The sequence below is a fragment of the Brevibacterium metallidurans genome, from assembly GCF_037101285.1.
Taxonomy (GTDB): Bacteria; Actinomycetota; Actinomycetes; order Actinomycetales; family Brevibacteriaceae; genus Brevibacterium; species Brevibacterium metallidurans.
On sequence record NZ_BAAAAF010000001.1, the window covers coordinates 170,542 to 227,820 of the forward strand.

46 protein-coding genes (2 of these 46 cut by a window edge) are annotated in these 57,279 nt (G+C 67.8%); 21 read left to right on the forward strand and 25 right to left on the reverse strand.

Annotated features, from left to right (window positions below; translation table 11 throughout):
* The 6 genes from AACX88_RS00760 to AACX88_RS00785 all read right to left on the reverse strand — a co-directional run.
* Positions 1-574 carry the 5' portion of an MFS transporter gene (locus AACX88_RS00760; protein ID WP_339391194.1) on the reverse strand. The gene continues 590 nt to the left of window position 1, outside the view, so the window shows 574 of its 1,164 coding nt (coding positions 1-574); it begins with the start codon at positions 572-574; the stop codon falls past the left edge of the window.
* Positions 571-1,890, reverse strand: a complete 1,320-nt coding sequence (locus tag AACX88_RS00765) for a Wadjet anti-phage system protein JetD domain-containing protein (protein ID WP_339391195.1) — start codon at positions 1,888-1,890, stop codon at positions 571-573. Before AACX88_RS00765 ends, AACX88_RS00760 begins: the two co-directional genes overlap by 4 nt.
* A 51-nt stretch (positions 1,891-1,941) precedes the next feature.
* Entirely contained in the window at positions 1,942-5,409 is a 3,468-nt protein-coding gene (locus AACX88_RS00770; RefSeq protein ID WP_339391196.1) for an ATP-binding protein, read from the reverse strand.
* Entirely contained in the window at positions 5,406-6,245 is an 840-nt protein-coding gene (locus AACX88_RS00775; protein WP_339391197.1) for a DUF4194 domain-containing protein, read from the reverse strand. The genes AACX88_RS00770 and AACX88_RS00775 overlap by 4 nt, the downstream gene beginning before the upstream one ends.
* The gene (locus AACX88_RS00780) at positions 6,242-7,705 is read right to left on the reverse strand and encodes a DUF3375 domain-containing protein (protein WP_339391198.1); all 1,464 of its coding nucleotides are present in this window, start codon (positions 7,703-7,705) and stop codon (positions 6,242-6,244) included. Before AACX88_RS00780 ends, AACX88_RS00775 begins: the two co-directional genes overlap by 4 nt.
* A 162-nt stretch (positions 7,706-7,867) precedes the next feature.
* The gene (locus tag AACX88_RS00785) at positions 7,868-8,269 is read right to left on the reverse strand and encodes an MmcQ/YjbR family DNA-binding protein (RefSeq protein ID WP_339391199.1); all 402 of its coding nucleotides are present in this window, start codon (positions 8,267-8,269) and stop codon (positions 7,868-7,870) included.
* A gap of 99 nt (positions 8,270-8,368) precedes the next feature.
* Here AACX88_RS00785 and AACX88_RS00790 point away from each other — a divergent pair, with 99 nt between their 5' ends.
* Positions 8,369-9,376: an asparaginase gene (locus AACX88_RS00790; RefSeq protein WP_339391200.1), complete on the forward strand. Its 1,008-nt coding sequence runs from the start codon at positions 8,369-8,371 to the stop codon at positions 9,374-9,376.
* 190 nt (positions 9,377-9,566) lie between these two features.
* On the forward strand, positions 9,567-10,892 hold the full coding sequence (locus AACX88_RS00795; protein ID WP_339391201.1) for an MFS transporter: 1,326 nt from the start codon (positions 9,567-9,569) through the stop codon (positions 10,890-10,892).
* Between the two features lie 36 nt (positions 10,893-10,928).
* Here AACX88_RS00795 and AACX88_RS00800 read toward each other — a convergent pair whose 3' ends face one another.
* Positions 10,929-11,678, reverse strand: a complete 750-nt coding sequence (locus tag AACX88_RS00800; protein ID WP_339391202.1) for a DeoR/GlpR family DNA-binding transcription regulator — start codon at positions 11,676-11,678, stop codon at positions 10,929-10,931.
* Positions 11,679-11,703: 25 nt separating this feature from the next.
* On the opposite strand from AACX88_RS00800, the gene AACX88_RS00805 reads away from it, so the two are divergent.
* The 4 genes from AACX88_RS00805 to AACX88_RS00820 all read left to right on the forward strand — a co-directional run bounded on the left by AACX88_RS00805 (position 11,704) and on the right by AACX88_RS00820 (position 17,365).
* A complete protein-coding gene (locus tag AACX88_RS00805; RefSeq protein WP_339391203.1) occupies positions 11,704-12,858 on the forward strand; it encodes a 2-hydroxyacid dehydrogenase in 1,155 nt (384 codons plus the stop codon).
* Positions 12,855-14,288 (forward strand): xylulokinase, encoded by a 1,434-nt coding sequence (locus tag AACX88_RS00810; RefSeq protein ID WP_339391204.1) that lies wholly within the window; start codon positions 12,855-12,857, stop codon positions 14,286-14,288. Before AACX88_RS00805 ends, AACX88_RS00810 begins: the two co-directional genes overlap by 4 nt.
* 59 nt (positions 14,289-14,347) lie before the next feature.
* On the forward strand, positions 14,348-15,109 hold the full coding sequence (locus AACX88_RS00815) for a DeoR/GlpR family DNA-binding transcription regulator (protein ID WP_339391205.1): 762 nt from the start codon (positions 14,348-14,350) through the stop codon (positions 15,107-15,109).
* 213 nt (positions 15,110-15,322) lie between these two features.
* Entirely contained in the window at positions 15,323-17,365 is a 2,043-nt protein-coding gene (locus AACX88_RS00820; protein WP_339391206.1) for a bifunctional aldolase/short-chain dehydrogenase, read from the forward strand.
* A gap of 204 nt (positions 17,366-17,569) precedes the next feature.
* Here the strand turns inward: AACX88_RS00820 and AACX88_RS00825 are convergent, their stop codons facing one another.
* Both AACX88_RS00825 and AACX88_RS00830 read right to left on the reverse strand, forming a co-directional pair.
* Positions 17,570-18,592: an NADP-dependent oxidoreductase gene (locus AACX88_RS00825; protein WP_339391207.1), complete on the reverse strand. Its 1,023-nt coding sequence runs from the start codon at positions 18,590-18,592 to the stop codon at positions 17,570-17,572.
* Positions 18,593-18,607: 15 nt separating this feature from the next.
* Positions 18,608-19,738 carry a DUF402 domain-containing protein gene (locus AACX88_RS00830; protein WP_339391208.1) on the reverse strand — a complete coding sequence of 377 codons (1,131 nt, stop codon included), beginning with the start codon at positions 19,736-19,738 and terminating at the stop codon, positions 18,608-18,610.
* A gap of 212 nt (positions 19,739-19,950) precedes the next feature.
* On the opposite strand from AACX88_RS00830, the gene AACX88_RS00835 reads away from it, so the two are divergent.
* Entirely contained in the window at positions 19,951-20,850 is a 900-nt protein-coding gene (locus AACX88_RS00835; protein ID WP_339391209.1) for an amidohydrolase family protein, read from the forward strand.
* A 10-nt stretch (positions 20,851-20,860) separates the two neighbouring features.
* Here the strand turns inward: AACX88_RS00835 and AACX88_RS00840 are convergent, their stop codons facing one another.
* Positions 20,861-21,406 (reverse strand): DUF421 domain-containing protein, encoded by a 546-nt coding sequence (locus AACX88_RS00840; protein WP_339391210.1) that lies wholly within the window; start codon positions 21,404-21,406, stop codon positions 20,861-20,863.
* Positions 21,407-21,600: 194 nt separating this feature from the next.
* On the opposite strand from AACX88_RS00840, the gene AACX88_RS00845 reads away from it, so the two are divergent.
* Complete coding sequence (locus AACX88_RS00845) at positions 21,601-22,572, forward strand: capsular polysaccharide synthesis protein (protein WP_339391211.1); 972 nt, start codon at positions 21,601-21,603, stop codon at positions 22,570-22,572.
* 35 nt (positions 22,573-22,607) lie between these two features.
* On the opposite strand, the gene AACX88_RS00850 is transcribed toward AACX88_RS00845, so the two are convergent.
* From AACX88_RS00850 to AACX88_RS00870, 5 genes are all read right to left on the reverse strand, one after another.
* Positions 22,608-23,351: an SDR family oxidoreductase gene (locus AACX88_RS00850; protein WP_339391212.1), complete on the reverse strand. Its 744-nt coding sequence runs from the start codon at positions 23,349-23,351 to the stop codon at positions 22,608-22,610.
* A gap of 84 nt (positions 23,352-23,435) precedes the next feature.
* Complete coding sequence (locus AACX88_RS00855; RefSeq protein ID WP_339391213.1) at positions 23,436-24,413, reverse strand: DUF4097 family beta strand repeat-containing protein; 978 nt, start codon at positions 24,411-24,413, stop codon at positions 23,436-23,438.
* A gap of 1 nt (position 24,414) precedes the next feature.
* Positions 24,415-25,059, reverse strand: coding sequence for a response regulator transcription factor (locus AACX88_RS00860; RefSeq protein ID WP_009378844.1), 645 nt, complete (start codon positions 25,057-25,059; stop codon positions 24,415-24,417).
* Entirely contained in the window at positions 25,047-27,227 is a 2,181-nt protein-coding gene (locus AACX88_RS00865; RefSeq protein WP_339391217.1) for a sensor histidine kinase, read from the reverse strand. The genes AACX88_RS00860 and AACX88_RS00865 overlap by 13 nt, the downstream gene beginning before the upstream one ends.
* Before the next feature lie 209 nt (positions 27,228-27,436).
* Entirely contained in the window at positions 27,437-29,671 is a 2,235-nt protein-coding gene (locus AACX88_RS00870; RefSeq protein ID WP_339391218.1) for an ATP-binding cassette domain-containing protein, read from the reverse strand.
* 62 nt (positions 29,672-29,733) lie between these two features.
* On the opposite strand from AACX88_RS00870, the gene AACX88_RS00875 reads away from it, so the two are divergent.
* Entirely contained in the window at positions 29,734-30,684 is a 951-nt protein-coding gene (locus AACX88_RS00875; RefSeq protein ID WP_339391219.1) for a helix-turn-helix transcriptional regulator, read from the forward strand.
* 226 nt (positions 30,685-30,910) lie between these two features.
* Here the strand turns inward: AACX88_RS00875 and AACX88_RS00880 are convergent, their stop codons facing one another.
* Positions 30,911-32,185 (reverse strand): trans-sulfuration enzyme family protein, encoded by a 1,275-nt coding sequence (locus AACX88_RS00880; RefSeq protein WP_339391220.1) that lies wholly within the window; start codon positions 32,183-32,185, stop codon positions 30,911-30,913.
* A gap of 296 nt (positions 32,186-32,481) precedes the next feature.
* Here AACX88_RS00880 and AACX88_RS00885 point away from each other — a divergent pair, with 296 nt between their 5' ends.
* Both AACX88_RS00885 and AACX88_RS00890 read left to right on the forward strand, forming a co-directional pair.
* Complete coding sequence (locus tag AACX88_RS00885; protein WP_339391221.1) at positions 32,482-32,913, forward strand: ArsR/SmtB family transcription factor; 432 nt, start codon at positions 32,482-32,484, stop codon at positions 32,911-32,913.
* Between the two features lie 25 nt (positions 32,914-32,938).
* Entirely contained in the window at positions 32,939-33,457 is a 519-nt protein-coding gene (locus AACX88_RS00890; RefSeq protein ID WP_339391222.1) for an SRPBCC domain-containing protein, read from the forward strand.
* Positions 33,458-33,486: 29 nt separating this feature from the next.
* Here AACX88_RS00890 and AACX88_RS00895 read toward each other — a convergent pair whose 3' ends face one another.
* Positions 33,487-35,061 (reverse strand): acyltransferase family protein, encoded by a 1,575-nt coding sequence (locus AACX88_RS00895; RefSeq protein WP_339391223.1) that lies wholly within the window; start codon positions 35,059-35,061, stop codon positions 33,487-33,489.
* A 336-nt stretch (positions 35,062-35,397) separates the two neighbouring features.
* Between AACX88_RS00895 and AACX88_RS00900 the strand changes: the two genes are divergently transcribed.
* Complete coding sequence (locus AACX88_RS00900; protein WP_339391224.1) at positions 35,398-36,429, forward strand: nitronate monooxygenase; 1,032 nt, start codon at positions 35,398-35,400, stop codon at positions 36,427-36,429.
* A gap of 225 nt (positions 36,430-36,654) precedes the next feature.
* Here AACX88_RS00900 and AACX88_RS00905 read toward each other — a convergent pair whose 3' ends face one another.
* The gene (locus AACX88_RS00905) at positions 36,655-37,323 is read right to left on the reverse strand and encodes a response regulator (RefSeq protein ID WP_339391225.1); all 669 of its coding nucleotides are present in this window, start codon (positions 37,321-37,323) and stop codon (positions 36,655-36,657) included.
* A 379-nt stretch (positions 37,324-37,702) separates the two neighbouring features.
* Between AACX88_RS00905 and AACX88_RS00910 the strand changes: the two genes are divergently transcribed.
* The 5 genes from AACX88_RS00910 to AACX88_RS00930 all read left to right on the forward strand — a co-directional run bounded on the left by AACX88_RS00910 (position 37,703) and on the right by AACX88_RS00930 (position 43,938).
* Positions 37,703-38,524, forward strand: a complete 822-nt coding sequence (locus AACX88_RS00910) for a sensor domain-containing protein (protein ID WP_339391226.1) — start codon at positions 37,703-37,705, stop codon at positions 38,522-38,524.
* Positions 38,521-39,885, forward strand: a complete 1,365-nt coding sequence (locus tag AACX88_RS00915) for a sensor histidine kinase (RefSeq protein ID WP_339391227.1) — start codon at positions 38,521-38,523, stop codon at positions 39,883-39,885. Before AACX88_RS00910 ends, AACX88_RS00915 begins: the two co-directional genes overlap by 4 nt.
* A gap of 395 nt (positions 39,886-40,280) precedes the next feature.
* On the forward strand, positions 40,281-41,648 hold the full coding sequence (locus AACX88_RS00920) for a serine hydroxymethyltransferase (RefSeq protein WP_339391228.1): 1,368 nt from the start codon (positions 40,281-40,283) through the stop codon (positions 41,646-41,648).
* Between the two features lie 131 nt (positions 41,649-41,779).
* A complete protein-coding gene (locus tag AACX88_RS00925; RefSeq protein ID WP_339391229.1) occupies positions 41,780-43,276 on the forward strand; it encodes a sensor histidine kinase in 1,497 nt (498 codons plus the stop codon).
* Positions 43,273-43,938, forward strand: a complete 666-nt coding sequence (locus tag AACX88_RS00930) for a response regulator (protein ID WP_339391230.1) — start codon at positions 43,273-43,275, stop codon at positions 43,936-43,938. The genes AACX88_RS00925 and AACX88_RS00930 overlap by 4 nt, the downstream gene beginning before the upstream one ends.
* A 75-nt stretch (positions 43,939-44,013) precedes the next feature.
* Here the strand turns inward: AACX88_RS00930 and AACX88_RS00935 are convergent, their stop codons facing one another.
* Both AACX88_RS00935 and AACX88_RS00940 read right to left on the reverse strand, forming a co-directional pair.
* A complete protein-coding gene (locus AACX88_RS00935; protein ID WP_339391231.1) occupies positions 44,014-44,775 on the reverse strand; it encodes a 3-hydroxyacyl-CoA dehydrogenase in 762 nt (253 codons plus the stop codon).
* Between the two features lie 203 nt (positions 44,776-44,978).
* Positions 44,979-45,632 carry an NADPH-dependent FMN reductase gene (locus AACX88_RS00940; protein WP_339391232.1) on the reverse strand — a complete coding sequence of 218 codons (654 nt, stop codon included), beginning with the start codon at positions 45,630-45,632 and terminating at the stop codon, positions 44,979-44,981.
* Positions 45,633-45,772: 140 nt separating this feature from the next.
* On the opposite strand from AACX88_RS00940, the gene AACX88_RS00945 reads away from it, so the two are divergent.
* A complete protein-coding gene (locus AACX88_RS00945) occupies positions 45,773-46,432 on the forward strand; it encodes a TetR/AcrR family transcriptional regulator (RefSeq protein WP_339391233.1) in 660 nt (219 codons plus the stop codon).
* Positions 46,433-46,708: 276 nt separating this feature from the next.
* Here the strand turns inward: AACX88_RS00945 and AACX88_RS00950 are convergent, their stop codons facing one another.
* The 4 genes from AACX88_RS00950 to AACX88_RS00965 all read right to left on the reverse strand — a co-directional run bounded on the left by AACX88_RS00950 (position 46,709) and on the right by AACX88_RS00965 (position 52,630).
* Positions 46,709-48,649: a dipeptide ABC transporter ATP-binding protein gene (locus AACX88_RS00950; RefSeq protein WP_339391234.1), complete on the reverse strand. Its 1,941-nt coding sequence runs from the start codon at positions 48,647-48,649 to the stop codon at positions 46,709-46,711.
* Positions 48,646-49,698 carry an ABC transporter permease gene (locus tag AACX88_RS00955; protein WP_339391235.1) on the reverse strand — a complete coding sequence of 351 codons (1,053 nt, stop codon included), beginning with the start codon at positions 49,696-49,698 and terminating at the stop codon, positions 48,646-48,648. Before AACX88_RS00955 ends, AACX88_RS00950 begins: the two co-directional genes overlap by 4 nt.
* Complete coding sequence (locus AACX88_RS00960; protein WP_339391236.1) at positions 49,698-50,783, reverse strand: ABC transporter permease; 1,086 nt, start codon at positions 50,781-50,783, stop codon at positions 49,698-49,700. The genes AACX88_RS00955 and AACX88_RS00960 overlap by 1 nt, the downstream gene beginning before the upstream one ends.
* A gap of 212 nt (positions 50,784-50,995) precedes the next feature.
* Positions 50,996-52,630, reverse strand: a complete 1,635-nt coding sequence (locus AACX88_RS00965) for an ABC transporter substrate-binding protein (protein ID WP_339391237.1) — start codon at positions 52,628-52,630, stop codon at positions 50,996-50,998.
* Positions 52,631-52,959: 329 nt separating this feature from the next.
* Here AACX88_RS00965 and AACX88_RS00970 point away from each other — a divergent pair, with 329 nt between their 5' ends.
* From AACX88_RS00970 to modA, 3 genes are all read left to right on the forward strand, one after another.
* Entirely contained in the window at positions 52,960-54,498 is a 1,539-nt protein-coding gene (locus AACX88_RS00970; RefSeq protein WP_339391541.1) for an alanine/glycine:cation symporter family protein, read from the forward strand.
* Between the two features lie 422 nt (positions 54,499-54,920).
* Positions 54,921-55,400, forward strand: coding sequence for a hypothetical protein (locus tag AACX88_RS00975; protein WP_339391238.1), 480 nt, complete (start codon positions 54,921-54,923; stop codon positions 55,398-55,400).
* A gap of 214 nt (positions 55,401-55,614) precedes the next feature.
* Positions 55,615-56,376 carry a molybdate ABC transporter substrate-binding protein gene (gene modA / locus AACX88_RS00980; RefSeq protein ID WP_339391239.1) on the forward strand — a complete coding sequence of 254 codons (762 nt, stop codon included), beginning with the start codon at positions 55,615-55,617 and terminating at the stop codon, positions 56,374-56,376.
* Between the two features lie 215 nt (positions 56,377-56,591).
* Here modA and fbaA read toward each other — a convergent pair whose 3' ends face one another.
* On the reverse strand, positions 56,592-57,279 hold the 3' portion of the coding sequence (gene fbaA / locus AACX88_RS00985) for a class II fructose-bisphosphate aldolase (RefSeq protein ID WP_339391240.1). Its footprint extends 335 nt past the window's final position; 688 of the gene's 1,023 nt are visible here — the last part of the coding sequence; its start codon lies off the right edge, out of view — the gene reads right to left on this strand; the stop codon is at positions 56,592-56,594.

Sequence of the window (57,279 nt, forward strand, 5' to 3'; positions counted from 1 at the left end):
CCGTGTCCGTCCAGGCTCGATTGAGGAAGAGCAGGTGCAGGGGCAGAGTGATGAGCCCGAGCAGCGCGGCGAGGACTACGTAGGTCGGTCGCCAGCCGAGGGAGTCGATGAGCCAGGCGATGAGCGGGGCGAACACCGTTGAGGCCAGTCCCCCGACGAGCGTGATCGTCGTCAGCGGCTTGACCCGCTGCGTGCCGTACCAGCGGGTGACGACGGCGAACGCCGGTGGGTAGAGCGTCGCGGCCTGGGCGAATCCCGCGAGCGCCCAGGCGAGGAAGAACACCGGCAGGTTCGGGGCTGCGGCGACGAGGAGGAGCGCGAGCACTCCGATGATCGCGCCCGTGCTCATGATCCACCGCGGGCCGTGGGCGTCGAGGAGCCTGCCCACCCGCACCCCGGCGAGCGCGGAGACGATGAGCCCGACCGTGAGCGCACCGGTCACCGCCGTGTGACTCCATCCCGTGTCATCGGAGATCGGGGTGACCGCGACCGGCAGGGAGTAGTAGAGCAGCCCCCAACTCGTCAGCTCCGCGAGGCAGAGTGCGACGAGCCCCCCACGCGGACGGTCCGTCACCTGGCCTCCCCCGCCGAGGTGGTGCCGTCGACCTCTCCCGTCGAGGCGGTGCCGGGGTCCGATGTCCCCGCCGAGGTGGTGCTGGAGGGGGCACCGGGACTGTCGACCGCCTCGGCGAGGGAGGCCAGGGCGGTGGCCCAGGGGATGCGCTCCTGTTCGAGGCGGACATCGCCCTCCGCCCGGATCCGGGCGAGAGCCCGGTCCTCGGAGCCGTTCAGACCGCTCAGGCGCCCGGTGTGCGGGCGGGGTTCGCCCACCCACAGGTCCCGGTGGTCAAGGAGCGTCGTTTCGTCCATGAGCGCCGAGGCGGCGGCGGGCAGATGCGTACGCAGGCGGGCGAGGATCGCGAAGCCGTGGCTGTCGAGATCTCCCCAGTAGATCACCCGGGTCGACGCGACCCAGCCGAGTTCGGCGACGGTGTCGACGGCGTAGCCGGAGCCGTGGATGACGACCGCGCCAGGCCAGGCGGGCATCGCGAGCACGGATTCGAGGTTCTCGAAGACGAAGACGACCTCGGGTGAGAGGTCGAGGGCGTCGAGGTCGCTGACCGCGGCGGTGATGTCGGTAAGCCCGTGCGGGGCCAGGTGTTCGTCGAGGATGCGCATCCGGATCCGGGGTTCGGCGTCGAGGACGTCGAGCGCGGCGGGGCACCCGGAGGCCGTGAGGAGAGCGGTGACGAGGCTGCGGTGGGCTTCGAACCACTTCGAGTCGACTCCGCGGATCGGCAGCTGGCGAGGGCGCAGGCGGCCCACGGGGTGGGCGCGCAGCCAGTCGACGACGTCGATGAGCGTGGTGAAGGCCTCATCGTCGAGGCCGAGGATCCGTTTTCCGTGTGCCCGGATCGCCGAGGCGAGCGCCTCGGTCTCCCCGAATCGCGCGCGCATGATCGCGGCCCGATCGCGCAGGCACCGCCACCGGCGGGCCGGGTCGCCGCCGACGAAGCCGGCGACCGCCTCGGCGCCGGACAACCGCAGCCGGAGGGGAACCTGCTGGCGTCCGACACGTGCCCAAGATCGTGCGGCCCAGTCGACGCGCACGCCGGTGGTGGTCGAGGGCTCAGTGTTTGGGGACTCGGGGTTTGGGGACTCGGTGCTCGATGATCCGGTGCTTGGGGATTCGGGCCCGGCGATCGCGCGCCAGCTCGCCGCCCATGCGGCGGCCGCCCGCTGATCGGCGAGGACCTGGGCCTCCGTCGGCGGGTGGAGGGCGATGTCGATGCCGGCCGCCTCGGCCGGTCGTGCCGCCCACACCGCCATGGCCGCGGTCAGCTTCGAGCGGGCCTTCGCGCGCGCCTCGGCGACGGCGAGCATCGTCATCGGCTCATCACCGTCCCGTGCTCACACGGTCTCCGGCCGGGCATCGCCCGGTCACCCGGCCTCGGCGCTCTCGGCCGCCGCAGTGCTCTCGGCCGCCGCAGCGCTCTCCGTCGCCGCAGCGCTCTCCGTCGCCGCAGCGCTCTCCGTCGCCGCAGCGCTCTCCGTCTCGTCCCAGACCATCGTCGCCGTCAGCGTCTTCTGGCGGCTGGGGTTCTCGATCGACGTCGCCGCCCCGACGTAGGGTTCGATCGTCTGGAGGAGCTTCTGCGGGGTGGCGAGCACCATGTGGAAGCCGAACTCGATGAAGATGTCGAGCGCCATGCGGGTGTAGCGGGTGTCGGCCTTGTCGAAGGCCTCGTCGAGGATGATCGTGCCGTACTTCGAGATCGCTTCGTCGGGGTCGGCGAGCTGGTAGCGCAGGGCCGCGGCGAGGCAGAAGATGACGAGCTTCTGCTGCTGACCGCCCGACATCGCCGCCCCCGAATCGTAGGTCGCGTGGGCGCGGCCGTGGTCGTCGATCTCCTCGGCGAGGAAGCTCACGTGCAGGCGGGTGTCGAGGCACTGGGTGCGCCACACGCGGTCGACGTGCTCGCTCGAGGCGAAGCGGCGCATCACCTCGGCGAGCGTGGAGTACTTCTCCTCGGCGGTGTCCATGTCGTCCTCGGCCCAGCTGCCGCCGGCGATCGTGCGGAGGTCGGCGATGAAGGCGTTGACGGTCTCCGATCTGCGGGTCTTGACCTTGAGCCGCAGGTAGCGGTCCTCGTCGAACTGGGAGCGCAGGAGCGAGGAGTTGATGGGCGCGACCCGGTCCTCGATCTCGTGCGGGGCGGCGTAGATCTCGTTGAGGAGTTCGCCGATGAGGTCGCGGGAGCGTTCGCGCAGGAGGTCGCGGAAACGGGTCTCGTGGTCGGGCAGACCGTGGGCGAGGATCTCGTCGAGCATCGCGATGTAGTCGTGCCGGTCGGCGACCTCGGCGGTGAGCTGCGAGGTCACCGAGGGCCAGGCAGCCTTGAACTCCGCGGCCAGGCGGGTCACGGTGCGTCCCGCCTCGCTCGAAGCGGCCTGGGCGCGGTCCTTCTCCGCCTGCAGGGACTGCGAGACCTGTTGGCCCACCTCGGCGAGCGCCTCCCGGCGGATGCTGCGCTGGACTGTGCGGAAGCGGGCGTCGAGGGCCTCGGCGAGCTCGGGGGCCACCTCGGCGATGCGACCGGCTTCGATGCCCTCGGTGAGGCGTTCGATGGCAGCGCGCAGGGTCGTGATCTCCTCATTCGCCCGGCGCAGGGCGTAGTCGGCGTCCCGTGATGCGGCTTCCGCGGCCTCTTTGGCGGCTTTGGCTTCGCGTTCGGCGCCGATCGCGCGCTGGAGGTCGCCGTCGGCGTCCTCGAGTTCGCTCAGCTGCTTCTCGAGGGCGGCGATGACCGCCTCAGCGCCGGCCCGGTCGACGTCGCGCCAGGACTGTTCGCGGATACCGGCGAGGATGCCCTTGCGGCGGTTGGCCTGCGCGGTCTCGGCGGTGGCGGCGCGGACGATCTCCTCGGCGTCGGCGAGTTCGGCCTGCGCCTCGCGGAGGGAGTCGATGAGGGCTTCGAGTTTGGCTTCCCGGTCGCCGAGCACCCATTGGCTGCGGTCGTCGATGCGGCGACGGTCGTCCTTCTCGTACCGGGTGCGGGAGGTCTTGACCTGCCCGGCGAGGGTGACGGCGCGGGCGTGGTCGTCGAGTTCGTCCGGACGATCGACGCACGCGAAGTCGAAGCGCTCCGACAGCGTCGAGCGCACCCACTGCCCGAATCCCGAGTCATCGACGTCGACCTTGTTGACCAGGGATTTCTCACTGCTCGCGGGGCGCGGCTTCGGGGCTTGGGCGGGGATCTCCTCGAACACGAGGCGGCCGCGGATGCGGTGGGCGTCGACCCATGAGCGGACGGCGGAGAGGTTCTCACTGCGGACGAGGACGGTCAGGGCCAGCGGGCGGAGCACACGTTCGATCGCGCCCGTCCACTTCGCGTGCGCGGGGTCGACCTCGATGAGTTCGGCGGCGAAGGGCAGGGCCTTCTCGCTCAGTTCCGTGCCCTCGGCGATCTCCCGGCGGATCGTGAGCAGGGCCTCGGGCACGGTCGATCCGGACCGGCGCAGCGAGTCGATCTCCGTCTCGATGTCCTTGACTCGACGGCGGGCTGCGGAGAAGCGGTCGTGGTCGGCGTGGCTGGGGCCGGTGTCCGGGGCGTCCTCGTCGAGGGTCGCTGTGATCTGGTCCTTGAGTTCGGCGAATTCCGCCGCCGAGGTGGGGGCCTGGTCGATGCCGGCCTGCTCGAGTTGGCGGGCGAGGCCGGCCCACCGGTCGGCGATTGCGCGCCGGTCGGTTTCGGCTGCTGCGATGCGCTGCTGGAGGTGTTCGGCTTCGGAGCCGCCGAGTTCGAGGGTGGCGCGGCGGGCGAGGTCGTAGTCGTCGACGGCCGCGGTGTGGTCGCGTTGGGCGCGGTCGGCTGTGACTTCGAGTTCGACGAGGTCACGGCTGCGGGTGGTGAGGTCGGTGCGCAGCAGGTCGAGTTCGCGGCGCTTCTGGTAGGGCAGGAGTGCGTCGTTGAGGGCGACGGCCTTCGCCTCGGCATCGTGGGCGGAGTCGAAACGACGGGCAGCTTCGCGGAGGTCGAGGAGGTGATCACGTTGGCGACGGAGTTCGACGACGTGGTCGTGGGCGTCTTTGAGGTCGCCGAACTGGCCGACGGCCGTGTCGGCGAGGGCGAAGGTGTTGGGCGGTTCGAGCATGTGGTCGCGGAAGAGCCGGTCGAGGCTGTCGAGGCTCTTCGCCGACTGCGTCTTGTGGAGGAGTTGGAGCGCGGATTCGCTGGCCATGCCGAAGACCTTGCGCATGCGGGCGTAGAACTTCGCATGCGCACCGTTGGACGTGATGAGCGCGTCGGGCCGGTCGGTCTTGAGTCTGCGGGTCTCGAGTCCTGTGCGTGCGTACTGCTGGAGGTCGGCGAGGTCGAGTTCGGCGCGTTCGAGGATGCAGACGTCGCCGAGGTCGGCGGTCTTCGTGCTCGAGCCCTTGATGAAGAAGAGGCGGGCCAGGGTCAGGGGGCGGTCGGTGCCGTTGTCATACCGCAGGACGATGCCGCTCCACGTGGCGCGGGGGCGCAGGTACTTGCTGACCACGCGGTCCTCGTCGGCGTCGGCGGTCCGGGTCCAGGCGCCGCGGACGTAGCTGACGAGGCTGCGCTGGTCGATGCGACTGCCGGCGGTCTGGGCGGCGACGTTGAAGCGCAGCCACTTGTCGGGGGTGAGCACAGCTGCGATGCCGTCGAGGAGGGAGGACTTGCCGGAGCCGGAGGGTCCGGTGATGAGGTGGCCCTGGTGGGAGACGGGGATCCGGTGGATGTCGGAGTCGAAGGTGCCCCAGTTCGCGATCTGGATCTCCGAGAGGCGCCACTGGCTGCCGACGTCAGGCCGGTGCGCGCCGCGAGCACGGGCCTGGTCGGCGATGAGGGCGGCGTCGAGCGGGAAAAGGGCCTCGGTCATGCGTCGTCCTCGGGGGTGTCGGCGGAGGTGACGGGGTCGGGTGCGGGTGCGTCGGCGGGGTCGGTCGCCTCGGTGGGATCGGTCGCCTCGGCGGGATCTTCAGCGTCGGTCGGCGCGGTGCCGGCAATGCGTTCGTAGACGTCAATGAGTTCGCGGACCTGGTCCTCGTCGATGAGGAACTTCACCATGGGCGAGATCTCGAAGCGATCCTCGCCGGCTTTGTGGAGGACGCGCAGGCGGTTGCTCATCCGGCCCCACGCGCCGTTGAGGTTGCGCACGAAGGTCGATTCGTCGCCGGTGCGGTAGATCGCCAGGCGTTCGTAGACCTCTTCGCGGTCGACGATGACGCGGCGCTCACCGGGAGCGGCGAGGAGCAGCTGGCGGAGGACAAGGAGCATCGCGGTGTCGAGGAAGGTGAGCCGTTCGCTGCGCACGGCGGCGGGCACGTCGAGTTCGTCGGTGACGACCTTGCGGGTGAAGGCGAATTCGTCGACCTTGTCGATGACGAGGTCGAGGAAGAGTTCGTGGAGGCGGGAGCGGACGATGCCTTCGTCGGCGACGAGCGCCGCCCACAGCTGCGGGCTCTGAGTGCCCGAGACGTAGGGGCCTTTGAGGAGTTCGAGGATGACCCGGCGGGTGTTCTGACCCAGGGTTCCCGTGTCGCCGGTCCACAGCGCGCTCGGGTTGCCGTGTGCCTGCCAGTCGTCGGCATCGGACGCGCCGGCGGCCTGGCCTGTCGTGGCGGTGGGCGCCTCAGCGAGGGGAGCCGCGGTCTTGGGGGTCTCGGCGATGGGGGTCGCGGTATCGGGCACCGCGGTCTCGGGGGTCTCGGTCATAGTCGGATGCCTTCGGTGAAGTGGTGGCGGCGGATGACGGCGCTGCGTTCGATCCCGTCGATGCCGGCCCAGACGATCTGCTCACGGGCGTCGGGATCGACGGTGCCGTAGGTGCTCGCGAGGGAGAGCAAGCCGACGACACTCGCCAGACCCTGGGTGGCGGGGAAACGGTGGAGCACCTCGGCGACGGAGATGCTCCCGCTGCCGTCGAGGGCGGCGTTGACGTTGTCGGTGAGCTCAGCGAAGTCGATCTCGGATTCGCGGGCGATCGCGATGAGCTCGGCGAAGTCGATCACCGACTCCCCCGCCTCGCCGAGTTCGTCGCCGGCGTCGAATTCGGCCGGATCGTGGAGGATGACTTCGCCGAGGCTGCCGAGGGGAACGCTCGAGAGTTCGAGGTCGACGTCGAGGTCGTCATAGGGCTTGCGGTGCTCGGCGACGGGCGCGGCCGCGGCGAGTGCGTCCTGGATGAGGGTGCGCATGACGCGGTCGCGTTGGAATTCGTGGGAGTGGACGTAGCGGCGCAGGCCGCGGGCGAACTCGGAGAGGATGTCGGAGACCTCGCGGGAGCCGTCCTTCATCTGCCGCATGAGGGTGCGCAGGGAACGGCGGGTCTCCGGGGTCAGGGCTGCGGAGAAGTCGCGGTCGAGGATCGCGGCGATGTCCTCGTCGAAGGCGGCGGCCTGCTCGGGGTCGCGGACGAGGGCGGAGAAGGCGGAGAAGGTGCGGCCCTCGTCGGAGGATTCGATGAGGTCGACTCCGCGGAAGACCTCGTCGAGGACCTTCGACTGGGAGCTCTCGGCGGAGAGGATCGAGATGCGCAGGTCCTGGTTGAGTTCTTCGAACCGGGCGCGCACGCGCGCGAAGTCGGCCGGCAGGCCACCGGCCTGCTGGAGGATGTCGGCGACGCGTTCGTTGGCGCGGCGGCGGTCGAGAACGAGCGAGCGCGGGTCGCCGCGGCGCACGCGGGCGATCTCGGCGTCGATGCGGTCGCGTTCGGCCCGCAGGGAGGCCAGCCGCCGTGAACTGTCGGGGTCGGTGTCGATCGCGAGCTGCCGCACCGCCTGCGCGAGGCTGACGAGGCGGGACTCGGTGGCTGTCTGCGGCGGGGTGCGCAGCTGTTCGAGCATCCTGATCGCGTCGAAGCCCGCGGCCGTGAGTTCGTACGTCTCGCCTCGGGCCGCAGTGGCGGGCCGGCGCACGAGGATCCCCGCCTGGCGCCAGTCGTCGCAGTACGCCTTCGCGGTGCGGGTGGCCTGCGGAAAGTGGTCGCGCAGGTCTTCGAGGTCGGCGTCGATGCTCTCGTGGAGGTCTTCGGTGGGCGTGCGGGTGCCCGGTCGCCCGAGGTGGGCGTCGAGGGTCGCGGCCATGACCGGAAGGTGGTCAGCACGGAGCATGCGCAGAGTCGCGTTCGACTCGAGCAGTCGCTTGTAGGCGAGTGCGGAACTCAGGGCTGACATGCCCTCCATTGTCGTGGTCGTCAACGGGCGGCGCCAATTCGGGGTGGCGTCGGCTTGGCGTTCAGCTATTCGACGACTCCAAGCGGGTTCTCTCGTCTGACTCTGCTCAGTTCACTCTCCTTCCCGACACACTCCCCTTCCCGCCTCGCGTTTCTTCTCGACTCACTCTCCTTCCCGACCGCCGAACGTCGCCGGGTCGACCGGGCGGTCCTTGATCGGCAGCTTCGCCACGACAAGGCAGTAGGACTCGAGGACCAGGTTGTGGAGAAGGTCGGCGTCGAAAGCCGAGGCCGGGTCACCGCTGCCGGACACGGTAATCCAGTGCCGCTTGTTCATGTGGTAGCCGACGACGATCTCCTCGTAGGCGTCGCGGAGGACTTCGCCGTCGAGCGGATCGATCTTGAGATTCATGCACGGGACGCCGAGCCGCTCGTACTGCATCATGAAGATCTTCCCGCGGACCTTGTAGACCGTGTGCTCGGGACCGAAGGGGTAGACGATCTCGACAGACGGGTACTGCAGCGCCTGGTCGTGAGCGAGCCTGAGCACGGTGTCCGGATCCATGTGGGGATGCTAGCAAGCGGCACTGACGCGGCATCGCTCCACCGGACGGAGCCCTGGTCACGCGGGCCGCCCCAGACAGATCTCGCTAGACTCGGGGCCATGCCCGACACCGCATCCACTCTGCCTCCTCACCTGCTCATCGCTGCCCTCGGCGGGACGATCGCCTCGACCGCCGACGGCAGCGGCGGGGTCGCTCCGGCGCTCAGCGGCGCGGAAATCGCCGCGGCTGCCGGGCTCGACCGGATCTGGCCGGATCTGCAGACGGACTTCACGCAGGTCGCGCAGGTCTCGAGCGCGAACGTCACGCTCGAGATGCTCTTCGACGTCGTCGAGCTCGCGCGGTCGACGGATGCGCACGGCATCGTCCTCACCCAGGGCACGGACACGCTCGAGGAGACGGCGTTCGCGCTCTCGGTGCTCAATGATTCCGGCGTTCCGATCGCCGTGACCGGGGCGATGCGCAATCCCACTCTGCCCGGCGCCGACGGTCCCGCGAACGTCCGTGCTGCCGCGCTCACGGCGCTCTCACCGTTGGCCCGGCACCTGCCGGCCGCTCTGGTGTTCAACGATGAGGTCCACGATCCCCGACATGTGCGCAAGGCCCACGTGTCCTCGACGGCGGCGTTCACCTCGGGGCCCGTGCTCGGGGCGATCGGCTGGATCAGTGAGGACGTCGTCCGCCTCCCCCACGCACCCCAGCAGAGTCTCAGCGGCTCTCCGTTCGCCGGCCGTGACCGTCCGGAGTCGTTGGCTCCGGTGGCCCTCGCCGAGGTGGGACTCGGGGAGCCGGCGGAGACGTTCGACCGCCTCGGCGAGGCCGGATTCGCGGGTCTGGTCATCGCCGGAGTCGGCGGCGGGCACGTGCCCGAGCATCTCGTCCCCGCGGTCACCCGCCTCGGCGCGCAGATGCCCGTGATTCTCGCCTCACGACCCGGGGCGGGGGCGAGCCTGACGAGGACGTACGGCTACGTCGGCGGCGAGATCGGCCTGCTCGAGGCCGGGCTCATCCCCGCGGGTGTCCTTGATGCGAGGAAGGCGCGGATCGCCTTGACCCTGGCGCTCAGCTACGACCTCGATCCCGCGGAAGTATTCGCGCACTTCGCGTGAACCAGGCTCCTCGCTGAAGGCGCAGAGCACTACACGATATCCATCGCCCGTCCCCGGAAGAACCGAAACACCAGCACCATCCGAAACAAGTGCATTCACACATCTTCACAACTTCTAACATCTCATGACATACTCTTTCATGATGGTGTGTCACAAGGCACAGTCAGAAGACAAGGAAGTCGAGCATCGGATGACCGCAATCCCCGCACGCACAGTGCCCACCCGCAATTTCTTCGGCTTGTCCAGTTCCCTGTTCTGGGGATATGTGGCAATCGCATTCTTCATGACAGGCGATGGCCTCGAACAGGCATTCCTGTCCGACTATCTCGTCAATGCCGTCGGCTTCAGCACGGATCAGGTCGGAACGATCTTCACCGTGTACGGGCTCATGGCGGCGATAGCTGCCTTCGCCTCCGGCGTCCTCGCCGAATACTTCGGTCCACGCCGAGTCATGGCACTGGCAGTCGTCGCCTGGATCATCTTCCACATCGGATTCCTCCTCTTCGGAGTCATGCAGGGCGACTACGTCATGACCCTGGTGCTCTATGCGATCAGGGCGTTCGCCTATCCGATGTTCGTCTACGGCTTCGTCGTCTGGATCTCCTATGCGGCTCCGTCGAACCGGCTCTCGTCGGCGATGGGATGGTTCTGGTGCTTCTATTCGCTGGGCGTCGGAGTGTTCGGTTCCTACCTGCCCAGTCTCGTCATCCCCATCGTCGGCGAACTTCCCACACTGTGGAGCTCGATCGGCTTCGTCTTCGTGGGCGGGCTCATGGCCGCATTCCTGGTCAAGGGTCGCGGACCCGACCACTCAGGCCCCCGCACGTTCGGAGGACTCGGAAGAATCCTCGGCGAGACGATCGCCATGCCGTTCCACAATGTCCAGCTGGCCTACGGCATGGTCCAGCGCATCATCAACCAGATCTCGCTCTATGGTTTCATCGTCATGCTGCCCATCGTCTTCGTCCGTGACATCGGCTTCGCACAGACGACCTGGCTGCAGCTGTGGAGCCTCGTCTACCTCGTCACGGTGTTCACCAACCTCATGTGGGGCGTCCTCGGCGACAAGATCGGCTGGGTGCGCACCATCCGCTGGTTCGGTGCCATCGGGATGTTCGCGGCGACCCTTCTCATGTACTTCGTTCCGAAGCTCTTCGGCCCCAACCCCTGGCTCGCAGCGATCGCTGTCGTCGTGTTCGGATTCGCGATCGCAGCTTACGTTCCGCTCTCGGCACTCATGCCTGCGCTCGACCCGCATCGGCGCGGAAATGCGGTAGCCCTGCTCAACCTGGCGGCGGGTCTGTCGCAGTTCGTCGGGTCACTCATCGTCACCCTCCTGTGGAGCACGATCGGCACCACCGGGACCGTCATCGCCCTTGCCTGCACCTACCTCGTGTCGTTCGCCCTGAGCTTCCTGCAGAAGGTCGACCAGAATTCCCTCACCAAAGCGGACGAGGAGACGGCTGCGGCACTCACAACAGCCGAGCCTCCGGAATCGGGAGCACCGCGTGCCTGAGTCCGAGTTCGATGCCTGCCGCCGGCGCAGCAGTTGTCATACGACGTTCGGAATCGAAGTCCGGTACGGTCCGAGCTGCTCGGACTCGGGATCGAGTTCAGTGGCGAGAGTGGCGATGTCCTCGATGCGCACTGCCGACGCTGTTGCCTCTTTGCCCAGCTTCTGTGAGTGGACTCCGACGACGACTTCCGTGGCCGCTCGTGAGAACGCCCTTTTGACCTCCGCTTCCTCGAAGGTGTCCTCTGAGCATCCGCGTTCGTCGATGGCCGCCGCCGAGGCGAAGAACAGTGGGAATCGCATGGTCTCGAGCGTGGCAGAGGCTACTGGCCCAACGAGAGAGTCGCTGCGCTCATCGGCCGTTCCGCCGGTGAGCACGGCGACGACTCCCGGCCTCCTCTGCAGGGCTTCGAAAGTGAGCAGGCCGTTCGTCACCACGGTCAGCCGACCAGAACCGGTGAGCATGCTTGCCAGCCGATGCATCGTCGTCGACGAGTCCATGGCGATCACGCCTTCGGACGGCACCAACGGCAACAGCTTCTCGGCGATGAGTCGCTTCTCAACCGCATGGCTGCGGTCGCGATTCTCAAAGCTCATCGGACCGGCCGTCACTGCCCCGCCGCGAACCCGACGGGCCAGCCCGACCGATTCGAGGACGTCAAGATCTCGACGGACGGTCATTTCGCTGACACCCAGAGCCTTGGCAGCACCGACAAGCGAGACCGAATCAGCGGTCTTGAGCTCGGCCACCAGCCAGTTGCGTCGTTCCTCCGATGCCAATGAACCCATGATCCAATCCTAAGGCGGCCGGCCCGTGACCGGCGGACACGTCACCTCGGCCCCATCGAAGCGCCGATCAGTTCCAGCACAAGCAATCCGAAAGAAGAAGGCAATGACAGTGAAGGTCCTCGCAGCCGGCGACAATTTCATCCTCCCCGAAACGTTCTCCAAGGCACTCGCATCAGAACTGGGGGATCGCGTCGACATCAGCGAACTCCTGCTTCCTTGGCCGGACACGCCTTTCGGTGCGGTCGGCGAAGTCGACGAAGCATCAGGAACAGAGGAGGAGCTGATCGCTGCATTGGACGGACGAGACGCGCTGGTCACCCAGCTCGCCCCCGTTACGGAACGCGTACTCGACGCGGTCCCCGGGCTGCGCTTCATCGGAGTGTCTCGCGGAGGCCCGACCAATATCAACGTCGAGGCGGCCCGTGCACGCGGAGTGCTCGTCGTCAACGTTCCCGGTCGCAACGGGATCGCTACCGCTGAGATGACCTTGGGCCTGATCCTGTCAGCATTTCGTCGCATCCCCCTCGCTCACGGCACCCTGCTCAGACGCGAATGGCGAGGAGATTTCTACCGCCACGACCATGTGGGACGTGAGGTGTCGGGCTCGACGATCGGCCTGGTGGGCGCGGGAGCCGTGGGCTCTCACGTCGCGAAGGTGCTCGCCGCGATGGGAGCTGAAGTCATCGTCTACGATCCTTATCTGCCTGCAGGCGCCCTCAAGGGAACCGCGACGGTCGTCTCGGATGTCGACGACCTCTTCGCCAGAGCGGATGCTGTGTCGATTCATGCCCGTCTCACTCCGGAGACCGCGCAACTCGTCGATGCACGACGGATCGGACTGATGCACCCTGGCAGCATCCTCGTCAATGCCGCCCGAGGCGGACTCGTCGATTACGACGCCGTCGCAGATGCGCTCGAATCCGGCCAGCTCGGCGCTGCGGCATTCGATGTGTTCCCCGACGAACCCGTGAATATGGATGAGCGGATCCTTCAACTCGCCCGACAGGGCTACGACGTGGTCTGCACGCCCCACATCGCTGGCGCCAGCACACAGACGGCTGAACGCGCTGCCAGCGGTGTCGCTCGCGAACTGCGACTCGCCCTCGACGGCGCACAGCCGATGCACCCGCTCACCGACGCACAGCCCTTCGTCACCTCAACCGCAAGGGCCGAGAGATGAGCACGGCAATCCTTCTCGGCATCGACGTCGGCACATCCGGAGTCAAGGTGGTCGCGTCGACTCTCGACGGCAGAATGCTGCGCGACGGCGTTGCACGCTACCCCACCGCCGTCGGCACCGGTGACAGCGGCGCCGAACAGGATGCCGAGGCTTGGTGGTCGGCCCTGGCGGAGATCTGCAGCAGGGTCGTGGCTGACTCCCCAGTGGCGTCTGTGGCTGTGACCAGTCAGGCACCCACATTGGTTCCCATCGACGACGAGGGCCAAGCAATCGGACCCGCGCTCACATGGCTCGACCGACGCGCGGTCGATCAGGGTGCGCGGATCGCTCAGATCGCTCCAGGACATCGGCACGGCAGTGACCCGTTCTTCGGCACGGCCAAGCTCGCATGGCTGATCGAAGAGCGTCCCGAGATCGCCGCGCGGACAGAGCAGGTGCTCAGCGCCAATGGATTCATCGCGTTCAGACTCACAGGGGCTGCGACCCTCGACGACAGCACGGCGTCGCTCATGCAGGGCTTCGACGAAACGACCGGTCGGTTCGACGATCGCCTGCTGGGGACCGGACTTGGCGTCGAGCTCCTCCCTGAGGTGGTACCGACAACCGAAATCATCGGGCATGTCACCGCCGACGCTTCGGCTGCCACCGGAATACCCGAGGGCACTCCGGTGGCGGCCGGAGCCATCGACTCGGTAGGCAGTGCACTGGAAGCCGGGGCACTCGAAGTAGGCGACCCCCTCGTCGAGATGAGCGGGTTCTCCAGCGTGACCATGCTGGCGGTTCCCCGCGCAACAGCGGTGCCCGGGTTCATCCATTCTCGGCACTGCATCCCAGACGTCGACCTCCTCATCACCGCGCAGGTGACTGCCGGCGCGACTGTGGACTGGCTCAACCGCACCGTCGGAGGAGACAGCGATCTGCGCGAAATCGGTCCCCTGAGGCAGCGTTCGCGTCCTTCGCGCCTGACATTCGTTCCCGCACTCGCCGGTGAGCGCACGCCGAGCTGGAATCAACGCACGCGTGGGCTCATCGACGGCATCGACTTGGCCAGCGACGGAGTCGACATCATGCTGGCAGCCATGGAAGGCAATGCCTTGGCCCTGGCCACGGACATCGGGGTGCTACGGGAGCGAGGCTTCGATGTCCGGACGATGCTCAGCACCGGCGGCGGCTCGGCGTCCGATGTCTGGATGCAGATCAAAGCGGACGTACTCCAGTTGGGGGTCGGGCGACCGCGAGCAGGACACGGTGCCGCACACGGTGCGGCCTTCCTCGGCGGGATCTCGGTCGGAATCCTAGGCATAGACGACATCCGGGGGTTCGGTGGCGAAGTCGAGTCGACATTCACTCCGGATCCGATGAAGGCATCGCCCTATGCGAAGAAGCTCAAGCGTTTCGAGACATTGCTCGAGATGGCGCGGAATCGATAACGGCCGCGAGCGACATCCTGTCCGCCGGAGGCACGCCCAGTCGGTTTAGGATGTGGACCATGCCCATCGGCTCGAGTCTTTCATCGCAGGAGCGTCGCCAGCGCCTCCTCGCCATGCTCGATTCCGGCGGTGAGATCCGAATCGACTCCTCCGCCGAGTCATTGGATGTCTCGACCATGACCATCCGTCGAGACCTCGGCGACCTCGAAGCCGAGGGGCTGCTGCGTCGGGTCAGAGGCGGCGCTGTGCCCGCCGTTTTCGCGAGGCCTCACGAACAGAGACAAGCAGTCCGCGCCGCGGCGAAGGCCGTCATCGCACAGAAGGCACTTCCCCTCGTCCCCGCAGAGGGCTTCGTTGCCTTCGACGCCTCGAGTACGATCACGACTCTGGCTGACGTCATAGGACCGCGCGATGGTCTCACCGTGCTGACGAATTCGGTTCCGACCGGGGAGGCACTCGACCGGTGGGCGGGTGTCGACGGCCTGCTCACAGGCGGACGACGTGATCCTGCCACCGGGAGCCTCGTCGGCGAATTGGCAACGAGGAATGCAGGCGCCTTCCACACTGAGGCGTTCTTCGCATCAACCGGAGGGCTTGATGCGGAGATCGGATGCACCGAAGTGTCACTGGCAGAGGCCGAGGTGAAGATGGTGCTGTCCGAGCGAGCGCGCACGACGATTCTCTGCGCAGACTCGTCGAAGCTCGGTCAGAGGTCGACCGCCTCGTCGCTCTCACTCGACGGCGTTACTGTGCTCGTCACCGAACTGGATCCCCGTGATCCTCGCCTCGACGCGTTCAGGGACCTCGTCGAACTCCGGTGACCGACATCCCACACGGGATGAATCACATCGAGTTCCACGCGAGCGCGCTCACTGCGACTCGTCTCCGTCCACCTCGGCGAACCCCTCCCACATCATGCATCTCTGCGGTGCTCAGTCATCGCTGTGAAATTCCAGGAACGCATGGCGCGGAATGTTATTTGATGTTACTTTTAACATGTTCAAACATATGACCACCCATGCAAGGGAGCACTCGTGGCAACCGTCAACAACACAGTGGAACAGCTCGTCCAGCGATCGAACTCTCTCGGAGCAGATCCGCGCAACACCAACTACGCCGGAGGCAACACCTCGGCGAAGGGCACCGACATCGATCCCGTCACGGGAGAGGACGTCGAGCTGCTGTGGGTGAAGGGGTCAGGAGGAGATCTCGGAACGCTGACCCCGGAAGGCCTCGCGGTGCTTCGCCTCGACAGGGTGCGCGCCATGACACAGACCTACCCCGGTGTCGACCGCGAAGACGAAATGGTAGCCGGATTCGACTACGCGCTGCACGGCAGAGGCGGAGCTGCCCCTTCCATCGACACGGCAATGCACGGTCTCGTCAACGCCGATCACGTCGACCATCTCCATCCTGACTCCGGCATCGCGATCGCCACGTCCGCCGACGGGGAGGAACTGACCAGGAAGATCTTCGGCGACAAGGTGCTCTGGGTGCCGTGGCGTCGGCCCGGATTCCAACTCGGACTCGACATCGCCGAGATCAAGGAGGCCAACCCGCAGGCAGTCGGCGTCATCCTCGGCGGTCATGGCATCACCGCGTGGGGCGACACCTCGGCGGAATCCGAAGCGAACTCGCGGTGGATCATCGACACTGCTGCGAAGTACATTGAGGATCACGGCAACGCGGAGCCCTTCGGTGCGACTCGGGCGGACTACGCGGCCCTTCCCGAGGACGAACGCCGCAGCAAAGCGGCTCGGCTTGCTCCGCATCTGCGTGGGATCGCGTCTCACGATCACGCGATGGTCGGCCACTTCACCGACTCCGATGCCGTCCTGGAATTCCTTGCGGGAGACAAGCTGTCCGCGCTCGCCGAGCTGGGAACGAGCTGCCCGGATCACTTCCTGCGCACCAAGGTCAAGCCGTTGGTCATTGATCTGCCGTCGGAGACCCCGGTGGACGAGATCCTTGCAGCCCTGCCGGCCTTGCACGAATCCTACCGAGCCGACTACCGCGCATACTACGATCGTCACGCCGCCTCGGATTCTCCGGCGATGCGCGGGGCAGATCCCGCAATCATCCTGGTCCCGGGGGTCGGAATGTTCTCCTATGGGGCGGACAAACAGACTGCCCGCGTAGCTGGAGAGTTCTACGTCAACGCCATCAACGTGATGCGCGGCGCAGAGTCTTTGTCGACCTACAGTCCGATTTCGGAATCGGAGAAGTTCCGCATCGAGTACTGGTCGCTCGAAGAGGCCAAGCTGAGACGAAAGCCTGCCCCGCGACCGATGGCGTCGCGAGTCGCATTCGTCACCGGCGCCGCGAGCGGAATCGGCAAGGCGATCGCCTCTCGACTGGCAGAGGAAGGGGCCTGTGTGGTCATTGCCGACCTCGATCTTGAGAAGGCGCAGACTGCAGCGGCCGAGCTCGGTACCAGCGATGTCGCCTTCGGCGTCGCCGCGGATGTGTCGAATGAATCGGATGTGCAGGCAGCGCTCGCCGAGGCGAGCCTGGCGTTCGGAGGTGTCGATCTGGTCGTCAACAATGCCGGTCTCTCCCTGTCGAAGCCGCTGCTCGAGACTTCCGAGAAGGATTGGGATCTGCAGCACGATGTCATGGCCAAGGGATCCTTCCTGGTTTCGAAGAATGCTGCCCGGATCCTCATCGACCAGGGAATGGGAGGCGACATCGTCTATATCTCGTCTAAGAACTCGGTCTTCGCCGGCCCCAACAACATCGCCTACTCCGCGACCAAAGCCGATCAGGCCCACCAGGTTCGACTGCTTGCAGTCGAACTCGGCGAGCATGGAATCCGCGTGAACGGGATCAATCCCGACGGCGTTGTCCGTGGATCGGGGATCTTCGCCGGAGGCTGGGGAGCACAGCGAGCCAAAACCTACGGGATCGACGAGAAGGACCTTGGGAAGTTCTATGCGCAGCGGACGATTCTCGGCCGCGAGGTCGTCCCAGAGAATGTCGCCAACGCTGTGTTCGCCCTGTGCACGTCCGACTTCTCACACACGACGGGGCTCCATGTTCCCGTCGACGCCGGAGTCGCGGCCGCGTTCCTGCGCTGAGGCAAATGCGTCCCGCGGGTTCTGGCGTCCATTGCGACTGAGAAGAACCCGCGGACGGCGCTCAGCCACGACCTCGGTCCCGCCGAGGTGTTCGCGCACTTCGCCTGATGCAGTTCAGGCCGAGGTCTCAGGCCGCATAGACGTCCTGTGCGCTACCAAGGACGATTCTCCTCAGATCCCTGCGGATCCTCAGCTGCGAACTCCCTACTCCGGCGCCCCCACCGCGACGACCATCTTGCCGAAGTTCCCGCCGGTGAGCAGCTCGTTGAAGTACTCGGGCGCCCGGTCGAGTCCGGTGCGGATGTCCTCGCGGTAGCGGATCTTGCCCTCCTGGATCCACGTGCTCATATCGTCCATGAACTTCTCGCCGAGGCGGTCGACGAACTCGGTCTGGATGAACCCGCGGACCGTGAGCGAACGCCGCAGGATCGTGCTCATGAGCAGTCCGGTGCGGTCGGGTCCCGGCGGCAGCTCGGTGAGGTTGTAGCTCGAGACGAGACCGCACACCGGGACTCGGGCGAACGTGTTGAGCAGGGGAAGGACGGCTTCGAAGACCTTCCCGCCGACGTTCTCGAAGTACACGTCGATGCCCTGGGGGACCGCCTCGGCGAGGTCCTCCTTGAACGTCGGCGAACGGTGGTCGAGGACGATGTCGAAGCCGAGCTCCTTGAGGTGGTTGACCTTCGCAGGCCCGCCCGCGATGCCGACGCTCGTGGCCCCGACGATGTTCGCGATCTGCCCGACGACCGAGCCGACGGGACCCGACGCCGCAGCCACCGCCACGGTCTCCCCGGGCTTGGGCATGCCGATCTCGAGCAGCCCCGCATACGCGGTGAACCCGGGCATGCCGAGGACGCCGAGCGCGGTGGACACGGGCGCGATCTCGGGGTCGATGCGGCGCAGCTGGGACGCGTACTCGATCGAGTACTCCTGCCAGCCGCCGTAGCCGAGCACGATGTCACCGGGGTCGAAGTCCGGCGAATTCGATTCGATCACCTCGGACACGGTCGCCCCGACCATGACCTCGCCGATCTCGACGGGCTTCGCATAGGATTTCGCGTCCGACATGCGTCCGCGCATGTAGGGGTCGAGGGAGAGATAGAGGGTGCGCAGCAGAACCTGGCCTTCGCCGGGAGCCTCGAGCGGGACCTCGTCGAAGAGGAAGTTCTCCGCGGTGGGTGCGCCCACGGGACGGGAGTTCAAACGGATGCGGTGGTTCGTCGTCATGACGGCGGTGTCCTTTCAGCGACTGTCCGGTCTGGTATAGCAACCCGCGGGGATGCGTCGATGTTCCCGCTGACCTGCAGAGATCTCATTCGCCGAGGTGGCTGCACCGTTTCCGTCGACTCTGACCGGGGCGGCCGCACCGTTTCTGTCGGCTCTGTGGTCTGCCTCGGCTCTGACATCTTCGCCGGCCGGGTTGTCTGCGACGATGAGGGCAGGGCCGAGGAGAAGCGGCTCCTCTGTCGTACCTTCCTCGGTTCCCGCGGGTCCGACTCCGGGTCTCTCTCCAGTCCCTCCGGGTCGCGATTCGCCCCGCGCGGCTCCTGCCCCGAATCCCGCGAGCTCGAGCGCGAGCCTCTCCCACTTCGCATCGAAGGCCCACCTGAACTCCTCGAGCCGGTCGAGGACAAGTGCACCGTTGGTCCGCACGATGTCGGTCCACTCACGCGGCCAGTACCCGTACTCGCCGGCAGCCGTGATCTCGTGGACGTCCTTGAAGACGGCGCCCCGGCTGTTCAGGCTGCCGTCGATCGCGTGGAGCGGCTCCTCGGGGAGGGGGAACGTGATGTCGAGGATGAGATCGGAGGTGTAGACCGCCTCGGCGGTGCGGCGATGGACGGTCTCGAGGTTGATGTACCACTCGAGCTTCACCGGCGATTCGCCGCGGCCGGCACCGTCGGTGGGCCCGTCGGTGCCGGTAGGACGATGAGCGTCCGTGGACCCGCCGCGAACGGCGGGACGATCGGTCGCCTCGGCGGGTTTGACGAGCACCCACACGGAGAACGGCGCGTGCGTCGGGGCGATCTTGAGGACTCCGTGCCCCTGCCAGACAGCGGGGACTTCATAGCGGCCGGGTGCCTCGGCGCGCGGGCGGAACCGGACGTCGAGAGGCACGTCGTGAGCGTTGAATCCCTCCCAGCCGACGAGGCGAGTGTCCGTGACCGCGGTGCCGCCGGGCATCCACAGCACGGCACCGTCGGGTCCGTCTTCGATGACGCGCATCGGCCGCCGCACCTCGACGTGGTCGATGTCGAAGTCGAAACGCCTGTAGGTCCAGGTCACAGCCGTACCCGGGGACCAGAACGGCGCCTCGCCGAGGCGGCCGGCACCGGGCGGGACGGTGAGCTCGAACGGATCGGTGAACTCCATGTCCGCAGTCTAGGGTCGCCGACTGCGCGCACACTGAGGGTCGGCTCCGGGTCGCCTCCGACAGTTCGGCGGTCAGTCCGTTCCTCGGGCAGCAGGGCGGGCGGTTCGTCGGTTCGCAAGGCCAAAGGCCATCGGGCAGACAGTTCGTCGGGGACGCTGTCCGCCCCGCGTCGGTCCCTGCCCGTGTCCGTACCGATGGGTAGGGTGGGGTCATGATCGCTCCTCCCCGCACCGATGCGGAGATTCCCGGCTACGTCGAGGCGCTCGGGTTGCCCGGTCTCGCCGACATCCATGTGCATTTCCTCCCGCAGAACGTCCTCGACAAGGTGTGGTCGTACTTCGACGACGCCGAGGCGCACTACGGCAGGCCGTGGCCCATCCACTACCGCGATGACACGCAGACCCGCCTGCAGACCCTGCGCCGCTTCGGCCTTCAGGCAATCCCGGCCCTGACCTACCCGCACAGACCCGGGATGGCGGCGTGGCTCAACGACTGGAACCGTGAGTTCGCCGCGGAGCATCCCGACGTCGTCCACTGCGCGACGCTCTACGCCGAGCCCGAGTCCGCGGACTATGTGACCGGCGCTCTCGCGGCGGGTGCCCGGCTGTTCAAGGTCCACGTCCAGGTCGGCGGGTTCGCTCCCGACGATCGGGTCCTCGACCGTGCGTGGGCGGCGCTCTCGGAGGCGCAGGTGCCGATCGTCATCCACGCCGGTTCCAAGCCGCTGCCGGGCGCCTTCACCGGCCCGGAGGCGATCGCGCGCGTGCTCGAGCGCTTCCCCGCCCTCAACTTCGTCATCGCCCACATGGGCATGCCCGAGTACGACGAGTTCGCCGATCTCGCCGAGGCGTACAGCGGAGTCCACCTCGACACGACGATGTACGTCTCCGGGTTCTTCTCGCATCCCGCCGAGGTGACCCCCGCCTTCCGCGAACGCCTGGTCACCCTGCAGGACAAGGTCGTCCTCGGCTCCGACTTTCCGAACATCCCCTACCCGTACGCCGATCAGCTTGCGGGCCTGGCCGCGCTCGGACTCGGCGACGACTGGATGCGCTCGGTCCTGTGGGACAACGGGGCGAGGCTGCTCGGGCTCGGGACCGGCAAGGACTGAGAGGAGGTGGTCACCTGACGTCGTCGCGCGGCACCCGGTCGGCTCCGACGACGCCGTGGAGGAGCGCCTCGTCGATCGGGGCACCGTGCCTGATGACGCTGATCTGCCCGGTCGGTTCGAGGATGACGCACGCGACTTCGCTCATGGCTCGGATGCCGGACATCCGCAGCTTCGAGATGATCTCGACACGGTCGACATGCGCGCGGGCCATGGTGTCGGTGAGGAACTCGCCGTCGGCGACGAGCACGATCGCGGGACTGTTGACGATGCCCTCGATGCGGGCGTTGCGCCGCGCTCGACCTGTCACCGCCTGGAGGACGAGCAGGGTTCCCACAGCGAGGACGCCTGCGACCAAGGTCGGTGTGTTGCCGAGGATGGACCGCCCGACGATCGCACCCAGAGCGATGATCCCCGCCAGATCGAAGCTCGACAGGCTCGTGAGCGTCCGCTGCCCGAAGAGCCTGACCACGACGATGATTCCGAAGTAGAACACGGCGCACGAGATGATGATGCGCAGCGCATCGAAACCGTCGAGCCCGAAGTCGTACCATTCCATGCAGGCCACCTCCCGGAGGTGATCCTACTCGGTGGGAACCGGTGCCCTGATGGTTGTGTCATCTGCGGTGATCGCGATGCCGCAACCATCGGATTCGTGCTTCACTCAGTGTCCGCCGCCTGGTCTAGAGTGGGGAACCCGCAGCGGACCTGCAAGCAGGTGTCGCGCACTCGTCGATGAATGGAACACGTGAGATGAGACTGACGAAGGAACCTTCTCCGGAGAAGATCCTGGCCGGCCTGCAGGCGCAGATCGAGCGCTCCGGACGCTTCGCCTCGACGATCGACCCCGTTGCCGCTCTGCAGACCTTCGACCGTCTCATCCGCCTGCTCCAGCCCCGGCTGCCCGACATGCGACGCAGTGTCGGGCTGCCTGCCGCCCCACCGCCTTTCGCCGCTCTCCGCGCACGAGTCGAAGCGCGCCGTCGGTTCAGAGACAAGGAGGTCCCGTCGGATCGCGTCTTCACCTACTGCAACACCTCAGTGAAATCGGCTCCGCCGCTGGTCCAGGCCTGCCTGGCCAATATCGCCCGGGCCTATCCCGCGCTCGAAGTTCTTGACGGCCGCTCTGTTCGCACGCTCATCGACATCCCGGAACGCATCTCGACGCTGCTTGAGAACGACCGTCCCGCGCACTTCTCCGACTACATCCGCACTCGCATCCTCGAGGAGCACGGCGGACTGTGGTTCGATGCAACGGCGTGGGTCGGGCACAACCTGGACAAGGAGCTGCAACGCCGCTATCTGCGGGCGGGGACGATCTTCCCGCGGTGGACGAAGCTCTCGATAGCGAACTGGTTCATCGCTTCGCAGCAGGGGTCGGTGCTGCTCGGTATGCAGAGGCGCGCACTCGACGAATGGTGGAACCACAACGACGATCTGCCCGATTACTTCCTCTATCACCGGATCTTCGAAGTCCTCCAGGTGATGGTTCCCGAGGTTCGCGGGCAGTGGGACGCGGCGCCTCCGCTCTCGGCAACCTCGGCGCATCTGCTGCAGCTCGAGATGATGCAGCCGTGGCGACCCAACACGCTGGCAGACATCGACGCCGTCGCACCGTTGCAGAAGCTGAGCTACAAATACGACACGGTTCCCGAAGGCTCGGTGCTCGAGCGCCTCATCGCCCCGTACGACTCGACCCCGCCGACAGACCAGGCCAGTACGTAGACAGGTCGCTGGCGCGGGACGGTGGTCGACTCACCTCAGCGCGTACGCAGCCATTCGTCGACGGTCACGGCCGACAACCTCGGCGCTGGAGGAATGAGCCCATCGCCCGCGGTCGGTCCCGGAAGCGGCACGGGCACGACTCTTCGGGGGCGACGTCCCTGGGCGTCGGCGCGGGCGATCTTCGCAGCGATCGCCGCCAGGTCGCTGATCTCGGGCCCGGCGACCTCGAGTGTGCCGCGCTCGCCTGCGTCGATGGCCTCGGCCATCATGCGCGCGGCCTCGTCCGCGGCGAGCGCCCGGACGCGCATCTTCGGAACGAAGGTCACCGGACCTGCGTTCACCGTGGCGGTTTCGGCGAGTTCGTACCACTGCGTGGAGCGGAACATCAGGAGCTGGTCGGCGGGAATGAGCCGACGGTAGACCCGTTCCTGCACCTCTTTGCCCTGGTAATAGGCGAAGAGCTTCGACTCGGCGACCTCGGGACGGAAGGCGATCGACAGGCACACCATCGCCGCTCCTGGATTCTCCGCTGCCGCGAGAGCGATCGAACGCGAACTGCGGGAGAAGAAGTCGAGCGCCCGGTGCCGGTTGTTCGTCATGAGGTTGACGCAGTCGACGAGGACATCGCTGCCCTCGGCCGCCTCGGTGACGCCCTCACCCGTGTAGGTGTCGACGCCGATCCCCCGGTGCGCGGCGATGACCGAATGACCCTGCGCGCGCAGGCGGGTGACGAGGCGCGAGCCGAAGGTGCCGGTGGCCCCGTAGACCGTGATCTGCATGGTGCGTCCCCTCTGCCGGAGCCGTCCGGCTGGTGCGAGCCGATCGATGCCGGCCGGCCGATTCGGGCCACCGGCTCGGCTCGATCAGTTCTGGTCGATCGTGACCGTGCCCTGGTCCGAGGTCGCCGAGACCGGGATGACGGTCTTGCCCTCGGCGTCCTTCGAGTTCTTCGTCGCGTCGTACTTCTCGAGATCCTTCTTCAGGTCGACCCGACCCTGGTTCGACTTCGCGGTGATCTGGTAGAACAGCTCCCCCGCCTCGGCGTCGGAGGCATTCTGATCGTCGCCGTCTGGGCGAGTCATATTCGCTTTGACGAGCTCGAGCCGAGGCAGGCGCAGATCGATCGTGCCTTCGTCGGACTTCGCGGTGATCCCCGAGGCGGGCACCATGTCATTGGAGAAGTCGAGGCTGATCGACCCCGCACTCGACGTCGCATCGATGCGCTCGCGCACCCGCAGATCGGAGCCGTCGATGGTGCCGGAATCGGACTTCGCGTCCACAGTGCCGTACGTGCCCTTGAGCGTCGTCTGACCCCATTGCGTCGTCGTCTGTACCCGGGCGAACGTGCCGTCGAGCTTGATCGAGGACGCCTCCGAATCGGCCCTGACCTCGTTGTACTCGCCTGCCACAGAGACGTCGCCGAGGCCGCCGGAGAACTCGAGGTTCGTGTCCTTCGACGTCGCCTTGGGCACCGTGACCTGCAGTTTCGCCTTCTCGAACGACGTCACATCGTCGATCGCGATGGTCGAGGTACCCTCTGATTCGTCGACGCGCAGCTGCGGCAGGTTGTCACGGGGACCGACGCCGGTGAGAGTGACCTCGGGGGCACGGACATCGCCGGTGCGCACCGAGACATCGGCTCCGGTGTCGAGGGAGACGCGGATGTCGCGGGTCGCGCTCGGCAGCTGCTCGGTCGATTCGAGTTTCGTGAAGCTCAGACGCGAGGTCGCATTGGCAACGGTGACCGCGAGCGGGATGAGGAGGAGGACGGCGGCGGCGATGATGAGGACGGCGCGCAGACCCGAACGGGCCGAAGGGCTGACGCGGACTGTGGCTGGCATTCTAGGCTCCGAGGAAGGTGAGGACGGCGAGGACTCTGCGGTTGTCCGAGGTGTCGGCGGTGAGCCCGAACTTCGTGAAGATCGAGCTGATGTGCTTCTCGACGGCGCCGGCGCTGAGGAAGAGGGTGCCGGCGATCGCGGCGTTCGACTTGCCTTCGGCCATGAGCTGGAGGACCTCGAGCTCGCGGGGGCTCAGGGTGGACAGACCGTCGGTCTTGCGGGTGCGCACGAGGATCTGGGAGACGACCTCGGGGTCGAGGACGGTGCCGCCCTTGGCCACCTCGTCGACGGCGGAGAGGAAGTCCTCGACATCGGCGACCCGGTCCTTGAGGAGGTAGCCGAATCCGCCGGTGTTCTCGGCGATGAGTTCGGAGGCGTACTGCTCCTCGACGTACTGGCTGAAGACGAGGACCTTGACGTCGGGGTTCTGCTTGCGGATGAGGACTGCTGCCCGGATGCCCTCGTCGGTGAACGTCGGGGGCATGCGGACGTCGATGACGGCGAGGTCCGGGGGCATCGTGTTCACGGTCGCCAGAAGCTCGTTGGCATCGGGCACCGCCGCGATGACCTCGTGTCCGGCGTCGACGAGGAGTCGTTCGAGTCCGGCTCGGAGGATGGCTGAGTCTTCGGCGATCACGATGCGCATGGCACCTCCACAACGATGGTAGTCGGCCCACCTGCAGGGCTGGTCAGGTTCAGTGTCCCACGGGCGGCTTCGACCCGGTCGACGAGGCCGGCGATGCCGGTGTGCCGACCCGAACGGTCGATCCGGGCGCCGCCGTGCCCGTTGTCGGTGACGACGATCTGGACTCCCGCCTCGGTGGGGGCGATGAGCACCTTGGCCGCGGTCGCCCCGGAGTGCTTGGCGATGTTCGTCAGGCATTCGGCGACGACGAAGTAGGCGACGGCTTCGGCCTCGCGTTCGATGCGGCCGTCGAGGCGCACGTCGACCTCGACAGGGATGGGCGAGCGTCCGGCGAGCGCGGACACGGCCGCGTCGAGGCCGCGGTCGGTGAGGACAGCCGGGTGGATGCCGCGGGCGAGCTGGCGCAGTTCGGTGACGATGCCCTTCGCCTCGGCGTGGGCTTCGGCGACGAGCTCCTTGGCCCGTTCCGGGTCGGTATCGATCTTCGACTTCGCCAGACCCAGCGTCATCGTCAGGGCGACGAGGCGGGGCTGGGCGCCGTCGTGGAGGTCGCGTTCGATGCGCAGGCGTTCGGCGGCGGCGGCGTCGATCCCGGCCATGCGGGCGCGGTCGAGTTCGGTGACCTCGGCCTGCAGGGCCGCCGTGCGCGGGGGCGGGAGGAGGCTGCGGTCGAGCGCCCGATCGAGGTACGGGGCGAACCAGAGGATCGCCGCGGAGCTCGCGAGGATGATGAGTGAGCCGATGGCCACGCCGATGCGTCCCAGGCCGCTGTCGCCGGCGCCGATGAACAGGCCGGGGATGCCGTCGGGGTTGATCGCGGAGAAGATCCCGAGGATGCCTCCGCACATGCCGACGACAGTGCCGCCGACGATGACGAAGCCGAGGGTGATCTTGATGAAGTGGTGGGCGGTCGATCGCCAGAACGGGGCGGAGGACACGAGCAGCCACTGATTGTGGAGGAACCGGGTGAACCCTGATTCGCGGGTGCTTCGCGGGATCGTCGGGACGGGGATCCGGTCCCCGTAGACGAGTTCGGCTCGGTAGCGTTCGGCGACGTTGGCGACCTGCTGGACGATGACCCAGGCGATGAGGGCGAGCACGCCGAGGCCGAGGGCGAAGATGCCGCTGATGCCGGTGACGAGGAGGCCGAGCGGGATCCAGGCCCAGACGATCGCGAGGACCGCGGAGAGGAAGAGGTTGGCGACCCCGACGGCGCCGATGGGGCGCTTCGGCCAGTCGATGGGGCCCTCGGGCGGGATCTCGGTGACGTCGTCGGTGGTCAGCGGCATCGGACCGGTGACCGGAACCATCGTCAGGGGTTCGGGGCGAGGCTTCCTTCGCCGAGGCGGTCGGGCCGGCTGTTGGCGAACCGGCATCGGGGCGTGGGTTGCGGGGGCGTGTGCGCTCGGGGTTTGCGCGACGGGGGCGTGCGTTGCCGGGGCGTGTGCGCCTGGTGCTTGCGCGACGGGTCCCGGGGCGGCCGAGGTCTGTCCGCCGCGTCCCTGCACGGTCGCTCCCTGGTAGGTGCCCGGGGCGGCCGGGTGTGCGCCCGACATCGGCTGCCCCGCGTCAGGTCCGGGACCCTGCGGGCCGGCGATCGGGTGCGAGTGGTGCGGGTAGCGACTGCCCTGCTGAGGCTGGTCAAGGCCCAGCTGAGGGTGGCGATCAGTCTGGTGGACCGGGAGCTCGGCCGGCGGCGGAGCGCTGCGGTAGGTCTGAGCGTGTGTGCTGTAGACCTGGGTCTGTGGGTACTGCGCAGTCGGACGCGGGTCGCCGTGGTCTGCGGCAGCCCCGGGCTGTGCGAAGGCATCGTGGACAGTGTTCTCACGCGTCTCGCCGGTCTGAGCGGGCGCGCCGAAGACCTGGGTCTGCGGGTATTCGCGGGTGTGTCCGATCGGATCGTGGGGTGCCGGTGTCTGTCGGTTCTGGTCGGCGGTCGGCGATCCGGCGGCTGTGTCCGACCAGGCGTGCTGGGCGGGCGGGACGGCGAAGGGGACATCGAGGTCGAGGGGGGCGATGCGGAACTGCCCGGCTTCGGTGGCCAGCGGTGCGTCTGCCGACTGGTGCTGTGCGGCAGGGGGGCCGCTGGTGTCGCCGTGGTGCTGAGCCTCTGCAGGTATGGAGCCGTTCGGCTCCTCCTGCGGCTGCTCGGGGGTCTTCTCACTCATACCGACAACGCTACGCGGGCCGGTGACTCGGCAACAGCACGTTGACCACCGAGCACCCTTAGGGTTTTCCCCACGTCTCAGGGTTTTCCCAGGTCACGCCCCACCCCACACCCGCAGGTCCACCTCGCACCCGCAGCGGTACGTCCTACCCGTAGCCTCACATCACACGTCTCGCTCAGCACGCGGCACCCGGCCCACCCTCGTCCTCATCATGCCCCGCCGCGCAGCGCCTGCCCGGTCGCTGTGTCGCCGATGCCCGCGACGGGACCTGCGTAGAGCACCTGTCCCCCGTGCCGCCCCGGGCCGGGTCCTAAGTCGATGAGCCAGTCAGCGGTCCGGATGACGTCGAGGTTGTGCTCGATGACGACGACGGTGTGCCCGTGGTCGATGAGATCGTCGAGCACAGCGGTCAGCCGCGCGATGTCGCTGAGATGCAGACCCGTCGTCGGTTCGTCGAGGAGGTAGATGCTCGGCGCGGTCGCATCCCTCAGCTCCTTCGCGATCTTCACCCTCTGCGCTTCCCCGCCCGAGAGCGTGTTGAGCGGCTGCCCCAGCGCGAGATACCCCAGGCCCACCCGTTCGAGGTGGACGAGCCGGGCACGGATGACCGGTTCGTCGAGTCGGTCGATCGCCTCGGCGACACTGAGATGTTCGACATCGGCGATGCTCAGGCCGTCGACGGTGTGGGCGAGCGCCTCCGCGGTGAACTTCGTCCCATGACACGTCGGGCACACGGTCTCCTGCCCGTCCATGAAGGCGAGGTCCATGTAGATGATCCCCAGCCCCGAGCACGTCGGGCAGCCGCCCTCCGAGTTCGCGCTGAACAACCCGACCGGCGCACCCGTGAGCCGGGCGAAGTGCTTCCGCAGCGTCTGCGCGATCCCCGTGTACGTGATCGGAGTCGATCGCCGGTTCGGCGACACCGGCTTCTGATCGATCGTCACCGCACCGTGCTGGGCAGCGAGCTCCGCCGCCAGACTCGACTTCCCCGACCCCGCAACCCCGGTGAACACGGTCATCACCCCGCACGGGATGTCGACGGTGATGTCGCCGAGGTTGTTCCGCGAGGCGTCCTCCACCCGCACCCAGCCGGCCGGTGACCTCGGTTTCCGAGGTCTCGGGTCCGCCTCGGCGAGGGCGCGGCCGGTGGGACCGTCGGAGTCGACAAGCCCCGCGAACGTCCCCTGGAACACCAGACGGCCACCGGCCGACCCCGGTCCTGGGCCGATCTCGACGATCTCGTCCGCATGCACCATGACCGCCGGATCGTGCTCGACGACGAGGACGGTGTTGCCGCGGTCGCGGAGGCGGACGAGCAGCTCGACCATGGCATCGATGTCGTGCGGGTGGAGGCCGACGGTCGGTTCGTCGAAGACGTAGAGCATCTCGGTCAGGCTCGAGCCCAGATGCCTGACGGTCTTGATCCGCTGGGACTCACCGCCGGAGAGCGAGCTGGTGGCCCGCGCGAGGTGGAGGTAGCCGAGTCCGATCGTCGTCATCGCCTCGAGCCGCTCGAGGAGGACGGTGATGACGCTGCCCACCTCGGGGCGGTCGATGCCGGCGACGATGTCCCTCAGTTCGGGGATCTCGAGTCGGGACAGCGCTCCGATCGTGTGTCCGTCCACGGTCGCGGTGCGTGCGGCCTCGTTGAGGCGCTCACCTCGGCAGTCGGGACAGAGCGCGGAGTGGGTGAAGTCGGCGATGGTCTTCCGCTTGCGTTCGGAGAGCGTGTCGGAGGTGCGCAGGTAGATCCGCTCGAAGCGCTCGACGACGCCTTCGTAGTCGTCGGGCACCTCGACCCCGAGCGCGGTCATCGCCTCACCGCCGTAGAGCAGCGCATCGAGGTGGGCCTGCGGCCAGTCTCGCAGCGGCCGGTCCACGTCGAATGCGCCGATCTCCGCGTACTTCCGGTGCCAGTGCTGCCCGTTCCCGAACCCGGGGAGGACGATGGCACCTTCGCCGAGGCTGCGATCCGGGTCGAGGAATGTCGCGACGTTCGGTGCCACGACCTCCCCGATGCCCGAACAGGTCGCGCACATCCCGGACGGGTCGTTGAAGGAGAACGCCGAGGATTCGCCGACGTGCGGTTCGCTCAGACGGGAGAAGAGAAGACGCAGATACGTCCACGTGTCCGTGATCGTGCCGACGGTCGAGCGGGCATTGCCGCCGAGGCGGCGCTGATCGATGACGATGACCGGGGACAGGCCGTCGATGCTGCCGACGCTCGGCCGGGTCCATTTGGGCAGGCGATTGCGGGTGAAGGGCGGGAATGTCTCGTTGAGTTCGGCTCCCGCCTCGGCGGCGATGGTGTCGAAGACGAGGGAGGATTTCCCTGATCCCGAGACTCCGGCGAAGACGACGAGGCGGCCACGGCCGATGTCGAGGTCGAGGTGATCGAGGTTGTTCGTCGTGGCCTGCCGGATGCGAATCGACTGTGCGCTCATAACACCGACGCTACGAGCCGATCAGGCCGGTTTCTGACCGGAATTCGTGCGATCATCGATCCATGGCCGACGTCACCCGCCGGATGCTCGATCTGCTCACTCTCCTGCAGACGAAGCGGAGGTTCACGGGCGCAGAGCTCGTCACCCGTCTCGGTGTGAGTGAGCGCACGGTGCGCCGCGACATCGACCGACTCCGCGCGTACGGCTACCCGGTCGACGCCATCCCCGGACCTGGCGGACACTACGGGCTGACGGCGGGGAGAGCGGTTCCGCCGCTCATGTTCGAACCGGACGAGGCCGTCGCGATCATGCTCGCCCTTGCGGCGACGGCGAGCACCGACCCGGGTGATCCGGGCAGCATCGGCGAGGCGACGACACGGGCGTACGGCAAACTCGATCAGGTGCTGCCCGCCCGCTTGGCCGCGAGCGCGGCAACGCTGCGGTCGGGTCTGGAGGCCGAAGCCCTCCGTGCCCCGTCGGTCGACATCGCCTCAGTGATGCGGATCGCGACGGCCATCCATGATCGTCAGCAGCTCGAGTTCACCTATCGCCGAGGCGATCGTTCGACCCGTCGACGCATCGAACCGCACCGTCAGGTCTATCATCTCCTCCGCTGGTATCTCGTCGCGTGGGATCTCGAGCGAGATGACTGGAGGGTCTTCCGTGCCGACCGCATGAGCGACGTCCACGTGCGCACCACCGGATTCGCGGCGCGCGACCTGCCCGAGACCACCGCACTCGACCTCGTCAAGGCCGGGATCAATCGGCGGTCACGGAAGGCCGTCGTGAGTGTCGAGGCATCGGCCGATGAGGTCGCCGCGTCACTGCCGTTCGAGGCGATGGAATTCGAGGTGCTCGCACCGCGTCGCACCCGGGTCACGCTTCACTGTGAGGACTGGCATTGGCTGCTGCTCAACGTCAGTCACTTCGACTGTGCGTTCACCGTCGAAGAACCGCACGAGTGGGCCGAGCAGATCCATCGCTTCGCCGCCAAGGTGGTCGGACGCGTCTGACGGCGAGAGCTCGTATGCCACCCCACACTGACCAATCCGAATCACCCCTGGAGCATCACGTCCTCCCTGGAGCGCCGCGTCGAACCCGCAACGTCACACACAACCCTGAGCAACGCACCTTATCCATCGAGCGCCATGTCCTACGAGTGCAGACGTAGGACATGGCGCTCGTGGTGTGGGGTGTGCGGGGCCGGCAGCAGTGCGGCGGCGACTCACCGGAGCGCGGCTAAACGATCTGGAGGGCGGGGACCGGAGCCGCCTGCGCCGCCTGCGACCGACCGGCGGCTTCCTCGCCAGACGCCGCGAACGCGTTCGTCTTCGCCAGCGCTGCGTCGAGGTCGGCGAGGATGTCGGCGATGTCCTCGATGCCCACGGACAGGCGGATGAAGCGACCGGAGACGCTCAGTTCGCAGTCGGCGACGGCGAGATGCGTCATCGTCGCCGGATGATCGATGAGGGATTCCACGCCGCCAAGCGACTCGGCCAACGTGATGAGCTCGGTGCTCTGCACGAGCTTGAGCGCCCGCTCCTCGGTGTCGGTGGAGAACGAGACCACTCCCCCGAACCCGCTCATCTGGGCCTTCGCGATCTCATGGCCCGGGTGCGAGGGCAGCCCGGGATAGTGCACCTCGGCGATCTCCGGACGTGCCTCGAGCCACTCTGCGACGGCCTGCGCATTCGCGCAGTGCGCGGCCATCCGCACGGGCAGCGTTTTGATGCCCCGTCTTGTCAGCCACGCGTCGAACGGCGAGATCCCCAGCCCCACGGATGCGAAGTGGCTGGTCAGACGGTCGATCACCTCGGCGGCACGGGAACACGTCCGCCCCGCACCGGCGAGCACGGCACCACCGATGACATCGGAATGGCCGTTGATGAACTTCGTCGTCGAATGGATGACGAGGTCGGCGCCGAGCTCGATCGGACGCTGCAGATACGGAGTCGCGAACGTCGAATCGACGGCGAGGAGAGCATTGTGGGCGTGCGCGATGCGGGCGGTCTCGACGATGTCGATGACGTCGAGGCCGGGGTTGCTCGGGGTTTCCGCCCAGACGATCGCCGTGCGGTCGGTGATCGCCGCAGCCAGCGCCTCGGTGTCGGTGAGGTCGACGGTGCGGATGACGACACCCCAGCGCTCGTACTCGTTCTTCAGCAGGCGGTACGTGCCGCCGTAGACGTCGCGGGGGATGATGATCTCATCGCCGGGACCGAGCAGGGCGGAGAAGACTGCCACCTCGGCCGAGGTCCCCGAGTTCACGGCCGCCGCGTACTCGGCGCCTTCGAGCGCGCAGAGGACCTCTTCGAGATCGGTCCGGTTGGGGGTGCCCGTGCGGGCGTAGTCGAAGCCGGCCCGGGTCTGACCCGGGACGTCCATCTCGAAGGTCGAGGTCTGGAAGATCGGGGCGACGACGGAACCGGTGTGCGATTCCGGGGCGGCGCCGGCGTGGACCGAACGGGTCGAGACCCCGCTGCGGTCTGTCGAGCTGTGATCGGGTGAGCTCACGGCAGATCCTTCCTCTCTGGAGACCTCCGACTCGGCTGTCGAAGTCCCACCAGTCTGAGGTCGGTTCGCGGCACGCTCCCCACCATGCGACCCGTGGAGTCACCGTCTGTCATCTGCGCGACTTCCCGCGTCATGTTTCGTCATGCACGGGGTGAGTGCGGTTCCCCGCCGAGGCGGTCGTCCGACCTCAATGCCGTCGCGTGGGCAGGATTCCGGTGCCTTCGCCGAGGCGGTCGTCCGGCACATTTCCGTCCCACCTCTTCCGCTCCCCCGTCGACTGTGCAATAGTTAGCTTCATGGCTAAGTATTCGGATGAGCTGAGCGAGATCTTCACCGCGCTCGCCGATCCGACGCGCCGTGCCGTCGTCGACCGCCTCGGCCGGGGACCGGCGACCATCAGCGAACTCGCCGCACCGCTGAGCATCTCCCTGCCGTCGTTCCTCAAACACGTGCGCACCCTCGAGGACTGCGGCCTCATCCGCACCCGCAAGACCGGACGCGTGCGCACGTGCGTCCTCGACGAACGCCGACTCGGACTCATCGACCAGTGGCTCGACGTCCAGCGTCGCAGCTGGGAAGCAGCGACCGACCGCCTCGACGCATTCGTCACCGCCGAACCGCAGGCAACCCGGACTTCGCCCGCCTCGCCGGCGACCCCGGCCGCGCCCGCCTCACCAGCGATCCCCCCGATGCCCTCACCGCTCCTCACCGATACCCCCGACCACTGACCCCCACCACCGACAAGGAGACCCCATGACACTGAGCCCCGACTTCGACCTCGGCCCCGATCGCAACCTCGACACGGGCATCGACCCCGACCGCGACCTCCTCATCGAACGCGTCATCCGTGCCCCGAAGGAGGCCATCTGGTCGGCATGGACCGAACCGGCCCAACTCGTGCAGTGGTGGATCCCCGCCCCGCTCGTCCTCCGCGTCGACGCCCTCGACCTGCGTCCCGGCGGCGCCTTCGTCACCCGCATGAGCGAGGACGGACAGACGTTCACCCCGCACGTCGACGCCGTCTTTCTGCGCATCGAGGAGAACGAGCGCCTCGTCTTCACGAACGCCGTCGACAGTTCGTGGCATCCGGCCCTGCCTGCGCCCGTGGCCATGACCACGGAGATCATCCTCGGCGACGGTGAGTCCGGCACCGATTACCGCGCCGTCGTCCGTCACGCCAGTCCCGAACAGCGGGCCATGCATGAGGAGCTCGGATTCTTCGAGGGCTGGGGCACCGTCACCGAGGCGCTCGCCCGTCTCGTCGAACGCTGAGTCAGGCGCGCGGCACGTCGAATCCAGAGTCAGGCGCTGTGCCCTCTCAGTCCTGCGCCGAGGACGAGTGAGGTCGACAGGGCCGCGCCGGAGACGACCGTCCAGAACAGCGGAGCGATGCCGACGAGCAGCGCGACTGCGATTCCGAACACGGCGAGCCCGACCGCGGTGAGCGCACGTGTCCGTTCGTCGAACCGTCGTCCCCGACGGTGATCGGAGGGGGCAACATCCGCGGAGTCGCGAACGGCCCGTTTCGCACAATCGTCAGTGACCGTGTCGACAGTTTCGGCCGCGCAGGCACTTCCCGCACTTCCGGCACTTCCGGCGCGTGCAGCGATACCTCGGACCACCTCGGCGAACAGATGCCCCCACCGCACAAGCCGATCCTGCCGCGGAACATCGACCTTCGCCATCCCGATCGCGAACAGCACCGACAGGCCGACGACCGCGAGCACCCACACCGGCCGGGTCGCCCACCACCACGGCGAATCGACCTCGGGGAGGACGAGCGACCCCAACCACGGACCGACCGTGTCCCCCATCCCGGCAAGCAGCCCTGCCCCCGCGCCGAGCACGCCGATGAGCACGATCGCCGCGCTCAGGTGCCAGAGGTAGACATGCATGCCGTACCGATTGCCCCACTCGATCACCCGGATCCACAGCGTCCGTCCGGCAATGGCCTCGCCGAGGCGGTCGTGGACGAGGCGGAGCACGCACATCTGCGCCACACCGAGGAGGACGAGCGCGCCGGTGGGCGGGTTGAGGTTGACGAGCATGTCGGGACTGTAGATCCCTGCGGCCACCGACCAGCCGAGTATGGCGAGCGCCCCGACGAGGACCGCGACGACGGCACCGGGGCGCACGGGTCGCTGCCGGAGATCGGCGTAGAGGAAGCCGAGCTGCTGGACGAGCGGCCAGACGACGAGGAAGTTGAGGTACCCGATCGCGCTCAGCCCGGTCACGACGGCAAGGAGGTCGACGACGGCGACGGCGGTGGCGAGTACAAGCAGGGTTCGCCTCGGCGAGCGATCATGGAACCGGGCCGCGAGCGGGACGAGCGAGGTGAGTCCGACGTAGACGGCGAGGAACCACAGGGGTTGGCCGATGCGGCGGCTCACTTCGGTGAGCAGTTCGGCGGGCACCCCGAATTCGGAGGCGACGGCGAGCCCGGTGCCGGCGGCAAGGATGAGGACGGCGACGGGGCCGACGAGGCGGCGCAAGCGGACGCGCAGGAAGTCGGCCCAGGTGCCGCCGTCGCTCTGGGTGCGGTGCCACTGCTGCAGGGCCGCGTAGCCGCCGATGAGGAAGAACAGCGGCATGATCTGGAAGCCCCACGAGGCGATCGTGAAACCGATCGTCCCGGTCAGGGCGACGGTCGGAGAGACCTGACCGCCTGGCCCGAGCTGCGCGGTCGCCATCAGCGCGTGGAGGACGACCACGACGATGAGGCAGCCGAACCGCACGAGGTCGAGCGCTCGGTCCCGTCCGGCGTGGGGGTGGGGCCGACGGACGCCGGTCGGATCTGCAGAACGGGCGTCGGCCGAACGGGGCGAAGTGCCCCGCCGAGGTGAGGCTCCCGGATCTGGAGGTGCGGTGAGAGACATGGGGACTCCTGGTTCGATGCGGCGGCGCGCACCCGGCGGACGTGCAGTCTGCGGTGGCGGCTCCCCGCCTGCGGTGCCTGCTCCGTGCCTGCGGTGGCGGCGCGGACGCGGCGTATGAGAGGTGGACGCCCCCGACGGTAGGGAGCCGAAACGCCTCACTGCATCACGCCTGAGTCCCGTTCTCACCGCCTGCACCCGCTACCACGGGGTGATGCCGCTGCCCCTGTCCAGACGCCACAGCCCGCGGGTCCGAGTGCGACCGCCCAGTGAAAGCCGCGGCAGCTCTCCGGACCGGGTGCGAGAATGGCCGCATCACCCGACGTCAGGAGCCGAGACATGACCATCGCCTTCGAGACCACTCCGCTGCCGATCATCGGTGCCCCCATGGCCGGTGGGACGACGACGCCCGAACTCGTCGCGGCCGTCGCCGCCGCCGGCGGCTTCCCGTTCGTCGCCGGCGGCTATCTCTCCGTCGACGCGCTCGCTCCCCTCGTCGAGCGGGCGCGCGCGTCTGCCGAGACCTTCGGCGTCAACCTCTTCGCACCGAATCCGGTGCCGCTCGACCGCGCCGCCTTCGACCGGTACGTCGCCGCGCTGACCCCGCTGGCGGCATCGTTCGGCGTCGAGCTCGCCCCCGAGCCGGTCGACGACGATGACCACTACGAGGAGAAGATCGCGTGGCTGATCGACAATCCCGTGCCGCTTGTGTCGACGACGTTCAACCTCCCCACCGCCGAGGTCGTCGACCGTCTCCACGCCGTCGGCACCGAGGTCGCTGCCACCGTGACGACCGTCGGCGAGGCCACGGAGGCTGCGGCCCGCGGCGTCGACGCCATCATCGTCCAGGGTCCGCGCGCGGGCGGTCACACGGGCACGGTCGACCCGACGCGGACGATCGAGGATCGGTCGACGCTCGATCTTCTCCGGGAGATCCTCGCCGAGGTGGACCTCCCCACCGCTGCCGGCGGCGGAGTCGACGGGGTGGCGGCGGTCGAGGAGCTGCTCGAAGCCGGGGCGAGTGCGGTCGTCGTCGGGACCCTGCTGCTGCTCGCCGACGAAGCGGGCACCTCGGCGCCGCATCGGGCCGCCCTCCAGGATGCCGCGAAATACTCAGAAACCCGGCTGACCAGGTCTTTCACCGGACGTCCCGCGCGGGCGCTCGTCAACGACTTCGTCCGTGAGTTCGATCCGGTCGCCCTCGACGCCTACCCTGCGCTCCACCATCTGACGAAGGGTGTACGCGCCGAGGCGAAGAAGGCCGGCGACCCGGAGAACCTCAACCTCTGGGCCGGCACAGGATACCGGTGGGCAATGCCGGGTTCGGCGGAGACGATCGTCAAGGAGCTCGGCGGCCGCTTCGCCCGATAGGCACCGGTCACTCGCGGCAGTTGCCCACTTCGCCCGGTGAGCGCCGGACTCGCGCGGTCGGCTCCCGAGTTCCGCCTCGGCGAGCGAGGGTGCCGGCGTTCACCCGCAGGATTCTGGACTCTGAGTGCCGATTCGAGCGAGCGAAATCGGCACTGAGCGTCCGGGAAACCAGGGCGCAGGACACGCCCAGGGCCGCCGAACGCGATCGCACTGGCCGGCAACCCCTCACCCTCCGGCGACGACGAGTCCCGATTCGTAGGCGGCGACGACGATCTGCGCCCGGTCGCGCAGCCCGAGCTTCGCGAGGATCCGCGACACGTGAGTCTTCACGGTCTGTTCGGCGAGGAAGAGTTCGGCGGCCACCTCGGCGTTGGTGCTGCCCTTGGCCACGAGCGTCATGACGTCGATCTCCCGGTCGGTGAGCTGCCCGAGCACCGCGGTGTCCTTGACGACGGTCGGCCCGGCGACGTATTCGGCGATGAGGCGGCGGGTCACGGACGGCGCGAGCAGGGAGTCACCGGCGGCGACGACGCGGACGGCGGAGATGAGGTCCTCGGCGGTGGCGTCCTTGAGGAGGAACCCGCTCGCCCCGGCGCGCAGGGCAGAGAAGACGTACTCGTCGGCGTCGAAGGTCGTGAGCATGATGATCTTCGGGTGCTCGCCCGGCATCTGGAAGACCGCGCGGGTCGCGTCGAGGCCGTTGAGCTGCGGCATGCGGATGTCCATGAGGATGACGTCGGGTGCCGTGCGGCGCACGAGGTCGACGACCTGCGCACCGTCCTCGGCGCTGCCGACGACGCTCATGTCAGGCTGTGCGTCGAGGAGCGCGCCGAAGCCCTGACGGACCATGGCCTGGTCGTCGACGATGGCAATCCGAATCGCAGTCTCGGTCATGCCCTCACGCTACCCGACCCGCACGACCGCCGCGCTGTTCTCGCACCCCCACGACCGCTGCCACCCCCGCGACCCTCGCCTAGCCGTCCTCGCGGCCGCCGCCACCGCACGCACGACCCTCGCCGAGCGGTCCCCGCGACCAGCGCCACCTCCCGCACGACCTCCGCGCACACCGAACCCCGCCCCAGCCTCGCCACCTCCCGCGACGACTATCCGCGCAGCCACCCGCCCACCAGCACACCCCGCGCATCCTCACCCCGGAGGACCACCTCGGCGGGGATCGGATTCACTCCTGGGTATGATGCGCGGTCCGCGACCCGCTCCCTAACGTTCGAGGCGTCAGAGCAGCACCGCATCACCCACTCACACAGGAGCCCTCATGACCCCCACCGCCGAAGCCGCGTACGCTGAGACCGTGACCACCACCGCCCCCGTCGCCCCGGTCGGCTCCCCGCGAGCCGCACGGTCGCGCTGGTCCCGGAGGTGGCACAACCTCGGTCGCGACACCCGCCTCGTCGCCCCGGGATTCTTCATCTCCCTCGCAGCCGTCATCATCCTCGTCGTCCTCTTCGCTCTCTCGGTCGCCACCGCGGTCATCTGGGTCGGCGTGCTCCTCCTGCCCGTCACCCTCCTCGTCGCGACCGCATTCGCGAACCTCTCCCGTCGTCGAGCCACCCGCTGGGGCGCCCCGATCGCCGAGGCGACCAACCGTCCCCGCGCCCGCGGCCTCCGCGGATGGCTGGACGTCGTCACCGAGGACCGCCGCTGGACCGACCTGCTCTTCGAATCGGTCTTCGCCCTGCCGGTGCGCATCGTCACCTTCAGCGTCGCGGTGTCGTGGTTCGTCGGCGCGCTCGGCGGACTGTCGTACTTCTACTGGGGCCGTTTCCTGCCCGATGACGGCAGCGGCCTGCTCAACCTCATCGTCGCTGGCTGGAACCGCGCACCCGTCGTCGATCTCGGTTTCTCCGCCGAGGCGACCTTCCAGTTCGCCGCCGGCCTCATCCTCCTCGTGACGTTCCCGTTCGTCCTCCACGCGATGGCCCGCCTCGAGATCGCCGCCGTCACCGCCGGACTCGCTCCTCGCCCCGCCGAGGCGACCGTGACCTCCCAGCAGACGCCGGCTCACGCGACAACCGTCGGTGTGGGTGAGGACTGGGCGCCGACCGGGTCTGTTCCGGTTGCGGGGGCGGCACGATGAGCACGGTCACCGGATCGCCCGAGCCAGCGAACCCGCAGGGGCGCGTGGGCACGCAGGAGCCCACCAACCCACAGGGCCTGACCAGCGCTGATGGCTGGTACTGGCTGACGACGATCTTCGCCGGCGTCGCCCTGCTCGCCACCGGCTGGCCCGTCTACGCCGCGACGTACGGGGTCTGGGTCGTCATCGCGATGCTCATCGCCGCGGCGCAGGCGGCAGCTCCGGTGCTCGCGGTCCGTCTCCCGGTCGTCGCCATCGTCGTCAGCCTTCTCTCCTCGGCGGCGGGGATCCTCGCGACCGCCCACACCACGGGGTTCGTGTGGCCATGGTCGGTGACGGCGACGCTCTCGCTTTCGTTCACGCTCATCGTCATCGGCCTCCGCCACAGCTGGGTCGGCCTCATCGTCCTCTGGTCGGCGAGCACGGCACTCGGCGCCAGCAGTCTCCTCCTCGTCGTGCCGGACGGGGTGACCGGTGCACTGTCGAACGTCATCACGACCGCCTCGGTGACGGCCGGGGTCGCCGGCATCGCGGCGCTCATCCGGCTGTGGCTGACCGGTCGCAGGCAGCTCGCCGTCGAACGCCGCCTCGGCGCCGAGGAGCTGGCCAAGCGCACCGAGCTCGAGGACCGCAACCGCATCGCCCAGGAGCTCCACGACGTCGTCGCCCACAGCATGTCCGTCATCAGCGTGCAGGCGACGACGGCCCGCTACAGGCTGGCTGACCTCGATGATCGCAGTCTCGAGGAGTTCGATTCGATCGCCGGTTCGGCGCGGCAGGCGCTGACCGAGATGCGGGGACTGCTGACGATCCTCCGCGGCGGACGAGACGCCGAGACCGCCCCGCAGCCGACGATCGAGGACATCCCCTCACTGGTCTCGGCGACCAGGGGCACGGGGGCGCACGTCGACCTCGAGTTCGGACTCGGGTCCCAGCAGGTCGCGCCGACGACGGGGCTGACGGCGTTCCGCGTCGTCCAGGAGGGCCTGTCGAACGCTCTGCGCCACGCGCCCGGCGCCCCTGTGGCGGTGACGATCCGCCCAGTCGTCGGAGCAGACGGGCGCAACGGCGTCGAGGTGTCCGTCGTCAACGGGGTTGCCGGCGGCAGGGTGATCGGCGGCGAGGATACTGGCAGTTCGGCCGCTGGTGAGGGCGTCGGTGCTCCCGAAGACTCCAACGCCCCTGGTGGCCCCGGCGTCGGCGGCAGGAGGGTCGGTGGCGACGATCGTCTCAGCCACCTCGGCGCGGGGTTCGGTCTGCGCGGGATGCGGGAGCGCGTCGAGGGCCTCGGCGGAACGCTCGCCGTCGGCCCGACGCCAGACGGCGGATTTGCCGTCGCCGCGGTCCTCCCGCTCAGCTGAGTCACCGCGACCTGCGAATTCCGGACGCTCGGTGTCGATTCGAGAGCGCAAAATCAGCACTGAGCGTCCAGGATTCCGCTGCCTGGACCGCGATCGGCACTCAGGGTTCTCAACTCCGCGCCGCGACGCCGCACCACGCAGCTCCCCACCGCGCCGCGACGCGCCACCGATCATTAGATTTCGCGAACAAGTACGTTATCGGCACGCTCATCGATCGACAGGTACGGGCAGGCTCGGAACTCATTAGGATCGATCTCGACGCCGCATCGCTTCGATTCGGCAACCTTCCGGGCGCTCAGCACAGCACTCAGCACCGTGGCGCCAGGTGGCGCAACGACCGGAGGGTGGCTGAGACCGAACCCGCAGCGGACGACAGAGACGAAGGAGTCACCCCCATGCACCAGTCGCCCCGCACCTGGGCCCCAGCCGAGAGTCGAGCGCGCATCGAGGACATCGCCGAGGACTGCCTCGGCGAGGGCGGAACCACACCGATGGCCGCGGTCGTGGAGACGATCGAGGACCTCATGACCTCCTCCGAACGCCTCCACGATGAGGAGGCATTCAATCTCAACCCCGCCTCGAACGTGCTCAATCCGCGGGCGGCGGCGCTGCTCGCCGGCGGGACGGCGTCGCGGACCTCGCTCGGGTACGCCGGGGCGAAGTACGAGATGGGGCTCGAGCACATCGAGCAAGTCGAGGTCATCACCGCCGAACTCGCCGGCCGCCTCTTCCACGCTGACTTCGCCGAGGTGCGCGTGCCCAGCGGGGCGATGGCGAACCTCTACGCGTTCATGGCAACGTCCTCACCAGGGGATACGATCATCGCTTCGCCTCCGACGATCGGCGGCCACGTCACCCACCACGCCGCGGGCGCCGCAGGACTCTACGGGCTGAGAACCGTCGGCGCGCCCGTCGACGTCGCCCACTACACCTACGACATCGATGCCCTCGCGACGCTCGCGCGCGAAGTGCGGCCCTCACTCATCACGATCGGCGGCTCCCTCAACCTCTTCGAGCACCCGGTCGCGCAGGTCCGCGAGATCGCCGACGAGGTCGGTGCCAGGGTCCTCTTCGACGCCGCCCACCTGTGCGGGATGATCGCGGGCGGACAGTGGGCGAATCCGCTCGACGAGGGCGCCCACCTCATGTCGATGAGCACGTACAAGAGCCTCGGCGGCCCGACCCATGGGCTCCTGCTCAGCAACGACGCGGAGCTGTCCGAGCGCATCGACCAGATCGCCTTCCCCGGGATGACCGCGAACTTCGACGCCGCAGCCGTCGCGGCCCTCGGCGTCACCCTGGCCGACTGGATCGCGGTCGGCGCCGACTACGCGAGCCAGATGCGCGCATGCGCTGCAGCCCTGGCCGACTCCCTCGCCGACGCCGGCGCCGTGCCGTTCCAGTGCGAACGCGGGTTCACCGACTCCCACCAGTTCGCGCTGCTCGCCGCCCCGCTCGGCGGCGGCACCCGGGCAGCCCGGGTCCTCGAGCGGGCAGGCATCCTCACCTCGGGCATCGGCCTGCCCGTCCCCGAAGTCCCGGATGATCAGAACGGCATCCGCATCGGCACCCCGGAGATCGTCCGGCGCGGCATGACCGTGCCCGACATGCCCCGGCTGGCCGGGTACATCGCCCGCGCCCTCGACACAGCGCGAATCCCCGCAGCTGATTCAGACTCTCCCGCCGAGGTGGTCCTGCGGGAGATCGCCGACGACGTCGCCGCGTGGCGGAAGGACTTCACCGGAGTGCGCTTCACGGCGTAACGATCGCCTGGAGCCGGGAACTCCGGAAGGCGTTCCCGGTCGACGGGCCTCCATCACATCGGCCATCGGCACGACCGTTCTCATCCTTTCGGGCGATCCCGCCGAGGTGGCCGCCCGGGTATCGTCGAACCGTGCCCATCCGCAACCGCCGCCACCGCCTCATCCGCGCCGTCATATGGACCGCGGTGTGCTTCGGCATCGGGGCGCTGATCTTCTTCACCGTCGCAGCCGTGATGGTCGGCGATCCGAATCCCTCCCAGAGCAAGGAAGCCGTCCAGTTCGCAGAGTTGTCCGTTCATGTCGTCTTCGGACTTCTCGCTCTCGTCTGCCTGCCGTTCGTCCTCTTCCTCGACGGCCGCACGGTCCCGCGGTCGACTCTCTCCCCCAAGGTGCTCGCCGCTGAGAAGCTGCGAACGTTCTTGGCCGACAGCGGTCGCGGCGGCGAGTCGTTCCTCGATCGCGACGGTTCCGTCGAAGCCCTGCAGAGGCGCACCGGCGGCTGGATCCCGATCACGCTCGGCCTGGTCGGCATCTTCGTCGGCATGATCAGCAGCTTCGGCGTCGCCGCAGCATCGGTGCTCGTCATCTCGCTGTCCGCGCGGCGAAGCTGGGTGCTCTCCGGGGCCGCTCTCGCCACAGCGACCCTCGCACTGGCCGCCAGCTATGTGCTCACCCCGGTGAGTCTCGGCGGCTTCGACCTGCCCATCTTCATCGTCAACAGCGTCTTCATCTCGATCCTCATCGTCATCGGCGTCATCCGCGGAGCCCGCGAGCAGGGGCTCATCGACACTGCAGCACAGACGCTGCTGCGCGATCGATCCCGACAGGACCGCGCCATCGCCGAGGTGCGCCGCAGCATCGCCCGCGACATGCACGATTCCCTCTCCCACCATCTCAGCGTCATCGCGATGTACGCAGGCGCCCTGTCCGTGCGGCAGGACCTCGACCCGGATGCGGTGCGCGAGAGCGCGAAGCTCATCGCCGCCAGCGCGCGCCGGTCGGGAGTCGAACTGCGGGAGGTGCTCACGATGCTGCGCGGCGACGACCAGGGCACCGTCATCGACCCCGATCTCCAGCGGCTTGTCAGCGGTCGCACCGACACCGTCGACCTCGTCTACCAGGCGCCGCTGTCGGCCCAGGCGCTCGAGCGTCTCGGTGGACTCGAACGCACGACGGTCTATCGCTTCGTCCAGGAGGCGATCACGAACGCCGTCAAACACGCTCCGGGTCAACGGGTCACGATCACCGTTGCCGCAGATGGAAGCCCTGAGGCTCTCGTTCTCACCGCCCGCAACCCGCTCGGGTCCGCCTCGGCGGGGGCCGGAAAACTGCCGCCGCAGCTCTCGCCAGTGGCCGGTGCCGGGCTCGGCCTCCTCGGTCTGCGCGAGCGAATGGAGGCCATGGGAGGGCAGCTCACCGTCGAACGCGGCAGCGAATTCGTCCTCCGCGCCCGCATCCCGGCCGCCGGCCTGCCGACCGACCCGGCCGAGTCCCCGACCGACCCCGCTGGGTCCCCGACCGACGATGCCCGAGAGCCAACCGACGCCGCAGACGTGCAGGCGAAGACCAGCGAGGATGTCACGCTCCCCGACCGCCCAGCCGCCGATCCCACCGAGGAGCGCACGTGACGATCCGGATCATCATCGCCGACGACGAGTCGCTCATGCGCTCAGGACTGCGCCTCCTCCTCGGCGCGGCCCCCGACATCGACATCGTCGCCGAGGCGGCCAACGGCGAAGAGGCCATCGCTCTGACCAGGGAGTTCACTCCCGATCTCATCCTCATGGACCTGCGCATGCCCGTCATGGACGGCCTCGAGGCCACGCGCACCCTCATGGCGCAGGCAACGCACCCGGAGGTCCTCGTGCTCACCGCGTTCGGCACCGACGACTTCGTGCTCCGGGCGCTCAGCGCGGGGGCCGCTGGCTACCTCCTCAAGGACACTCCGCCCGATGAGCTCATCCACGCCGTCCGCGCGGCCGCCGGGGGCACGAGGACGCTCTCACCGGGGGTCATCGATTCGCTCCTCGACCGTTCCGGCACCGCCGGCTCGCCGGGCGGCCTGACCTGGGGAGACGATGGACTTAAGAACCGTGATCCGCTCGCGGTCCTCACCGCCCGGGAACGCCAGATCGCCGAGGCGGTCGCCCAGGGGATGACGAATGCTCAGGTCGCGCGGTCGCTGTTCGTCTCGACGGCGACGGTGAAGACTCATCTGGCCCGCATCTTCGACAAACTCGAGGTGAGCACCCGCGTGCAGCTGGCGCTCCTCGTCAACGACTCACAGTGACCGACCCCAAGCGCGAACAGGCCGCCCCGCGACGATGCGCGGGACGGCCTGTTCGGTGCTGTCGGCCGGCTCAGCTCACTTCGGGGCCATGCGGATCGCGCCGTCGAGGCGGATCGTCTCCCCGTTGAGCATGGGGTTGGCCACGATCGACTCGACGAGCTGCGCGTACTCGGCAGGCTTGCCCAGCCGGGCCGGATGGGGCACGGACTTACCGAGGGATTCCTGCGCCTCGGCGGGCAGGCCGGCCATCATCGGGGTCTCGAAGATGCCGGGGGCGATCGTGACGACGCGGATGAGGGAGGCGGCGAGCTCGCGGGCCATCGGCAGGGTCACTGCGGCCACCGCGCCCTTCGACGCCGAGTAGGCGATCTGGCCGATCTGACCGTCGAAGGCCGCGACCGAGGCGGTGTTGACGATGACGCCGCGCTCCTCGCCCACGGGCTCTTCCTGCTGCATCGCGGCGGCGGCGAGGCGGCAGACGTTGATCGTGCCGACGACGTTGATCGCCATGACCTTGGTGAACGCCTCGAGGGGCAGCGGGCCCTTCTTCGACACGAGCTTGCCCGGCGTCGCGACGCCCGCACAGTTGACGACGACGCGCAGGGCGCCGAGGCCCGTGGCAGTGTCGACGGCGGCCTGGACCTGGGCTTCGTCGGTGACGTCGGCTGCGACGAAGTGCGCCCGGTCGCCGAGTTCGGAGGCCACCTGCTCCCCCACCTCGGCGTTGAGGTCGACCATGACGACCTGGGCACCGGCTGACAGCAGGCGTTCGGTGGTGGCGCGGCCGAGCCCGGAGGCTCCGCCGGTGACGAGGGCGACGGTGTCGGTGAGTTCCATGGGTGTCCTTCGCTTCGAGGGTCTCGGTCAGGGGCGCCGAGGTGGGCGCAGCGCTGAGCGATCGTTCACTGGCATGACTCTATCGCAGGGGTGTCGCCCAGATCACAGCGGGTGAGCGAGCGGCGCGGACACGACGCAGCCCGCCTGCCGAGGAGGCAGACGGGCTGGGATCGATCGGCGCGCGACGGGCGCGGAGTGTCAGATCAGACGGTGACGGCCTCGGAGCCTTCGCGCACGCCCTTGAGGGCTCCGCCCCAGGCGACGAGGTCGTCGACCATCGAGGCGAACGGGGCGGCGGACACCTCGGTGGGGGTGAAGGCACCGTCGGTGACGTCGGTGAAGATGCTGAAGGAGGCCTGGTCGCGGACGACGGCGACCTTGTAGTTGGCGAGGATGTGGCGCAGGTGCTCGGCGGCGCGCACACCCTTGTCGGCACCGTAGTTGACGATGCCGGCGACCTTGTGGTTGAACTCGGTGGCGACGAAGTCGAGGGCGTTCTTCAGTGACCCGGAGATCGAGTGGTTGTACTCGGGGGTGACGAAGATGAACGCGTCGAACTCGTCGAGCTTCGCGCCCCACGCCTTGGTGTGGGCGTTCTGGTACATCTTCGCGCCGGCGGGAACGACCTCGTCGAGGAGGGGCAGGTCGAACTCGCCGAAGTCGACCACCTCGGCGCGGATGTCGTCACGCCCGGCCAGCTGCGCCTCCACCCACGAGACGATCTGGGGGTTGAGGGCCTGGGGGCGGGAGGTGCCGGGGATGATCGCGATGTTGAGCATATGCGTCCTTCGTTCGGTGTCGGTGCGCCGACGATCCTCATCGTCGGCCGTGCGGGTGCCCGCGGTGCTTCGCCGCATGGCACATTCGTGCCAACCTGATTGAATCTTTGATCATTCCGCCTCGGTGGGGTGACGCTCACCACACCGTCGATCTGCGGTATCGTCGAGGGGCAAGTGAAAGAATGTTCGATCCCCGACGATTGTGGAGTGAGGTCACCGTGAGAGCGACGAACGGGCGCAACAACATCCTCCGCTCAGCTCGGGACACGTTCGCGACGAAGGGCTTCGACGGCGCCTCGATCCGCGACATCGCGCAGGCGGCCGGGCTGAGCCTCTCGGCCCTCTACTACTACTTCCCGTCGAAGCAGGAAGCGCTCTACGAGCTCGTCCACACCGCGTACACGTGGTACATCGACCACTCGCGCGCCGTCGTCGCCGAGGTGGGCGACGATCCCGTCGACCAGCTCGCCGTGTCCGTCCGCTACCTCTCCCGGTATCGGATGGCCAACGTCTCCGTGTCCACGGTGCTGCTGCGCGACACCGAACGCCTCGACGGCGAGAATGCGGCCCGGATCAAGACGCTGCAGCGCGAGGCCCGCGCCGTCCTCGGGGACATCATCGAGGCCGGCATCGCCTCGGGTGTGTTCCGGGTCGGCCACGCACAGCTGGCGACGCGGGCGATCCTCTCGATCTGCAATTCGCTGTCGATCTGGTTCCGTCCCGGCGGCGAACTCGAATCCGACCAGATCGAGCGCGAGTTCACCCTCTACGCGATGCGCATCGTCGGCATCGACGCCGATGCTGCCGAACTCGACCGCCTGCTCGCCCTGCCCGTCAACGAGGCGGGCATGCTCGACTTCATCGCCGAGGGCAAGTAGCCCCGTCACATTCCTCTCAGCCACCTTCCGGGCGCTGAGCAACCCTGCGCAGGGTTGCTCAGCGCCCGGAAGGTTGCCGGCTCATCAGGCAGGTGCCCGGAAGGTTGCCGGCTCATCAGGCAGGTGCCCGGGAGGTTGCCGAGCGCCCGAAGGGTTGCCCGCGTCTCGGCACGACGCGCGCAGCTGCCGGGCAAGTAGCCGCTCACTTCACCCGACGTCGCAAACTCGACCCGGCGCCGCATCCCATTTGCGACGTCGGGTCGAGTTTGCGGGAGGTCACCCTGCGGCGGCGCGCAGCTCCCGGGCGAGTTCGCGCCGCTTCGCCTGCTCGACCGGGTCGGGCACGGGCAGGGAGGCGATGAGCCGCTTCGTGTAGGCGTTGCTCGGCGCCCCGAGCACCTGCTCACCCGTGCCCTCTTCAAGCAGCCTGCCGTGGAAGAGCACGCCGATGCGATCGGAGAGCATGTCGACGACGGCGAGGTCGTGGCTGATGAACAGCGCCGCGAAGTCGAAGCGGTTCTGCAGCTCGACGAAGAGCTCGAGCACCTTCGCCTGCACCGAGACGTCGAGCGCCGAGGTCGGCTCGTCGGCGATGAGCAGCTCCGGATCGAGCGCGAGCCCACGCGCCAGTGACGCCCTCTGCCGCTGCCCGCCCGAGAGCTCGTGCGGGTACCGCCCGGCGTATTCGGCCGGCAGCTGCACCGAGTCGAGCAGTTCGAGCACCCGCGTCTGCCGGTCGCGCGCACTCATCTCCAGCCGATGGATCGCGAAGGGCTCGGCGATGCACTCGCCGATCGTCAGGTGCGGGTTGAACGACGCCGCCGGATCCTGGAAGACGAACCCGATGCGCTTGCGGATCGACCGGAACGACCGCTCCTTGAATCCGACCATCTCGTGCCCGAGCACAGACAGGCTGCCGCCGCTGGCCCTGGTCAGGCCCGCAATGGCACGGCCGATCGTCGTCTTGCCCGAGCCCGATTCGCCGACCAGCCCGTAGACCTCGCCCGCCTTGATCTCGAAGCTCACCGACTTCACCGCGTGGAAGTCCGGCCGTCCGAGCCCGCCCGGGTAGACGATGTCGAGTCCGTTCGCGACGACGACGGCTTCCCTCGCCGAGGCGGTCGCCCGGTCCGCAGCCCGCGCCGCGTCGTTCGTGTCCCTCGCCGAGGCGGTCGCCCGGTTCGCGTCCTCGACGGATGCAGCCTCGCCGGCCTCCCCCGCCGCGGGCGATGCGGCAGACGACGCCGCAGACGATGCCGCGGCGGCTTTCCGGCTGCCGGCGACGGTCGAGCCGAGTTTGGGCACGGCCGCGAGCAGGTCCTTCGTGTACTGCTCTTTGGGATCGCTGAAGAGGGTGCCCACGGGCGAGACCTCGATGAGGTCCCCGCGGTACATCACGGCCACCCGGTCGGCGAGGTCGGCGACGACGCCCATGTTGTGGGTGATGAGGACGATCGCCGTGCCGGTCCGGTCACGCAGGTCACGGAGCAGGTCGAGGATCTCGGCCTGCACGGTGACGTCGAGCGCGGTCGTCGGCTCGTCGGCGACGATGAGCTTTGCCCCGAGCGCGAGTGCCATGGCGATGACGATGCGCTGCTTCTGCCCACCGGAGAACTGGTGCGGATAGTAGTCGAACCGGTTCTTCGCATCGGGAATGCCGACCTGCTCCATCGCCGCGACGACCTTGTCCTTGAGCTCGGACCTGCTCGCCTTCGGATGGTGGGCGCGCAGTCCCTCGGCGATCTGCCAGCCGACGGTGAAGACGGGGTTGAGCGCGGTCGAGGGTTCCTGGAAGACCATCGCCACGTCCGAGCCGCGCATGTGCCGCAGCTGCTCGGCGGAGACGGTGAGGACGTTCTTGCCCGAGAGCATGACGGCCCCGCCGCGCTGCGCGGTCTCCGGGAGGAGCCCGAGGATGCTGCGCGCGGTCACGGTCTTGCCCGAACCGGATTCGCCGACGATCGCGAGCACTTCGCCCGGCCGCACGGACAGGCTGACCTCCTTGACGGCGTGGACCTCACCGGCGTCGGTGGAGAACGTCACGTCGAGGTTGTCGACCTCGAGGATCGGGCCCGACCCCGTGGAATCGCGCCCCACCCGGTCGTCGCCGGCCCCAGCGGGCCCGGCCTGGCCATCGGAGGCCCCGGCGGGCCGGGTCTCCGTGGACCCCACCTCGGCGCTCATATCGTCAGCCTGAGGATTCGTCGATGCGCTCATGCCGCAGCCTTCCTGTCCCTGGCGCCCGCGGCGCCGGCCTTCGTCTTCGCCTTCCTGCGCACGCGCAGACGCGGGTCGTTGAGGTCGTTCATCGACTCCCCGACCAGCGTGATGCCGAGGACGGTGAGGACGATCGCGAGCCCCGGGAACACCGAGGTCCACCACACGCCGCTGGTCACGTCCGGCAGTGCCTTGTTGAGGTCGTAGCCCCATTCCGCCGCCGAGGTGGGTTCGATGCCGAAGCCCAGGAACCCGAGTCCGGCGAGGGTGAGGATCGCCTCGGAGGAGTTGAGGGTGAAGATCAGCGGCAGGGTGCGCGTGGCATTGCGGAAGATGTGCTTGCCGATGATCCGGGTCTTCGAGGCGCCGAGGACGATCGCCGATTCGACGAACGGTTCGGCCTTGAGCCGCAGCGTCTCCGCGCGCACGACGCGGAAGTACTGCGGGATGAAGACGACCGTGATCGAGAACGCCGCCGCCGCGATGCCGCCCCACGCGCTCGAGCGCCCCCCGGAGATCGCGATCGCCATGACGATCGCGAGCAGCAGGGTCGGGAACGCGTAGACGGCGTCGGCGATGACGACGAGGATCCGGTCGAGCCAGCCGCCGAGGTAGCCGGAGATGAGGCCGAGGATGACCCCGGCGAAGAGGGAGGCGACGACGGCGACGACGATGACGGCGATCGCGGTCTGCGCACCCCACACGACGCGGGAGAAGACATCGTAGCCGCCGACCGTGGTGCCCCAGATGTGCTCTGCGCTCGGGGGCTGGGTGGCCCCGAAGTTCCCATCCGAGGTGCCGAGCTGGTTGAAGCCGTAGGGGGCGATGAGCGGAGCGAAGATCGCGCAGATGAGCACGATCCCGCAGAGCACGAGCCCGGTGATGAGCATGCCGCGCTGCAGGCCGACGGACTGGCGCAGGTGGGAGACGATGGGCAGCCGCGAGAACCACGACTTCTTCGCCTTCTCGTCGAGCACCACGGCGGGCACACCTGAACCAGGGGCCGCCTCGGCGAAGTCCTGGGTGGGAGTCTCAGTGTTCTCGGACATCAGTACCTCACTCGGGGGTCGATGAAGGCGGCGATGACGTCGACCAAGAAGTTCGTGAACGCCACGATGACGGCGAGGAAGACGACGATGCCCTGGACGGCGACGAAGTCGCGGGCGGTGAGGTACTCGGCGAGTTTGAAGCCGATGCCCTTCCACTCGAACGTCGTCTCCGTGAGCACCGCCCCGGCGAGCATGAGGGCGATCTGCATGCCCATGACCGTGATGATCGGGATGAGCGCCGGCCGGTAGGCGTGCTTGGTCACGAGGCGGAACTCGGAGATCCCGCGTGAGCGGCCGGAGTCGATGTACTGCTGGCCGAGCGTGCCGATGAGGTTCGTGCGCACGAGGCGGAGGAAGACGCCGGCGGTGAGGATGCCGAGCGCGATCGCCGGGAGCACCGCGTGGGCGAGGACGTCGCCGAGGACCTCGATGTTGCCGATGCGGATCGCGTCGACGATGTAGAGCCGGGTCGGGTTGACGACGCCGGACATGATGTACTCCGTCTCCGTCGTGCCGCGGCCGGCGACCGGGAGGATCGGGAAGTAAACGCCGAAGATGAGTTTGAGGATCATGCCGGCGAAGAACACGGGCGTCGCATAGCCGAGGATCGCGAGGATGCGCAGCGCCGCATCGGGGGCCTTGTCGCGCTTGTAGGCGGCGAGCATGCCCAGCGGGATGCCGATGATGAAAGCGACGATGAGGGCGTAGAAGACGAGTTCGACGGTGGCCGCACCGTAGTTGAGGATCACCTCGGTGACGGGTCGGCCGTCGGAGACCGTGGTGCCGAAGTCGCCGCGGAGAAGATTGCCCATGTACTCGAAGTACTGGACGAGGATGGGCCGGTCGTAGCCTGCGGCGTGGACGCGTTCGGCGAGCTGGGCCTGGGTGAGCCGGCCGCCGAGGGCGGCGGTGATCGGGTCGCCGGTGATCCTCATGAGGAAGAACACCAGGGTGGTGAGAATGAAGATGGTCGGAATGATGAGGAGGAAGCGGATGAGGACGTAGCGTCCCAGACCGCCTCCCGAGGACTTCTTCACCGCGGCGGTCGGTTCGGCCGCCTCGGGTTGGCTGATGGCTGCAGACATGGTTCCTTCAGGTGTCGTCTCTGGGGTTCGCGCCCGCACGGCAGCGTCCGGGACGGCTCACCGGGCTCGGTGGGCGTCCCGACCGCGGGGTGCGCACGCACCACGAGGTGCAGGTGATCGCTCACCTGCACCTCGTGTCGGCGGTCAGCTGGCTGATCGCCTCGGCTGGGCCTCGACCGGTGCACCGGTCGGGGTCACAAGCCTGTGTGCGCTCACTTGCTCAGCAGCGCCAGACGGAACTGGAACGCGGGGTCGAGGGTCTCCGAGACACCCTTGACGTCCTTGCCGGCGACCGCGATCTGATTGCCCTGGAGCAGCGGCAGCGTCGGCAGTTCCTCGGCCAGCTGGTTCTGCAGGGTCTCGATCGCCTTCGCGCGTTCGCCCTTGTCGGCGATCGACGCCTGGTCGGTCAGCTCCTTGTTGATCTTGTCGTCACGGAAGTGGTTGCCGAGGAAGCTCGGCGTCTCATCCGTGTCGTAGAAGAACGGCACCAGGTAGTTGTCGGCGTCCGAGTAGTCGGGGAACCAGCCGAGCTGGTACATCGGGTAGACGTCGGCGGTGCGGTCCTTCGAGTACTGCACCCATTCGGTCGACTGGAGGTTGACCTTGAACAGTCCGGTCTTGTCCAGCTGGTCCTTGATCAGCGCGTACTCCTCACCGGAGGACGGACCGTAGTGATCGGGGTTGTACTGGAGGTTGAGGTCGACCGGGGTCTGCACGCCGGCGTCTTCGAGCGCCTTCTTCGCCTTCTCGACGTCGGCACCGCCCTGACCGTCGCCGTACGCGGACTTCAGCGATTCGTTCGCGCCGGGCAGTCCGTCGGGGACGAAGGAGTACAGCGGGGTGTACGTGTCCTTGTAGACCTGCTTCGCGATCGCCTGGCGGTCGACCGAATCGGCCATCGCCTGACGCACGGCCAGCGCCTTCTTCTCGTCCGGGTCGTCGGTCTTCGCGCCGAAGGGCATCGTATCCATGTTGTAGACGATGTAGCGGATCTCGCCGCCGGGACCCTTGTGGACAGTAAGGTCCTTGTTCTTGCCGAGGTCCTCGATGTCGGTGGCAGACAGCGAACGCCAGGCCACGTCGATCGTGCCCTTCTCGACGTCGAGCTTCATGTTGTTCGCGTCCGAGTAGTACTTCATCTGCACCGTGTCGGTCTTCGCCGGCTCCAGGTAGCCCTGGTAGTCCGGGTACGCCTTGTACGTGAGCAGCTCGTTGAACTTGAAGCCGTCGATCGTGTACGGCCCGGCGAACGCCTTGCCGTCGACGATCTCCTGGTCCGGGGTGAGCTTGTCCGGGGAGAAGACGTCCTCATCGACGATCGGTCCCGCCGCCGAGGCGAGCACGCCCGGCCAGGTCTGGTCGTTCTCCCGCTTGAGGTTGAACACGACCGTCTGATCGTCGGGGGTCTCGACCGATTCGAGCCCGCCGAGGAGGGACGACGGTCCGTTCGGATCCTGGATCTTGATCTGCCGGTCGAAGGAGAACTTCACATCCGAGGAGGTCAGTTCGTTGCCGTTGGCGTACTTGAGGCCGTCCTTGAGTTTGACCTCGTACTTCTTCGGCTCCGTGAAGTCCGCGGACTCCGCGATCGACGGGTTGAGCTCGGCGGTGCCGGGCTTGTAGGCGAGGATGAACGGGTAGACCTGCTGTTCGACGAACGAGGTGCCGTTGTCGTAGGCGCCCGCCGGGTCGAGCTTCGTCACCTTGTCGGTGGTGCCCACCGTGAGCATGCCCCCGTCCTCGCCGCCGCCTCCACCGCCGGTGGTCGAGGTCGAGCATGCCGAGAGAAGCAGAGCGCCGGCCGCAGCGATGGCAGCGGCCTTGATGCCAGTTCGACGTTTCATCGTGTTCCTGTTCTTTCACAAGTGCTCTCCGTGTCGTCTTTGCTCGGAGAGATCCGGATCACATCATACGGATTCCGTCCCAGATAGTGAACCAGACCACAGAAGATGGTTGATTCTGAAACCGTTTCGCAACCTCGACTTCCGCGGATCGGCGGGCCTCACCGGCGAATTTGCGTCCCAGCTCACAATCGGCTTCACTTATGAGGTGGCTCACAGGCAAGCCACAACTTCCTCTTGGAGTGGGTGCCTCACGATCGGTGTCCGAGCAGTCGGACTCGCAGGTCGTCGCGCAGCCGGGAATCCACGAACGAACGAACGATTGGAACAACGTGTCCGCAGTCATCGAATGGCTCAACGGGATCATCTGGTCCTCTTGGCTTGTCTACCTCTGCCTCGGCGCAGGCGTCTACTTCACGATCCGGTCGCGTGCCGTCCAGATCCGCAAGATCAAGTCGATCTTCACCCAGATGTTCCGCGGCAAGAGCTCCGAGGACGGCGTGTCCTCGTTCCAGGCGCTCTCGATGTCCCTGGCCGGACGCGTCGGCGTCGGCAACATCGCCGGCGTGGCCACCGCGATCGGCTTCGGCGGACCCGGCGCCGTCGTGTGGATGTGGATCTCGGCCCTCCTCGGCGCCTCGACCTCCTACGTCGAGTCCACCCTGGGCCAGACGTACAAGGAGAAGGACCCCAAGACCGGTGAGTACCGCGGCGGGCCCGCCTTCTACCTCGAGAAGGCCTACCAGTTCACCCGCTTCGGCAAGTTCTTCAAGGTCTACGGCTTCATCTTCGCCGCCGTCACGGTGCTCGCGATGTCGTTCCTCCTGCCCGGCGTCCAGTCGCGCGCCATCGGCGGTGCGGTGACGAACGCGTGGAACCTGCCCACCTGGGTCACGGCACTGGCCCTCGTCGTCATCATGGCCTTCATCGTCATCGGCGGCGTCAAGCGCATCGCCCACTTCGCCTCGCTCGCCGTGCCGTTCATGGCGATCATCTACATCCTCGCGGCGATCGCGGTGACCTTCATCAACGCCGACCAGATCGTGCCCGTCATCGAGCTGATCTTCAAGTCCGCGTTCGGTATCGACACGAGCTCGGAGGCTGCCTTCGGCGGCATCATCGGCCTCGCCGTCCAGTGGGGCGTCCAGCGCGGCATCTACTCCAACGAGGCCGGTCAGGGCACCGGTCCTCACGCCGCAGCCGCCGCCGAGGTGTCCCACCCGACCAAGCAGGGCCTCGTCCAGGCCGGCTCGGTCTACATCGACACCCTCTTCGTCTGCTCGGCCACGGCCTTCATGATCCTCTCCACCGGCATGTACCGGGTGCTCAGCCCGGAGGGCGAGATCATCGGCTCCGGTCGCGGACAGCTCGCCGAGGCGCTCGAGACGACCCCGGGTGAGGGATGGCCGCAGTCGGGTCTCGACTCGATGATCCCGGGCATCGGCGGCAGCTTCATCGCCGTATCGATCTTCCTCTTCGCGCTGACGACGATCGTCGCCTACTACTACATGGCGGAGACGAACCTCGTCTACCTGCTCGGCAAGCTGAAGAACCCCATGTACCTGACCATCGGCACGCGTGCCCTGCAGGTGCTCATCCTCATCGCCGTCGCCATCGGCGTGATGAACGACAACCCCAGCGACGCGTGGGCGCTCGGCGACATCGGCGTCGGTGCCATGGCGTGGCTGAACATCGTCGGCATCCTCATCCTCCAGCAGCCGGCCTTCAAGCTGCTGCGGGACTTCGAGCGGCAGCAGAAGCTCGGACTCGACCCCGAGTTCGATCCGCAGGCTCTCGGCATCAAGAACGCGACGTTCTGGGAGGAGCGCTGGGCGAAGATGAAGGCCGGCGAGCACGTGCCGCAGGGCTGAGGCTGCACGGCTGAGGCGGCGCGGTTTAGGCTGCGCAGTTGAGGCCGAGCGGCCAGGGCTGCGCGGCTGAGGCCGGGCGGCAGCACGAACGACGAGGTCCGGGACAATGGCGTCCCGGACCTCGTGCCATTCAGCTGCGGTCGCCTAACCTCCAAGGCGCGCCTCCGGGATCACGACCGCCTCGGCGTCGCTGCCCACCGCCCGCTTGCATCACGACCGCCTCGGCGTCGCTTCCCACCGCCCACCTGCATCGCGACCTCCTCGGCGTCACCGCCTACCGCCCACCTGCAGCTCGACCGGCGATGACGGTGATTCTCCTCCTGGAAGTGTCCACGACACTCAGCGTCACCGACCGTGTGTTGTCTGGGCGTATGGATTTTCATTGACGCTGAGACAACATGCCGCGTGAGGTGATGGAGGGCATGGACACGACATCACATATCACCGCAGTTCGCCGGAATCGCGCACCGCGCCGCGACCACTCATCGGTGATCACGCTCGTCCTCGGTGCGAGCCTCGCTCTGGGGCTCGGCCTGTGTTGGAGCATGATCTCGATCCGCTCACTGCAGGCGGCCGACAGCAGTTGGCTCACGGTCACCGATGCCTGGTGGTCGTGGGCGCTCATGCTCGTCGCCGCCGCGCTCATTCCGGCCCCCACGTGGGGCAGGATCGGCAACACCCTGATCGCGGGAGGGTCTGCCGTCACTGTCTACTACGTCATCAAAGCGCAGTGGGCGATCGGGTATCCGGGGAACTCTCGCGGTTTCGCGACCTACTTCCAGGCCGACAGCTTCCTTCTCTATCTCCTCGCCGTGATCGTCGCGGCACCCGTGCTCGGAGGCATCGCCAGCGGCGTGACTGCGGCGCTGCGTCGCGGCCGACATGCGATTTCTGGACCCTGAGTGTCGATCTTCGAGCGAAAGTCGACACTCAGGGTCCGATAGTCGCTCGGCATTGCGTCGATGCCGAGCTGCTGCTGTCGGCCAGTGAGTGTCGACGCCGCAGGAGCAGCCTGACCGCCCCGGCACGTCCTCCCAATGGAAGAATCTTTCCATTTTAGTCTCAGATGATGGCTGAAATGTGCTTTTTCTCCGCATCTGCGGATACCTTGGGCCTATGAAGAAAAGCATCGTCGCTCTGTGCACCGTCGCACTGCTCACCCTCAGCGCCTGCTCGACAGGCTCAGCGTCGTCCGGCGATTCCGCCGAGAAGACCACCCTCACCGTGTTCGCCGCCGCCTCGCTCACCGAGGTGTTCGATGAGATCGCGACCGAGTTCAAGAAGACCGAACCGAACACCGACGTGACGTTCTCCTTCGCCGGATCCTCGGACCTCGTCTCGCAGATCACCGAGGGCGCCCCCGCCGACGTCATCGCCACCGCCGATGAGAAGACGATGGACGGGCTTGCCGGCGACGGCCTTCTTGCAGGCGACCCGGAGATCTTCGCCTCGAACACCCTCACCCTCGCCGTGGCCCCGGGCAACCCGAAGAACATCAGGACCTCGAAGGACTTCGCGGGCAACGACCTCGTCGTCTGCGCACCGCAGGTGCCGTGCGGCGCCGCCACAGAGAAGTGGGCGAAGCAGAACGACGTCACCCTCGACCCTGCGAGCGAGGAGAACTCGGTCACCGACGTCCTCGGGAAGGTGAGCGCGGGCCAGGCCGACGCGGGGATCGTCTACGTCACCGATGTAGCCCGCGCGGACGGCTCGGTCGAACAGGTCGACCTCGACGGGGCCGACAAGGTCGTCAACCAGTACCCGGCCGCGACCGTCAAGGCAAGCGAGAACCAGGAGCAGGCTGACGCCTTCGTCACGTTCCTCCGGTCCGATGCGGCGGTCAAGCTGCTCAAGGACGCCGGCTTCTCCACCCCGTGAGCCAGGGCGCCGACAGCCACGTTCCGGCACGCGCTTTCAGGACGCGCAGTGTCGATTCCGAGCTCAGTGATCGACACTGAGCGTCCTCTGCTCGGCAGCCCACGACGTCCCACGGGCGCATCGCCGCGACCACTCGCGTTAGACCGTCCGAACGCCGGCGGGCCCCGCACTGCTGACCTGCAGTGCGGGGCCCGTCGAGGCTCAGTGCCCGGAGATCACTTCACGCTCGTGCCTGCCGAGCCGAGGTTCTCGCAGGCCTCGACGACGCGCGCGGCCATGCCCGCCTCGGCGGCCTTGCCGTACGCACGCGGATCGTATTCCTTCTTGTTGCCCACCTCGCCGTCGACCTTGAGCACGCCGTCGTAGTGGCGGAACATGTGGTCGGCGACGGGACGCGTGAAGGCGTACTGGGTGTCGGTGTCGACGTTCATCTTCACGACTCCGTGGCGGACCGCCTCGGCGATCTCCTCGGCACTCGATCCGGAACCGCCGTGGAAGACGAGGTCGAACGGCTTGTCCTTGCCGACCTCCTTGCCGACGGCGGCCTGGATCTCGCCGAGGAGCTCGGGACGGAGCTTGACGTTGCCCGGCTTGTAGACGCCGTGGACGTTGCCGAAGGTCAGCGCCGTAAGGTAGCGGCCCTTCTCCCCGGTGCCGAGTGCGCGCACCGTGGCGAGCCCGTCCTCGACGGTCGTGTAGAGCTGTTCGTTGATCTCGTTCTCGACGCCGTCCTCCTCGCCGCCGACGACGCCGACCTCGATCTCGAGGATCGCGTTCGCGGCGGCCGCGAGCTCGAGGAGCTCCTCGGCGAGGACGAGGTTCTCGTCGAGCGGCACGGCCGAACCGTCCCACATGTGCGACTGGAAGTAGGGTTCGCCACCGGACTTCACGCGCTCGGTCGAG

What these genes read in the sequence shown, in the direction of transcription:
- AACX88_RS00765 (WP_339391195.1), bottom strand. Translation starts at nt 1,890, where the DNA reads ATGACGATGCTCGCCGTCGCCGAGGCGCGCGCGAAGGCCCGCTCGAAG.
- AACX88_RS00770 (WP_339391196.1), bottom strand. Translation starts at nt 5,409, where the DNA reads ATGACCGAGGCCCTTTTCCCGCTCGACGCCGCCCTCATCGCCGACCAG.
- AACX88_RS00775 (WP_339391197.1), bottom strand. Translation starts at nt 6,245, where the DNA reads ATGACCGAGACCCCCGAGACCGCGGTGCCCGATACCGCGACCCCCATC.
- AACX88_RS00780 (WP_339391198.1), bottom strand. Translation starts at nt 7,705, where the DNA reads ATGTCAGCCCTGAGTTCCGCACTCGCCTACAAGCGACTGCTCGAGTCG.
- AACX88_RS00785 (WP_339391199.1), bottom strand. Translation starts at nt 8,269, where the DNA reads ATGGATCCGGACACCGTGCTCAGGCTCGCTCACGACCAGGCGCTGCAG.
- AACX88_RS00790 (WP_339391200.1), top strand. Translation starts at nt 8,369, where the DNA reads ATGCCCGACACCGCATCCACTCTGCCTCCTCACCTGCTCATCGCTGCC.
- AACX88_RS00795 (WP_339391201.1), top strand. Translation starts at nt 9,567, where the DNA reads ATGACCGCAATCCCCGCACGCACAGTGCCCACCCGCAATTTCTTCGGC.
- AACX88_RS00800 (WP_339391202.1), bottom strand. Translation starts at nt 11,678, where the DNA reads ATGGGTTCATTGGCATCGGAGGAACGACGCAACTGGCTGGTGGCCGAG.
- AACX88_RS00810 (WP_339391204.1), top strand. Translation starts at nt 12,855, where the DNA reads ATGAGCACGGCAATCCTTCTCGGCATCGACGTCGGCACATCCGGAGTC.
- AACX88_RS00815 (WP_339391205.1), top strand. Translation starts at nt 14,348, where the DNA reads ATGCCCATCGGCTCGAGTCTTTCATCGCAGGAGCGTCGCCAGCGCCTC.
- AACX88_RS00825 (WP_339391207.1), bottom strand. Translation starts at nt 18,592, where the DNA reads ATGACGACGAACCACCGCATCCGTTTGAACTCCCGTCCCGTGGGCGCA.
- AACX88_RS00830 (WP_339391208.1), bottom strand. Translation starts at nt 19,738, where the DNA reads ATGGAGTTCACCGATCCGTTCGAGCTCACCGTCCCGCCCGGTGCCGGC.
- AACX88_RS00835 (WP_339391209.1), top strand. Translation starts at nt 19,951, where the DNA reads ATGATCGCTCCTCCCCGCACCGATGCGGAGATTCCCGGCTACGTCGAG.
- AACX88_RS00840 (WP_339391210.1), bottom strand. Translation starts at nt 21,406, where the DNA reads ATGGAATGGTACGACTTCGGGCTCGACGGTTTCGATGCGCTGCGCATC.
- AACX88_RS00845 (WP_339391211.1), top strand. Translation starts at nt 21,601, where the DNA reads ATGAGACTGACGAAGGAACCTTCTCCGGAGAAGATCCTGGCCGGCCTG.
- AACX88_RS00850 (WP_339391212.1), bottom strand. Translation starts at nt 23,351, where the DNA reads ATGCAGATCACGGTCTACGGGGCCACCGGCACCTTCGGCTCGCGCCTC.
- AACX88_RS00855 (WP_339391213.1), bottom strand. Translation starts at nt 24,413, where the DNA reads ATGCCAGCCACAGTCCGCGTCAGCCCTTCGGCCCGTTCGGGTCTGCGC.
- AACX88_RS00860 (WP_009378844.1), bottom strand. Translation starts at nt 25,059, where the DNA reads ATGCGCATCGTGATCGCCGAAGACTCAGCCATCCTCCGAGCCGGACTC.
- AACX88_RS00865 (WP_339391217.1), bottom strand. Translation starts at nt 27,227, where the DNA reads ATGAGTGAGAAGACCCCCGAGCAGCCGCAGGAGGAGCCGAACGGCTCC.
- AACX88_RS00870 (WP_339391218.1), bottom strand. Translation starts at nt 29,671, where the DNA reads ATGAGCGCACAGTCGATTCGCATCCGGCAGGCCACGACGAACAACCTC.
- AACX88_RS00875 (WP_339391219.1), top strand. Translation starts at nt 29,734, where the DNA reads ATGGCCGACGTCACCCGCCGGATGCTCGATCTGCTCACTCTCCTGCAG.
- AACX88_RS00885 (WP_339391221.1), top strand. Translation starts at nt 32,482, where the DNA reads ATGGCTAAGTATTCGGATGAGCTGAGCGAGATCTTCACCGCGCTCGCC.
- AACX88_RS00890 (WP_339391222.1), top strand. Translation starts at nt 32,939, where the DNA reads ATGACACTGAGCCCCGACTTCGACCTCGGCCCCGATCGCAACCTCGAC.
- AACX88_RS00895 (WP_339391223.1), bottom strand. Translation starts at nt 35,061, where the DNA reads ATGTCTCTCACCGCACCTCCAGATCCGGGAGCCTCACCTCGGCGGGGC.
- AACX88_RS00900 (WP_339391224.1), top strand. Translation starts at nt 35,398, where the DNA reads ATGACCATCGCCTTCGAGACCACTCCGCTGCCGATCATCGGTGCCCCC.
- AACX88_RS00905 (WP_339391225.1), bottom strand. Translation starts at nt 37,323, where the DNA reads ATGACCGAGACTGCGATTCGGATTGCCATCGTCGACGACCAGGCCATG.
- AACX88_RS00910 (WP_339391226.1), top strand. Translation starts at nt 37,703, where the DNA reads ATGACCCCCACCGCCGAAGCCGCGTACGCTGAGACCGTGACCACCACC.
- AACX88_RS00915 (WP_339391227.1), top strand. Translation starts at nt 38,521, where the DNA reads ATGAGCACGGTCACCGGATCGCCCGAGCCAGCGAACCCGCAGGGGCGC.
- AACX88_RS00920 (WP_339391228.1), top strand. Translation starts at nt 40,281, where the DNA reads ATGCACCAGTCGCCCCGCACCTGGGCCCCAGCCGAGAGTCGAGCGCGC.
- AACX88_RS00935 (WP_339391231.1), bottom strand. Translation starts at nt 44,775, where the DNA reads ATGGAACTCACCGACACCGTCGCCCTCGTCACCGGCGGAGCCTCCGGG.
- AACX88_RS00940 (WP_339391232.1), bottom strand. Translation starts at nt 45,632, where the DNA reads ATGCGGCGAAGCACCGCGGGCACCCGCACGGCCGACGATGAGGATCGT.
- AACX88_RS00950 (WP_339391234.1), bottom strand. Translation starts at nt 48,649, where the DNA reads ATGAGCGCATCGACGAATCCTCAGGCTGACGATATGAGCGCCGAGGTG.
- AACX88_RS00955 (WP_339391235.1), bottom strand. Translation starts at nt 49,698, where the DNA reads ATGTCCGAGAACACTGAGACTCCCACCCAGGACTTCGCCGAGGCGGCC.
- AACX88_RS00960 (WP_339391236.1), bottom strand. Translation starts at nt 50,783, where the DNA reads ATGTCTGCAGCCATCAGCCAACCCGAGGCGGCCGAACCGACCGCCGCG.
- AACX88_RS00965 (WP_339391237.1), bottom strand. Translation starts at nt 52,630, where the DNA reads ATGAAACGTCGAACTGGCATCAAGGCCGCTGCCATCGCTGCGGCCGGC.
- AACX88_RS00975 (WP_339391238.1), top strand. Translation starts at nt 54,921, where the DNA reads ATGGACACGACATCACATATCACCGCAGTTCGCCGGAATCGCGCACCG.
- modA (WP_339391239.1), top strand. Translation starts at nt 55,615, where the DNA reads ATGAAGAAAAGCATCGTCGCTCTGTGCACCGTCGCACTGCTCACCCTC.